Origin of the sequence: Pseudoalteromonas phenolica, from assembly GCF_005876835.1 — a bacterium.
Taxonomy (GTDB): Bacteria; Pseudomonadota; Gammaproteobacteria; order Enterobacterales; family Alteromonadaceae; genus Pseudoalteromonas; species Pseudoalteromonas phenolica_B.
In genome coordinates, this window is record NZ_PPSW01000007.1 from 115,344 (window position 1) to 173,014 (window position 57,671).

The following is a 57,671-nucleotide window of genomic DNA, read 5'->3' on the forward strand; positions in this document are numbered from 1 at the left end:
GGCAACCCAGCTCTGAGCCAACAAAGACAAATTGCACTTGCGCTGCTGGATGACTTTTTAAATAAAAAACGCCCTGCCAGTGATGTATTTGATGCTAAAAAAATGGGCCAATACTTAGCCACTGTTGACCTATGGGGTGCGTGGCATGCGCTCACATGGAATAACTGGCGCTGGTATTACAATCCGCATTTAGCCAAATTTGAACCTATCCAAAGTGATGTAGCGGTTACACCAGCTAAACACAATTGGTTGATGACACCACCAAGCCACGACTTTGTATTATCAAAAGCCATGTTAAATGACCCTATTATTCGCTCTCATTATGATGTGGCTAAGCAAACCTTAATTGAACGTATTAATCAAAACTTAATATCAGAATTAGAAGCCTATGAGCAAACACTACTGAACAAATTACATGGCGACAGCCCGCTATTGGCGTCTTTTGATTTAACGATTATGAAAACCCAAGTCATGTGCTGGCAAAGTGATTACCAAGGTGCTGGTTGCCAAAATATTGGACAGTTTGATGAAAGCTTACATCAACATATGCAAGATTACGCAGGCCACGCCAATTGGGATATCTTAGCGCGTTTTAATTCTAGATCTGGAACTGGCGTATTAAAACTCGTAAACAACGATAAAGAACCACTACACTTGAAAAGTATCACCGGTCTTAATCGCTATGAAGATCGCTCTGAGCTAGAAGAGGTTAACGCGGACTTTCCTCGGGTATTGAACCCTAGTGAGACACTCGACATTAACTTACCTGCTGACATTGTCGCAGTTGATTTACGTGCCGCTTTAGCGAGCAAGAAAATTGCAACATTTCAGTTTAAAAAAGACATCGCGCCACTGCACTTTATTCCTCGTCCACAGCCATTAAATCAAGCTTTAATGAGTCAATACCCGTTTATTGAAGTCAATGAAGGGTATTGGTTTGTAAAACCCGGAACTTGGCAAATTAACGACTTTTTAGTCACCCCTGATAACACTGAATTAGTTTTGCCTGCTGGCGCACACTTAGAGTTTGCAACCAAAGCAGGCTTGATGGTGTTCGGTCACTTAACAGTGAAAGGCACTGCTGACAATCCTGCGTCATTAACCAAGCAAGTCAGTAGCCGAAAATGGTCGGGACTCAGTGTGTTCTCAAACGAGTACAGTCCTAAGTCTGTTGTCAGACATCTCAATATCAGCTACTCAAGCAACCCGAAGCTAGGCTTATGGCAGCCACGCGGCGCAACCTATTTTGTTAAAACACCAGTGCTGCTTGAAGACATGCACATTAGTGAAAATCAGTCAGAAGATGGCTTAAACATCATTAATGGCGATATCGAAATTAATCGCATGTTGATCACCAATGCACTATCTGATGCCTTTGATTGCGATTTCTGTATGGGTACCGTTAACGACAGTGAGTTTAGAAGCATAGGTTTTCGCTCTGGCGGGGACGGTATTGATGTCAGTGGTTCAAAACTCACCCTGAATAATGTGTCGTTTAATGGCGTAAGAGACAAAGCCATTTCTGGTGGCGAGCGCAGTCATTTAATCGTGAATACCGCCCGTTTTAATAACGTTAATTTTGGTTTAGTTGCCAAAGATGATACCAAGATAACAGCAACCAATATCACGGCTAAAAACGTTAAACATCATGCCTTAATGAGCTATTCGAAAAAGCCAATTTTTGGTGGCGCAATTTTAGATGTCAGTGAATTTAACTGCTTAGACGCACAGTGCGAGACTAAAATCACCGTCGAAACGGGTAGCGTGCTCACCATCAATGGCACCGCAATTGATAGCCAAGACCTCGATGTAAAGGGCCTTTACAGAACAATTATGAAATCGGATAAGCCAAGATGAATACAGATAACACCCCAAATTATCGCTTCGAGGTTAAGATCCCTATTCCGCTTAACCGTTTAGAAGAAGTTAGAATATGGCTAATGACCCATGCTTTATGGTTTAAGCCGCATTTTCCTGACCGCGATGTAAACAGCTTATATTTAGACACCCCCCATTTAGAGCGCTATGAAGAAAACCTTAGTGGGATCAGTGTACGCAAGAAAGTGCGCATTCGTTGGTACAATCAACTCGATGATGCCAATAAAGCCAAGCTTGAATTTAAACATCGCCAAGGTGGTAAAGGTTACAAGGTCACTTTCGATACCCAATTTGACTTTAATGATCCAGAGTTTAGCTGGGCCAAAGCGCTAAAACTCAGCTTTGACAATCTGCCTGAGCAAGGGCAATTGCTTTGGGGTGTTGAGCACACCCCCGTGCTTATCTGCCGCTATACGCGCCAGTATTTTATTTCGAACTGCCAGAAAATTAGAGCAACATTTGATAAAAACATTTGCGTCTATGACCAAAGGTATAAAGCCGATGTAAACCTGCACAGAAGTGTGCCGCTTGGAGATTATGTGTTGCTTGAGCTAAAAGCCGATGCGGAATTTGAGAAAGAACTAAGCCGCTTATTAGCTACTTGTCCGCTACGTCAGTCCCGCCATTCAAAGTATGTGAATGGTATTCGGCAATTAATGTGGCAATAAATATGTTGAGCGTGGGGTAAACCCACGCCTACAACCGCAGTTTAAACCGCACAGAGTCTCTATCTGTAGGCGCGATTTTAGATCGCGCAGATTTCACCTTTTTGCGTGGGATAAACCCTCGCCTACAATCATCATTAAAACCGCACTAGCCCATTACCCGTAGGCGCGATTTTATATCGCGCTTTGCAATACATTTAAAATACGTCATAGTATTTAACAACTTAAAACAACAACGATATCAACATGATGAAATACACATTTTTAGCCACGCTGCTCGTCGTTAGCACATCGAGCTTTGCAGCCATCAAAACCAAAAAAGAAATCTTACTCGACAACGCCGACGTTGAAGTAATCAGAGCCACTTATCCTGCAGGTAGCGAGTCAGGCTTACATACGCATATTTATGCAAACCGCGTTGTGTATTTTGTCAAAGGGGGCGTACTTGCCATCACACCTGAAGATACCAGTAAGCCTGACCGTATTATTACTGTAAAAGATGGCCAAACTCTGTATATGCCAGGCGGCACGCACAATGTTAAAAATATCGGCGACAGTGAAATCATCATTGTTGAAACTGAAATAAAAAACAGCAAACTTTGAAGCTAAGTATGTATAAGCAAATGAAATTATAAAACTCGATTTATTTGGGCTTGTGACAACGAAATGGATAACTTGTTTTCAAGCTCAAATACATGAATAACTTAACGTAATCATTATTTTCACTGCGTAAGTTATTTGACTTCACTTAAGAATAGAACTTTTCAACTGTAACTAAATTTAACTTTATAATTAATAGACTTCCTGTTCAAAAATAAATCAATAGCTATACTTAATCATGTTACCTAATCCTATTTTGTTAGGAAAAAATCATGGAAGAAGCTATTCCCTATATCACAACCAACCACTCACTTACTATTACCTCTATTAATAGAGCTGCAGAACGCTATCTAGAAAAATCATTACTTTTAAACCAATCAATAGATTACGTGTTCAATGCTAACTTTGACGTAAGCAACTTAGTTAAAACAGTTTACCAAGGCAAGGCACTCTCTTTTAGTAAGTACAAGATTGATAACGGTTTTTGCTTTGTATTCAACGTATCTGATGATGAGGTAGGTGAGCAACTAGACTTCTTAAATAGTGCGATTGAAAACTCTTGCATCGGTGTCTGGGGATTCAATATCGAAACTAAAAAAGTATACCTCTCAGATATTGCTCGGAGCTTTCTTGGTCTAACTCAATCACAAAATATAAGCTGGAGAAAGTTACTTTCTTTTGTTCACAAAGAAGATAGGCCACAGTTTCCTATACTTTTCGAAAACCATATTAATCTAGGTGCGCCATTACAATTTGACTTTAAGCTTAGCCGAAACAACGACGAGAAGTGGTTCGCATTAAAAGGCAGCCTTTGTAACTGCATAAAGGATAAATGGATAAATGGATAAATGGCACAATCCAAGATTGTACGTTCGAGAAGCTTGCGATCCTATCTTTAAATGATGCCAATGAAAGTAAACAACTAGCCATTGAAGCTGGCAAAATTGGTACATGGAGAAGTACTAAAGATACACATGATTGGCTATGGAGTTGGGATTTACAAGCAAATCAAATTTTTAAAATGAATCCAGAAGATATTGGAAATCTTGATAAATGGGTGCAACGGCTTCACCCAGAAGATAAAGAAAGAGTATTAACATCTTTAGAGCATAGCCTATTAACAGGCGAAGAGTTTAAGGAGCATTACAGAGGGATCTTAAACAATAACGAACTCATATATGTTTTTGCACAAGGACGGGTTGGCACAGACCCTAAAGGGGTACCTTGCCGTATAGACGGTGTTTGTATCGATCAAACTGAAATTTTTTCTACGCAAAAGGCTTTAAAAGAGCTAAATATGCAATTGGAAAGCCGTGTTATTGAACGAACTGAGGAGCTGCATAAAACACTCGAAAAAGCTGAAAACGCTAATAAGATTAAATCTGAGTTCTTATCAATGATTAGCCATGAATTAAGAACTCCCTTGAATGGCATTGTAGGTTCGCTCGATTTATTATCAAATAATACCTTACCAGCAGACTCTCGAGAGCTTGTTAATACAGCATATTCTTCAGCTAATCACCTTATCAGCATTCTGAATGATATTCTGGATTTAAATAAAATAGAGGCTGGTAAAATAGAATTAGAGACTGTCAGTTTTAATATCTCCCAACTGCTGACAGAAGTAATCAATACATTTTCAGCTTCAGCCTTCGAGAAAGGAATTCAGCTAACCATATACGAGAACTTCCAAAATAATTTAACGTTCAAAGGTGATGAGAAGCGCCTTAGGCAAATTTTATTAAATATTCTCGGTAATGCACTTAAGTTTACTAACGCCTCGCATATACAGCATAAACAGATTTCGATATCTGTGCATATAGAACTGTTGAACATTTATCAATCTGAAGTATCAATTAAGATATCTGATACTGGTATTGGTATGAGTAAGGAAACAATTAGTAAGTTATTTACTCCTTTCACACAAGCAGAGAAATCAACAACCAGAAAATTCGGGGGGACAGGTCTGGGCCTATCTATTTGTGGAAAACTGATTGATTTAATGGGAGGTGAAATAAGTGTAGAAAGTATTTTAAATAAAGGCAGCGACTTCACAGTCAAAGTCCCTATGTGGGTAGATACTCATCAAGAATTACTAACTAAGCAACATAAAATTATTTTTTACCATATTGGCTCGCCATCAGATAACAACCAATACCTTCAAAAGCTAATTGAAAGCAATAATAAAACCCAAGAGTGTAGTAATTTAGATAAAATCACCAACCTTCACACATCTTTCGATTACCTCATTTTACTAGTATCAAATATTAATCAGTTAAAGAAATTGCATAAAAAAATAGAGTTATTAGAAAAAGCTATTGTCTTCGTAGAACCAAAAGACTACGAAAATCTAAGTATAGAACTTCCTCATTTAGCCCTAACAGTTAATCAGCCAATTACTCTTACAAGTTTTGAACAGCTACTAAAAGATTCTAATCAAGATGACTTTTTCCTTAAGGATCTCAGCATAACAGAGTTTTCATCTGCATTAATTTCGAATGAAAACGACTCAACTAACTCTAAACATGATGTGCTTTTAGTTGAAGATAATCACTTAAATCAAAAATTACTAAAGAGCCAGTTAGCAAAGCTAGGTATAGAATGCGACGTAGCAAACAATGGGAAAGAAGGTTTAATCCATTGGCGAAATCATGATTACAAATTAATTCTAACCGACTGCCATATGCCAGAATTAGACGGCTATGAAATGACACAAAACATTCGAACTGAAGAGGCCCTTTTAGAAAAACAACCTGTGCCTATTATTGCTGTTTCTGGTGCAGTTATGAAAGGTGAAAAAGAGCTGTGCACCTCAATTGGCATGAATGACTTTTTAAGTAAGCCTGTAAAACTTTCAGAAATTAAACTAATAATGGAAAGATGGTATGAGCAGCCCAAATAACCTTCAAACTCTAAATAATGACACAATCATTGATCTAATTGGAAATGAGCCCATAAAAATCAAAAAATTTCAGCATGAATTTTTAATACAATCAGCCTCTTCGCTCAAAGAAATTGTCAATTACTTCAATTCAAATGACTTTTTTAACATTAAGGAAAGTGCACACTTTCTAAAAACTTCTGCAAAAGCAATTGGTGCTGAACGAAGTGCTTACTTTTTAGAAAGTATTGAAGAACAGTGTTTAGTAAATAATAAACCAGCTATCAAACAGCTACTCATAAAATTAAACACTGAATTAAAAGCGATAAAATCGGAATTGAGAAATGAAGAACCATAACAGAGTAGCAAAGCGTCATCCTTCGATTTTAATATTAGCTCACAAAGAAGAAGACGTTCACGGAGTAAACGAGATTATTTCAGAACAGACTGATGATTATAGCTGCCTAATTATAAAAAAAACTGCATTTGAAGATATTAAGCAACTAGCACCTAAAGTGTTACTTTTCGCACTCTCAGACGTAAAAAAAAGTATTTGTATGTATAACCAATTAATTAAGAGGAACTATTTAATAAAAAACCACTATAGTGTTTTACTTTGCAGCAATAAAGAATCTGGGCTTGCATTTAAGTGTTGCTTAAAAAAGCTTTTCGACAGCTACTTTGTGTTTCAACCGTTATATGAAAAGTTTAGGCTCCAACTTATTATTTTCGAAGGACTTAAAAGGTTTGATTCTGCATCAGACTGTATTAATTCACTAAATGAATTAGTACAAAACCATGACAAGGAAATAAACTCTCAGATTGAATTAGGTTTAAGTTATAAAGAATCTTTGATTGAAGAAATTAACAAAAGTAGAACAGAGGTAAACTCACTAAACAAAGGGTTGCTAGATCAATTACCAGACGATATCAGTAAAAAATTAATAAATGACCTCAATGAAGAGCACCTGCAGCCTTTATTAAATGCACTTGAACACTCTATTTCTTGTAAATTACTTGAGTTAGTTGATAGTTTGAAACACTCTAAAAGTTTAAATAACCAACTAATACAGAAACTTGAACAGCCAATTTTCCCCAATAAAGAATTATCAAATGACTCTAACCTAGCGATAAATTCAATTGAACCTGAGCTGCCCCAATCTATTCTGCTCGTTGAAGATAACCACATTTATAGAGAAATGATAGGTGAAGTTCTTTCAAGTCAAGGGTTTGAAGTAGAGCAGGTTGATGATGGTTTAGCTGCTATAAAGAAAATAAAGCAGCATAAATATAATTTAATATTAATGGATCTGTTCTTACCAAATTTAGATGGTTTAAATACTACTAAACATATCCGCAATGTAGGAAAAAATAAGTTAACACCAGTAGTGGCTTTGTCTGGTAATAAAAATAAGCAATTAGTGAAAAAATGGGCTAACCATGGCTTGGATGGTTACATTTTGAAACCTTCAACAAAAGAAGAGATCCTCACTACGATAAAAAAAGTACTTAAATAAAAAAGTGACCTTTATCTCTAAGAATGTTTTTAAGTGCGAAAGAGTACATTAATTTCACCATATTGAGTTGATGGTACTTCAAAAAACTCTCAAATTAATTCGCAAATTGCAAATTAAGTTTCAAAACGAAATTTAAAAGTTTCGTTAAATTAATAATCAATAACTTACAATTGGCACACCCTCTGCTTTATCTACAGTGAGTAAATTAAAAATGAAGTATGAGGAAGCCGCCATGTATACATTAACTACTTATCAAAACCTTAAAGAGTTATTCCCTGAATTAAACGCTCAACTTTTTAATAGTTCTCACGACTATCGCAAACAAGTATTAGCCATGCTAGAAAAGCAAGAGTGCAAATTGCATGACTTAAACGAACAATTCATGGGTGAAAAGCATGAAGCGTCTCGAGAAGAGGCCTGTGTATTAGGGTACAACTGATGCAAAACTATTTAAAACTCTAATAGCCAGAGTAATGCTATTTATATATGCACACTCTGGCTTTGCCATTTTTCACAACCACAGGACGAGGTTACAACAATGAGATAACACCTATGATCAGCTTTGCCTATATAATTCGATTTCAAATGGCTTTTAGCCCTGTATACTGCCCGCCAAAACCAATTAATGTGATAGAGCAGTTCAGGTATTTTTCTATGCGTAAGTCCGACAAAAAAATAGACAATCAACTCAGAGAATCACTTACTCAAGTGTGTGATGCCGCCCTCAAAGATATCGAAGGGTTTCAGTGGCTAACTCACCAAGCTAACTACTCAGATTTTCCAAATAGCTTAAAGATCACCTGTGTGTTTGATACCAACGAACAATTGAATGACTACTTAAACTCGTCACAGAATGCATATTTACTCGATCTTATTAGTAAAGAGTTAAATATTATGAAATTAAAAATAAAGTCAGTGGCTAAAGTAGTCAGTTACGACTCTGAAGAAAACTGCCTGGCTGAACATAATGGTAATTGGGCTAGAAGATTAGGTAACTAGGAAGCTAGGTAACTAAAAGCTAGTTACCTAGAGCTGAAATCAATTTAAATTCACACTTTTCTTCTCAGATAAAACGCTGGCAATAGCGCTTAATTTCTGCTCTGCCATATTCATTGAATTTTTATGTCGTTCGTCGGCAAATTCTTGATATTCAGAGGCGACTTCAAAAATCTGATCAACTCCCAAATATTTGCTCAAAGTGCGAAGATGCGGCACTAAATGGCTATGCGCTTCGTTGATACCGCCTTTTTCAAAACCAAATTCACCACTTGAAGTAATAATAACCAAAGTCTTACCCGACATTAACGGCGCTAAAGGCTTATCGCCACGGGCTAAGTCAAAATCAAAGGTTTCATTAATACGAATGATTTGATCAAACCACGCCTTGAGTTGTGCAGGCATACCATAGTTGTACATGGGCGATGAAATTACGATCACATCCGCTTTTGCAAGCTCAGCAATATAGGTATCAGACTGAGCCAAGATTTGCTGTTGCTGTGCCGTTCTGCTAGCCTTTGGCGTAAACACCGCACCAATCCAATCTTGCGTAATAAACTGCGGCGGGTTCACTCCGATATCTCGATACATATACTCATCTATGTGAGTTTGCTTTTTCAGCTCTGAGATAAATCTTCTTGCCAGTTTTTTAGAAATAGAATCATGATCAGGATTGTCGTTAGAAATTGCTCTTACGCTTGCATCTATATGTAGTACAACACTCATTTTTTAGTACCTCATTGGTTTAATTTGTGTGTCATTTTTGTCACTTTTTGATACTTAAACAAACGAGTAAAAAACATTTACAGATGAGTTAAACTTATCTATTTTACTTTTTTAAGTTAACGATAACCGCTATGAATGTTTCATTACCCGCACTAAAAGCATTTGAGTCGGCAGCAAGACTGGGGAGTTTTAAAGCGGCAGCCACAGAGCTGGCAATTTCACCCACAGCTGTTTCTCACCACATAAATAACCTTGAGCAACGACTCAATGTGAACTTATTTATTCGTGAAACAAGAAAAGTCACGCTCACAGCTGCTGGAAGGCAATTGGCAGAAGCCACAAACCAAGGCTTTAACATCATACAAGCTGGTATTGATAAAGTGACGGCGAAAGACAAATTGATCAATGTCGCAACCACCTCATCTTTTGCCGCATTAGTGCTTATTCCAGCGCTACACGGCTTTTATCAGCAATTCCCTCAGATAACTGTCAACATCACCAGTGGTGAACAACTTACAACAGATAACTTCACCTTACCCGTTAGATTTGGAATACGTGAGCAACAAAACCAAGCAGATATCATCAAGTGCGAGCAATTTAATCTGTTTAGTGCGCCGCATGTCGCAGATAAATTCATCTACAATGATTGCGTGACTATTTACACCACCAAGTGGAAAAACAACGCTTTTCCAAAAGCCCCACTTGAAGACTGGCTTGCTCTTAATGCATTACAAGACAAACAAGTTGTCGTTAAGTATTTCGATCAAGAGCTGTTTGGCATTCAACAAGCCATGCTCGAAAACGCCTATGTGTTTTGTTCAAAAACACTCACTCAAGGATACCTGCAAGCCGGACTACTTAAAGAATTGAACACCCAAGCTATCGATTCTGCCTTTTGTTACTACATCGAAAACAAACAAAAAAATACCTCTAGACACAACCATATGTTCATCGAATGGTTAGACAATCTCATGCTGTAATGGAACAATAAGCATCGAGTAAAAGCTGAATTAAGGAGAGTTATCAGATGCTTGAACAAGTCATGTCTTTAATGGGTTTAATCGCGTCAATTTGGTTGGTTTTAGGTGTGTTTTATGCTGCAAAGCTTTACCCAAACTACAATCATAGCGAGCAGTTTTGTAGCGAATTAGGTGCCGTTGGTAGCCCAACACAAAGGTTTTCTCCTCTTATCAATAACTACCCACTCGGCGTATTGTTTTGTCTCTTTGGTGCGTATGTATTTAACTTAGAACCTAATATATGGCTACAACTAACTGGAATATGCATTGTCGTGCATGGCCTAGGCACTTGGGTTGCTGGCTTTTTTCCGATGGACTCAGATCCTTACACAAAAGCACCGAGTCGTGACTGTAACATTCATTCGTGGGCGGGTTTATTTATGTTGCTTTCACTGTTGCTAGCGCCCATATTCATGGTAATCGCGCCGCTCTCTGCCATTAACAGCATCGCGTTTAAAGCCTTTTCGATCATGAGCCTTATCGCTACTATTTATACCCTCATGTTGATGAAGAAAGCCTATGTGCAGAAACAAAAAGTCGGTCTATATCAGCGTATTTCTTATGGCACGCAGCTAGCCTGGTTGAGTGTGTTCTCTCTAGTCATCTCTTTTAATTAATAATCAATAATGAAACAATCTTTTGAAATTAGCCGCATACATACGCCGTTAGGTATTTTTAGAGTGTCGGGAGAAGTTTCTGAACAAAACGATTTGGCAATATCGCAGCTAGAGATCATGGGTACTGATGGCTGGCTGTTTTTAGATATTCCATCTAAAAATGTCGTCAACCTAATTAAGCAACTAGAGCCGCACTTGCTGGCTCATTTGCAGGGTTAAGCCCTCGTCTACAAGCACATCTGAAACTGAACTTGCTCACTAACTGTAGGCGCGATTTTATATCGCGCACATTTCAACTTTTTGCGAGGGGTAAACCCTCGCCTAAAAGCACAGCTTAAACTGAGCTTGCTCGCTAACTGTAGGCGCGATTTTATATCGCTCACATTTCATATTTTTGCGAGGGGTAAACCCTCGCCTACAAACACAGTTGAAACTGAACTAGCTCGCTAACTGTAGGCGCGATTTTATATCGTGTACATTTCAATTTTCCCTAGGGTTCAATCCATATCACTAAAAAGTTAAATAACAGATCTTAGATTACACCGACGAACAATATATGAATTGGGTGAAGCAATAGCCAAAACTAAACCATGTTTTTCATTGACTTAAGTCGTCATCAAAAGATATTTTAGGTACAAACAAGAATAAATGGATGTTCCATGCTAAAACCTCTTATTTTAACTGCTGCCCTATTTTCTTCTATAAGTGCACTTGCAGCCTCAACAATTAACAACCAACAAGTAGAACAACAAAAAAGTTGCTTTAGCGGTCGCTTTGAAACTTATGGTATTTGGCGTGGCATGATCGAAAATAAAATCAAAAGAAGGGTGACTGAACCTCAGAAAATCGCTCAACGCATGAAAGTGTTTGATGACCGCTTTGGTGAAGAACAATTTAATGCTTTCAAAGATAAGCTAGATTGCACAAACTTTAAATACAAGGTCGACGGTAATGATGTCTGGGGTTATGTCATCAAGCCGAAAGGTTCTGTGCAACTTTTACCAACCTTAATTTATAACCGAGGGGGTAATGGTAACTTTGGGAGTGTGGTATTTGGCGCCATGATGGCGAACCTATTTCCAATTGCCGAACAAGGGTTTGTGATCATTGGCTCACAATATCGAGGCACTTTCAGCAAAGATGATAACCTCGACCAATTTGGCGGAGAAGACGTTAATGATGTATTAGCTCTGCTTGATTTAATACCTCATCTAAACGGTGCAGATACCAATAGAATTGGTATGTTTGGCGCGAGTCGAGGCGGTATGCAAACACATTTGGCCGCTAAGCAAACTTCAAAAATCAAAGCCATTGCGACCATTGCCGGTAGCGCCGATTTAAAAACGGGTCTTGAGATACGTGCCAATATGGAAAAAGTCTATAAAAACCGAATTCCAAATTATGCACAAAATAAAGACCATGAACTGGCCAAACGCTCAGTGTTAAATTGGGTAGATACCATGCCAAAAGACAGGCCTATTTTGCTGATCCATGGTGAAAAAGATAAACGCGTATCAGCTACTCACTCTGAGAATTTAGCAGCCGCACTCAAAAAGCATAAAGTACCGCACAAGTTAGTGCTATACCCTGAAGACAATCACTTTTTAGAACGCTCTAAATCACAAGCCGATGCTGAGATTGTGAGTTGGTTTAAAGCCCATTTATAAGTAAAAAGAGGCATAGATCAGAACTTGGTTTATGCCTCTCTTACCTTTCTAATCTAAAAACATTATTGATTTTCACTTTCATTTACATTAACTGAATAATAAAAAACTGATGTTTAATCAGGTTTTTGCATATAAAGATCCAAAAAGTAATAACTCATTAATAAAAATAAATCTCATTATTGCACCTTTTTAGGGTAAACTCCCCACCCACTGCCATTTCATTAACAATATACATACAAAATGTGAGGTCATTGTTTTGAACATTAACCGCCTGCTTGGCAAAGTAAAAGTTGCCAATAAGCTGCGAATCTCTATTGCTATCTCTATCGCAATTATAGTGGGGATCCAACTCTCTGCTGCAAACAAATTGAAAGACACAATGACAGCTGAAAGACAAACAAAGGCGATTGGCCTTGTGGAATCTGTCAGCTCTCAACTGAATGCCATTGCCAAGTCAGCCAACCTAACGACTGAGCAAAAGCAGGCACAAGCAAAGTATTTAATCAACAACACCCGCTTTGGTGAATCAGGCTACTTTTTTGTATTCGACAACCGAGGTGACATGGTTGCTCATCCGATTAAACCTGCTCTCAATGACCAATCAATGACAACCCATGTAAAACCATTTATTCGAAATGCTTTTACACAATTTGTTGATACTGCAGAGCAATATGGTCAGGGCTTTGTCACCTACCAATGGCCAAAACCAGGTTCAACTGAGCAAGAAGAGAAGGTGTCGTATGTTCAAAAGCAGGCACATTGGAACTGGGTAATTGGTACGGGAATTTACCTAACTGATATTCAAGAGACCTACTACCAAACCTTACGTAGCATTCTTATTGAAATGTTGGTTTACATCGCAATATTACTGATTGTTTCGCAATATGTAGCACGTAATATTACAAAGCCATTGAATAAATTGACTCGTACCATGACTCAAGTTGCGAATGAAAAAGATCTAACAATTCAGCTAAAACATCAAGGTAATGATGAGTTATCTGAAATGGGACGCGCTTTTAATGAAAGTAATGCCCAGTTTAGACATGTGCTAGACAATATTAACGAGAATACCATGTCGTTAGCGTCTCAAGCCGAAGAGCTATCTGTGGTAACACAGCAGATCAAAACAGGTATTGTTGAACAACATCAAGAAACTGCGTCAGTACAAGACAAAGTCAGCCACCTAAACGAGTCTGCCCAAGAAGTTTTTCAACAAACACAAAGTGCCCTTGATAACGTGGAGCATGCTGGTCAGTTAACATCGCAGAGTTTAAAACACATAAATGACAACGCTGTCTCAATCAATGAAGTGGCTGAACGAGTAGATAGCGCAGAGCATGCGGTGAAGGAGCTACAAAATAGCTCTGATAAAATCACCGAAGTACTCGATGTTATTCAAAAAGTAGCTGAGCAAACCAATCTACTGGCTCTCAACGCCGCAATAGAAGCTGCTCGCGCGGGTGAACAAGGCCGAGGTTTTGCCGTTGTAGCTGATGAAGTTAGAACGCTTGCAATGCGTACCCAGCAATCAACAGAAGATATTCAGGCCATTATTAACCAACTTCACACTGGAGTAAAAGCCACTGTTGATGAAATGGTACTGTGTAAGCAGTCTGCTAATGAAGGCTTATTAATAAGTAAGCAATGTAATGAGACGTTACAGCAAGTAGATGGCGCGATGCAGGCTATCCAGCTTTCAAACGCCGAAATTGCCGCGGCCGCACAATTGCAGTCTGACAACATCGCTGTCATTGCAGATAACATGGCCAGTATCGCAGCAGTTTCAGAGCAAACCGAAACCGGTGCTGAACACACCCATGCTGCCAGCCAGCAGCTCAGTGTTATGTCGCAAGAGTTAAGTGATTTAGTAAGAGAGTTTAAGGTTTAAAAATATGAAAGTCAGAGCGCGGTATGTGTGAAGCACCGCCACTGACTGCAAAACAGTTTTTGACTTGAAAAGTAAGCGCGATTTTATATCGCGCTTTTTTTGTGCCGAATAAACCTGTGCCTACAAAAATTAGTGTATCTTCAAGAATTAAAATAATTTCGATAATGATATAAATATATTTAAAAAAACGCAGGCACATTTCTGCACCTGCGTTTTGTGTCTTTAACTTTAAGCTTGTTGCTTTGAGCTCGTTAACCCATCCTATCGAACTCGCTTACTCCACCTAAAATCAATCACTTTGCAGTGCTTCTATAGGATCAAGTTTTGACGCTTTTATCGCTGGGTAAACACCAAATGTTAGGCCCACTAGCGCACAGATGCTGAAAGATAAAACGATGGCGCTGAGCGACCAAGATACTGCCCATTCTGAATAAAAGGCAATCAACTCAGATAAAGCGATACCGAAAAACACTCCAAGCAAGCCACCTAAAATAGAGATAGTAAAACTCTCAGTAATGAATTGAACTTGAATGTCTTTTTGCGTGGCGCCAATGGCGCGCAGTAAGCCGATTTCTTTGGTGCGCTCTAATACTGTTGCCAACATGATATTCATGATACCGATGCCGCCTACCAGCAGTGAAATGCCTGCCACACACGACATCACAATATTAAAGATTTGCTGGGTTTGTTTTTGCTGCGCTAATAATGCAGCTGGCACAATCAGCTTGTAATCATCAATGTCGTTATGACGACCCTTGACCAAGGCATCAATGGCTTGCGCGGCCATCACTGGGCTAAAGCCCGGCTCCGTTGCCAGCTTAATGCGCGATATTTCAGGGTCGAGCAACTCACTTTTAAAGCGGTGAATGGCTGTTTTTAAAGGAATAAAAATCTGGTTTTGCTCGTCACCTAGCTTCACACCTTGAAACTCTTTCTTTTTCAAAAAAGGCGCTTCTAAAATACCTACGACTTCAAACCACAGATGATTAATTTTGACTGATTTACCTACCGCATCACCAAGTGGAAACAAGGTTTTAGCGGTATTGGCACCAAGCAGCGCCACTTGTGAAAAGTGTTGTCCGTCTTGCTCGTTTAGCAAGCGTCCTGCACTTAAATCGAAATGCGCCAGCTTGAAGTAATTTTCACTGACCCCCACGGCTTGGCCTTCGAACTTAGCGTATTCACTGAATACATGGTAAGTTTCGACCACTTTCTCTGCGGCAAAATCAGTGATAAAAGGCAAGGCTTGAACGGCGACTTTACCATCATTGAGCGACAAACCATCGGAGTGTTTACGTTGCTCTCTGAGCTCTTCTTCTTCAAAGTCTTTGGCTTCAACAATGACATTGTTAAGGCCCATAGAGTCAATCATTTTCAATGCTTCACGCTGAGCGCCTTCGCCAATATTTAGCATGGCGATTACGGCACCTACACCGAAAATCATGCCAAGCAGTGTCAAAAAGGTGCGAAGTTTATGTTGCTGTAGCTGTACTACCGCGTCCTTAAATAAGCCCACTAGATTCATAATTTGCCCTCCTTATCGACCAACGCAATCACATCTCCCTCCGAGAGGCCTTGGGTAATTTCAACATGGCTTAAGTTGCTTTGCCCCAAACTCACAGGGGTTTTGCTATAACCTGAGGCCGTTTTAAGTTGCACATACGCACCGTCTTCATCGGCAAATACACTAAACTTAGGCACAACCAGTTTTTCGGCTGCTTGGTTGGCAATAATATTGGCTGTGACTTTTAGACCAGGTCGTAAATGGGCACCTTGTTCATCTATACTGGCAGTCAGCTCATAGTACTTTTGCGGATCTTGGCGTTTGATTGATTTAGGAAAAGGCGCAAGCTTGGTCACTTTGCCTGTAAAAGTTTTGCTCGGATCTGAGATCAAAGAAAATTCCAGCGCTTGATCTTGTTGCAAGTTAATGGCTTCGCGCTCTTTTACGAATAGTTTAATTTGCATCACCGAGATATCCGGTAAACCCGCAATTTTCTGACCTGGCCAAAGTGTTTGCCCAGCTCTTGGCTTTTCGCCGCGCCAGTTCACACTGTGCGTTAACAAACCATCGTGAGGGGCAACCACTTCTAGTGATGACAAGTTACCATTGAGCATATCGATTTTGCTTTGGTGCTGCTGACTCTGCATATTTAAGAGGTCCAACTCACCTTGGGCACTGCTATTAAATTGCTCTGATTGCCAATTAAAATAGTCTGTTTTGGCATTTAGGTAATCGACCTTTTGCGCCTGCTCTAAGATATCGAGCTTGGAGATGATGCGTACATCATCAATTGAGAAAGTTTCAGCAAATTGCTTTTCTTCTTCTACGATATCAATGTCATACCCTAAATGCTTTCTTCTTGTGTCAATTTCAGTATTTTTGCCAGACAAGTCTTGTGAGACCTTGTCGTTTGAAAATTCACTTTCACGTTTTTGCTTACTCATGACACGACCGTCGAATCTCGCTACCACTTCACCCTTTTTCACTTGCGAATATTCAGGCATTAACCATGCGAGCGTTTGTGGACCACGAGACGAAGCGGGAGTACTGATCACAGTTTCTGTTGCTGCGATTAATTCGCCCTTTGCCTCAACATAGTTCTTAAATGGTGCTGTTTTAACCGCGTAGGTTAATTGCGCATCAACTTCTGCCGGTTCTGAGCAAGCCGTTAGTAATAATGCACTGATCACTATCGCTAAATATTTCATAGACGTACCTCATCTCCTTGTTTTACTCCCTCTGTGATCACAGCAAAGCCATTACTGATATTACCGACTTGAACAGACAGTTTATCGCCGCCTTTTTCTATCACGTAAGCGCTGGCTCGCTCGCCACTTGACTGCTCATTGTGTAAGGCCGAGATAGGCACAACTAAAACATTTTCAATTTTATCTGTGGCGATTTCTACCCGAGCAGTTAAGCCAGGACGCATGATCGCAGCATCAATATCATCTAAGGTGATCAGGGTATCGACTATGCGGCGTTTGTCTTGTGGTGACTTCTCGCGAAAAGCACTGCCAATGGTAGTAATTTTACCTGAAGTAATGAGCGGCTCGGGGCCATCTATGGTGACTTTAACATGTTGATTAAGGGCAATACGGCCAAAGTCTGCTTCATCTATTTGTGCTTTTACTTGCATGTCTTCTATTACTGCCATTTCAATAACTGGCTGGCCAAATTGCACACTTTCACCCACGGTCGGCTTTTCACCACTCGAATTACTGTAATACATTACAATACCATCCATAGGGGCTTTGACTTTAAGCCTTTCGATGTCTTGCTTTAGTGCGTCTACTTCGGCCTTCAAGCGGCCTACTTTTCCTTCAGCCAATCGAATATTGAGCTCTTTGGTTTCTTTTTGAAACGCCAGTTTTTTTTGTGCCAGCGCTAGGTCATTTTTAGCAATGGTGAAATCTATCTGCGCCTTGCGCTTATCGTTGTCTGAAAGCGAATCATCGTTAATGTCGGCTTTACGCTCAGCAATATCAAAGTTCATCTGCGCTTCGGCAAGGGCTAGTTTAAGCTCTTCTTGGTTTTTAATTTCTAGTGCTTTTTGGTTCTCAAGTTCTTTGACTGCACGATCATATTCGCTGTTTTTATCAATTAAGCGATCGCGAACAGGTTTGTCGTCAAATGCCGCGACAACCTCACCCTTTTTAACTTGCTTGTTTTCAGGTGCTAGAAACTTCACCTTGTATTGCCACATGCGAGCAATAGAGGGTGGCGCAATCAACGACTGTTTTGCGGACTCTAGTTCACCATTGGCCTGTACTGCCAACTGAAAACTGGTTTTCTCGACAGTGTGATAATCAAATTCATCACTGCCACAGCCTGCTAATGATAAAGCGACAATACTGGCTATTACGCCTAATTTAAATTTATTCACTTTGGCCTCCTTGTAAACGCACACGCCCAGTCATACCCGGCAGTATTTTTAGCTTTTGTGTTTCATCAAATGAGAAAACAGCACGATAATAGGCATCTTTCCCCCATTCTTTACGTTCTTCAGGTTGTGTCGATAAATTAGTTAACTTGGCTGTAATAGGTGTTTTTTGGTAGGCGTCTAGGGTCAAATTAACGCTTTGGTCAAGCGTAAGGTGCTTATAATCAATTTCATGTACCCAAGCCTCAAGGTAGAGCCCTGTCATCGCTGGAATTTCTGCAATTTTCCAGCCTGGTTGTGCCGTCGCACCCGAAAATAATTTAGAGCCATACCAAGGGTGATTTGCATATAAGATCGGGCCTTGATTGGTTGCCTTATGGGTTAAGTCGTTTAAGCGTTCTCGATTTTCTTTTAAGTTAATTTGTAAACGTGCGATTTCGATTTCTTGTTTACGAATATTCACCTGCGCTGTGGTTTTTGCTTCAGCTAGACTGGCTTTAGCTTTGTGTTTTTGGATCACCGCTTGCTCAAGTTTGAGCTGGTTTTCTTCGTAGTCGAACACGCTAACGTGACTTTTTGGCACTGCGGCATCTATTTTCGCTTTTTCAAGTAATAGGTCTGATCGTGTTAACGCAAATTCGGCCTCTAAAATAGCCTGCTGGCCTTTATTCTGCTGCCTTTTTAATTCATCTTGCGCATTATTAAGACTCACTTCATCTTGCTCTATGGTGCTGGCGATAGAGCCGCCTTCGAATACCACAACCACATCGCCAGGCTTCGCCACTTCGCCTTCTGGCAACATCCATTCAATTTGCACACGCCAAGTATCACTTTGTGGCGAAAAGAAAGTTTGGCTATCTCCAGCTTTGACTTCACCTGTGATGAAAATGCTTTGAGCATCCTGCTCGGCAAAGCTATTGGCACTGAAAATTGGACTAGTTAGTAACATTGCCAAACAAAGAGGGGTTAATTTGTGTTGTTTTAAACATGCTTTCATCGGCGGCTGTCCTCTATTTTCACACCATCTTTCATTCGGATAATACGTTTTGCATACTCGGCAATATCGTCTTCGTGGGTCACCATCACAATGGTGTGCCCTTGATGGTGTAAGTCACATAGCAGTGACATAATTTCGTGAGAGGTTTTGCTGTCTAAGTTACCTGTAGGCTCATCGGCAAAAATAACTTTCGGCTCATTCACTAGGGCTCTGGCAATCGCCACCCTTTGTCTTTGACCACCCGACATTTCATTCGGTTTGTGCCCTGCTCTATGATCAAGCCCAACCTTGGCAAGCATGGCTAAGCCTTTTTGTTTGGCTTCTTCTGGTGAGGTTTCGCTGTAACGCAGCGGTAAAGTGACATTTTCAAGAGCGCTCAAGCGAGTTAAGAGGTGAAAAGTTTGGAAAATAAAGCCAATACGCTCGTTTCTTATTTTTGATAAGTCTTCATCGCGCATATCTTGAATAGACTGTTTCGAGAGAAAATATTCGCCTTTTGTCGGTGTATCTAGGCAGCCCAATATATTCATGAGCGTTGATTTGCCTGAACCCGACGAGCCCATGATGGCGACGAACTCGCCCTCTTCAATGGAGATAGAAACATCATTTAACGCGGTGACACGCGTTTCTCCACTGCCGTATTCGCGATATAAGTTCTTAACTTCAATCACTTGCTACAATCCTTGATTATTATTTTTATCAGATATTCACCGTATACAATGTGAACAACTGAGTCAACTGTCATAAGCGACTGATTTTAGTAACAATAAATAAAACCGCACCGATTTACGAAAGGTTAACTTTATAGTAAAAAAAGCGTTACCAATGAAACATAAAATGCAAAGTAATAATGGTTACATTTCAAATCCGTTTCCACTATAGTGACTTTCGGGTTACGGAAAACAGTGATTGTTATGAGAAAAAGTCTAATATTTTTAAGTGCTTGCCTACTTACCGCCTGTAGTAAAGAAAGCAAACTTGAAGAGAGTTACTACCAAGCTGAAGTGCAACGAGATCACCAAAGCCAATATCAATTCGCGCAGCAACTTGTTGAACTCGGTGAGACATCGTGGCAACAACGAGCAAAGCAACATAAAGCAGCCATTGAAAAAGTCTCACAGTCACAAGTGCACCTTACTCAACAAGACCTGATAACTGCATTTAATTTAGCTGCGGAGGCAAAGCAATTAGACAATTCAATGGCGGCCGATTCTGTTCTTAAACAGATCCTCAGCGATGACGCTTTACAAAAGTTAGTGAAAAGCACCCATACCTTATTAGACAAACACTCTACTTTAATTTCACAAGGTCAGCGATTGCTAAGTGAAGCACCAATAGACTGGAATATCATTGAGTTAAACGAACTCTTATTTCAACTAAATTCACTGATTCAAAACTCAGAAAAAACAATTGCATTAACGCCCTGGCAGCAAAGCAATCAAGCTTACCGTTTAATCACGTTAAACACGCAGCACATTGAGCAGCTAAAGTTACTGCAACAACAGCTTTTAAACGCCGTTAAAACAGCAACTTGTGATGCGCTTTGCGCGGGTTTAAAAGAAAATCTAAAAGACGCACAGAAAAATATTAAGCTCTTCGATGAAGCCGCAGTAGAAAGCATGATGGCCTTTCCATTTGAGCAACAGCTTAAAAAATCAAGAGAATGGTTAGAACTAAACAATAATATTCGCATCACACTCGAAGAAGTCGATGAAGTTCTTGGCGAGCATTATAGGGCTTACTATCAATCCTTACTAAGAGCGGTCAGAGGTCCAAAGCATGATCAACAATATTGGCAATTTGCTGATGAAGATGTCGTCAGGGTAAGCAATACCGAACAAGTCGAAGACGTGAGTTTTATTGCCATCGAGCTCTCGGCGAATTTAAAAACATTCTTAGAAAACTATGAACAGCTTGCGTTTTTGAGATAGCTAACTCAGGCAATGAAAAAAAAGCCCCATCAGCATAAGCAAATGGGGCTTTTTTCGGTGTGATGAATTGGCCTTTATTTGGTTAATCTAGCTGATAAACGCTAAATCCAAGACCAGCTACTTGGCCTTTCTCACCTTCTGCTGACTGGTAAATTAGTGTCGCATTGTCACTAATCCCTGTCGGCTTAATGCTCTGAGATTTCGTACTGGTATTAAAGATAACCGCTAGGCTTTGCTTACCTTGCTCACCTTTATAAGCACGTTTAATGGCAAATAAACCCGGCTCATCTTGTGAGAATAAAATGCTTTGCTCACCTTGACGCAATGCAATATGCGCTTGATATAGCTCAGCATATTCAGTAAAACGCTGATAGAACAAGTGCGATGTATCAAAGTTGTCATCAGCTGTGGTTTTATCTGTGGCTAACAGGTCATCATCGTTATAAGTTTTAACAAATGATGGCATCATGTTTTGTCTTGAATCTTGGTCGCCACCGTCACCCACAAAGCCTTGCTCATCACCATAGTAAATCACCGGTACACCACGGCTGAAGTACATCAATGCATGAGCAAGCAGAGTACGTTCAACCATTTCGCTTTCGCTATAGTTAAACTCGCTGCTCTTTAAGCGATACGCAATACGACCCATATCATGGTTACCCGTAAAGCTCACAAGGTGATTGGCATTAAAGCCATCTTCGTGCTTGTATAAATGATCTTTGGCGAACAGCTTAGTCAGTTCATTTGTGCCTTTTTGGTTTACCACGACCGCTTCAATACTGCCTTGCAGTGCAAAGTCGAGTACCGACGGCATTTTCCCTTCAGTTAAGAATGTACTGAGTAGTTCTGGCTCAAAGCTATACGCTTCGCCATACATCATAAAGTTATTAATACCTAATGAAGCAGCGTGCTCCATCAGTGCTGGTGAGAACTGCTCCCAAAATGACATATCTACATGTTTTACCGTATCGATTCTAAAACCATCTGGCTTAAATTCGGTGATCAGGTTTTTGTAGATGTCTATCATGCCATCAACCACTTTTTGTTGTGTGGTGTCGACATCATCTAATCCTGCAAAATCACCTTTGATTGAGCTTTCGCCCGACCAGTGCGAGTCACCTTGGTTGTTATACAAATCAATGTCGTTTAGCCAAGCAGGTACTTTAATGGCTTCTTCACCTTTAGGAATAAGCGGCTTATAGCGCTCATTTTCTGGTGTATTGCTGTCTTTAAACTGACAACGGTCACCTTCGACTAACCATTGTAGGCCATCTTTACCATGACACTGTTCGTATTTGATCACGTCTGCGGTGTGGTTAGTGATAATGTCAAAATACACTTTGATATTGCGTTCGTGCGCTTGGTCAATGAAGCTTTTAAGCTCAGCGTTTGAGCCCCAGTGCGGGTCAATCTCGGTAAAATCTAAGATCCAATAACCGTGATAACCCGATGTATCGGCTTGCATTGCACGGTTACGTAGCACGGGCGTTAACCAAATCGCGGTAATACCCATGTTATCTAGGTAAGGCAGCTTTTTAGTTAAACCTGCTAAGTCACCACCGTGATACATACCTTTGTGAGTAACGTCTAAACCACCACGTGATAACGCACGTTTCGTGTCGTGTTCAGCTGCGCCCATATCGTTACTCGGATCGCCATTGTAAAAACGATCAGGTAACACAAAGTAGAATACTTCATCACGAAAGTCTCGTTGCTGATACGGTGTCAGCTTAGCCGCTTTGCGCTCGAACTGTTCAACGTTCGTCGCTGCAACTGCGGTATTCGCCTGCGCTGCTGACTCTTTTGCCGTATTCGCTGATTGGCTACACGCTGTCAGACCTGTCGCTAACATCAGCGATAAGGCAATTTTATTCAGTGGTGATTTAAACATAGGATCTCCTTTTTTATACCAATCCTCTATATTAAATAGTCTATTTTAAGGATTGGTATCATGCTTACTTTCTATTAAGAAAGCTTTGCATAAACGCTCGCAAACGCTGGCATTTCTAAGTTGTTGTCATTCATGGTCGCAGTCACAAGCTTGTGATCTGTAATAAGTGATAGCTCACTTACACCTAACTGCTCAAGGCTAGTTGTTTGTGCTTCATTACTTAGGTTAAAGCAGACTAAAAGTGTCTGGCCATTGTAGCTACGTTTAAACGCAAGAATAGGCTCTGGCGTCTCAATAAACTCAATGTCACCGTAAAGAATGGCTTCAAAGCCCTTACGCCATGCACTGAAATGACGGTAGCTATTTAGTACTGAGTTTTCATCATGTTCTTGGGTATCTACTGCGGTAGTATAATGCGTTTCAGGCACAGGTAACCAAGGTTTAGCTGTACTAAAACCCGCATTGTCTTTTTGGCTTTCCCAAGGATGTGGAGTACGACAACCATCACGGCCTTTGAATTGTGGCCAGAACGTAATGCCATACGGGTCTTGTAAGTCTTCGTAAGCAATTTCAGCTTCAACCAGACCAAGCTCTTCACCTTGATAGCTACAAACACTTCCGCGCAGTGATGAGATCATCGCATACAGCATTTTCGCAAGTGTTGCATTGCCCTCTGCGTTTTGCGTTCTGCCCCAGCGGCTCGCAACACGGATCACATCATGGTTCGACACAGACCAACATGGCCAACCATCCGATACACGTGCTTCTAATGACTCTACAACTTGCTTAATGTAGCTTGCTTTGAAGTCATCTGTTAGCAGGTCAAAGCTATACCCCATGTGTAGGCGCTTATCACCTTGGGTGTACTCAGCCATGGTCTTTAATGAATCTTCAGACGAGATTTCACCAAGTGCGACTGTGCCCGGGTACTTGTCTAATAGTGCGCGAATGTCTTCCATAAAGCCCAAGTTTTCATCTTGGGTATTGTTGTAGTAGTGATACTGATACGCATACGGGTTCTTTGAGTCAAAACCGATATTGGTACGCAACTCTTGTGCTTTAGGCGGGTTGTCACGTAATTGCGCGTCATGGAAGCAGAAGTTAATCGCATCTAAACGGAAGCCATCTACACCCCGTTTTAGCCAAAACTCAATATTATCAAGCGTTGCTTGACGAACTTCTGGGTTATGGAAGTTAAGGTCTGGTTGACTGGTTAAGAAGTTATGTAGGTAGTATTGTTGACGGCGCGGTTCCCACGTCCACGCAACACCACCAAAAATCGACATCCAGTTATTTGGCGGTGTGCCATCTGGCTTAGCATCGGCCCATACGTACCAATCAGCTTTGTCATTGGTTTTATCTTCACGACTTTCTAAGAACCAAGCATGTTGATCAGATGTATGACTCAATACTTGGTCAATCATGATCTTAATGCCACGGTCATGGGCTTTGGCGATCAGCTCATCAAAATCTGATAACTGACCAAATAGCGGATCGATATCGCGATAATCGCTGATGTCGTAACCAAAGTCTTTCATAGGAGATTTAAAGAATGGCGATACCCAAATCGCATCTACACCTAAGCTTTTGATGTAGTCTAATTTTGCGATGATACCCGGAATATCACCGATACCATCTTGGTTGGCATCATAGAAGCTGCGTGGATATACCTGATAAATAACGGCGCCGCGCCACCACATTTGTTCTTTCATTTAAAACCCCAAAGACTCTTCTTCATCGCCCTACACCTCATTTTGTTCTCAGTGTCACGGTTAGTGGCACTCAGTTTTAAAAGACCCGAGGCATAATCGGATAGTCGTTATAATATTGTCATAAAGAATACGCGTTATGATTTTTTCGTAACAGCCTTTGCATACGTATTCAGGATTTGCAGTTTTATGAATGACGCTATGATGCAATCATCAAGAAAAATGACAAAGAGGTTGGCTGTGAGTAAAGTTTTTTTGGGTATTAGCCTAGTTACAGGGCTGGTTTTAAACCCTCTCATTACAGTACAAGCTGTTGAAAATAAGAACAATGACAAACCTTATACGATTGCATCAAAAGCGCATAAATATGTGTCTCACAGCTATCAAAATGGTGAGCTGACGGTTACCACAACACTGGGGGATGTTACCTTCTCTGCACTCAATGACAGTGCCATTGAAGCGGTATTCAATGCCAAACAAGCTACGGTGTCGGCAACTAACCTGCCTTCTTATACCATCAGTGAAACACACCAAGACCACACCTTACTCTTTAGTAAAAAATCTACGCAGCAAGGCAATGTACTGGTTGGCTCAGCAGGCAATATGCGTGTCGAAATTACCACGCAGCCTTATTCTGTTAGTTACTTTAAAGGCAAACAATTACTAGTAAGAGAAGAGCAAGGCTTTTACTCAGGCACAGTGATTGAACAGCATGACAGCCAAACTCAAACACATAACGTACATGGTGTTCGTTTTAATTTAAGTGACAGTGAGCAATTACTTGGTACTGGTGAGCGCGTATTAGGTATGGACCGTCGCGGCCATCGCTTACCTTTGTACAACCGTGCACATTACGGTTATGAAACTGAATCAGTACAAATGAACTACAGCTTGCCTGCGGTGATGTCGAATAAACAATATATGCTGCTATTCGATAATAGCGCCAAAGGCTGGGTTGATTTAGCAAAGTCTGAACAAAATGTTTTGCAGTTCGAAGCCGTAGCTGGTCGTAACGCTTATATTGTCATCGCGGGTGACTCTTACCCTAAACTTATCGCCAACTACACCGATATCAGTGGCAATCAGCCCATGTTACCTCGCTGGGCATTTGGTAATTTTGCCTCACGCTTTGGCTATCGCACACAACAAGAAGTGATGGACACAGTTGCTAAATTCAAAGCGCTGAATATCCCTCTCGACTCCATCATCATTGACTTATATTGGTTTGGCAAAGACATTCAGGGCCATATGGGTAACCTTGCTTGGGATAAAGACGCGTTTCCTGAACCTGAAAAAATGCTACGCGAGCTACGTGCGCAAGGCATCCAACCTATTTTGATCACTGAACCATTTATTCTCTCGAGTTCAAAACGTTGGGATCATGCTGTTGCGCAAAAAGTGCTGGCAAAAAATGCCGAAGGTAACCCAAAAACGTTTGATTTTTACTTTGGTAATACTGGTATTGTCGATGTCTTCAACGATACAGGTCGAAACTGGTTTAATAATATTTATCAAAAACTTGCTGAACAAGGTGTACAAGGTTGGTGGGGCGATTTAGGTGAACCAGAAGTACACCCGAGTGATGCATTGCACACCCTAGATAATGGCCAGCAAGTGTCTGCCGATGCCATTCATAACGCCTACGGTCATCAATGGGCAAAAATGTTATTTCAACATTTACAAACGACGCAACCTGAACAACGTCCATTTATTTTAATGCGTGCAGGTGCTGCTGGCTCTCAGCGCTACGGCATGGTGCCTTGGACTGGGGATGTGAATAGAACTTGGGGCGGATTAAAACCGCAAGTTGAGTTATCACTGCAAATGGGTATGTTTGGTTTGGGTTATACGCACTCTGACCTAGGTGGTTTTGCCGGTGGTGAGCAGTTTAATAAAGAGTTGTATATCCGTTGGTTACAATACGGTGTGTTCCAACCAATTTATCGCCCGCATGGTCAAGAACATATTCCTTCAGAAGTGGTATTCCACGATAAAGAAACGCAAGATATTTTGCGTAAGTTCATCGAACTTAGATACCAAATGATGCCTTATAACTACACGTTAGCGTATCAAAACAGTCAATCTGGTCTGCCGCTGATGCGACCAACCTTTATAGATGATGCTGCTAACACAGACCTTTCGAACAAAGACAACTACCTATGGGGCGACGCGTTTTTCGTACACCCTATTACCTCAGCGAATTTAAGTTCTGTAGACGTCACGTTGCCAGAAGGTGTGTGGTTTAATTATTTCACAGACAAAAAATTCGAAGGTGGCAAAACACATAAAGTCGAGGTAAACCTTGAGCAAATCCCTGTGTTCGTTAAAGCGGGGGCATTTGTGCCTATGGTTGAGAAGTTCCAAACCACGCAAAACTACAGCTCTGAGCACCTAACCTTACATTATTGGGCAGATAACCAAGTGCAAACAGCAACGGGTAGTATGTATGAAGACGATGGTCACACCATGAATGCCGATAAACGTGGTGAGTTTGAACTACTTAACTTCGCTGCGAAGCAGAATAATAGCCAATTGGGCATGCTGCTTATGCGCCAGGGCAAAGGCTACAAGGGCATGCCTAAAGCACGTGAAGTCACCTTAAAAATCCATAACTGGCAACAGCAACCAAAGCAGGTTAAGGTAGGCGACCAAATCATTCAATCTTATGATTGGAATAATAAAAACAGCACCTTAACGGTGAAATTTAACTGGCAACATCAGCCATTGACACTACAGGTTCAATAACATGACAACACAACAGTCTGAGTCTTTAACCCGTATAATCGCCGATATCGGCGGCACCAATATTCGTCTTGCCATTGTCGACGAACAAGCCGACGGCTATTACCGCAATATCAGCACCTATAAATGTGCTGATTACGCCGGTCTTGCTGAAGTATTAAAGCTGTATATCAGCGAACAGCTATTAGAAAACAGCCGATTAAGTGCTTGTTTAGCCATTGCGTGTCCGGTGGATGATGATTTGATTTCTATGACAAACCTGCCTTGGCAGTTTTCTCAATCGGCATTAAAAGAGACGTTAAAGCTTGAGTCTTTAACGCTGATTAATGATTACACTGCTATTGCTATGGCTATTCCACTTTTGAGTGATAAACAAAAAGTGAAAATCGGTGATGGTGAAGCCGTTGCAGGTAAACCTATTTCAGTGTGTGGCCCAGGTACAGGGTTAGGTGTTGCGAATCTAATTCCTGTTGGTGACAAATGGCATTGTGTCAGTGGCGAAGGCGGTCATGTTGATTATGCCCCAGTTGGCGAGCTCGAAATCGAGATTCTGCGCTTCTTAAACAAGATTAAACAGCGCGTTTCTTACGAGCAATTACTATCGGGTTATGGTTTAGAGCAGGTTTATCAGGCTGTTTCTGCCATTAAACAAAACCCAAACACTGAAAAGCTCTCAGCACAGCAAGTGTCGGAGCGCGGTTTAAGCAATGACTGCGAATACTGCAACCTAGCACTCAATGTGTTTTGTCGTGTACTCGGCGCCTTTGCTGGTAATTTGGCGCTAACATGCAATAGCGTCGGCGGTGTCTATATCGCAGGTGGCATAGTGCCGCGCTTTGTTGATTTCTTAAAATCAACGGCGTTTAGAGAGCGCTTTGAAAATAAAGGCCGTTTATCACATATTCCGCGTCAAGCGCCGACTTATGTGATCACAGAAAGCCAGCCGGGTCTACTGGGTGCAGCGGCTTATGCGATGCAAAGCTAAAAGCTAAAAGCTAAAAGCTAAGTAGGGCTCTTACTTAGCTTTTAGCTTGAGTATTTATCAAATGCTGTGCCTTTTTATCCTCTCCCCCTTCAGCTAAATAACTAAAAAACCAGCTAAATTTAATTAGAAATAGTCACTTTTTTAAACTAGTCTTAAATTAATCAAGCGGCCTCTAAGAATTTCAAAAGCCTTTTATGGATAAACTGTTTAAATGCGCGCATGCTGTTTTCGTGTTGCTACTTATTATTTCAAGCAACAGCGTCGCTCAGATCCCATTACTAACCAATGAATATTCAGTAAAAAAGCTCACTGCCGAAGAAGGGTTTGTATCCTCTGAAATCTACTCCATCATTCAAGATAAACAGGGACTGATTTGGTTTGGCACAGCAGAAAATGGCGTAATGCGTTATGACGGTCGCAAGGTCACACTATTCGAGTTTGACAGCATGAGTGAAAACGGTCTTTCACATAATGATGCAGGCAATCTAATGCTAGATAGAAACGGTAATATTTGGATTGGCACTTGGGGCGGCGGAGCTAATAAATATAACCCTGCGACGGGTAGGTTCGACAACCATTTACATGACCCAAAACGCAGTGACTCTATCTCAGCAAACCGCATTCAATCACTACACCACGACGAAGACGGTTCGATATGGCTTGGCTCTTACGATCAAGGATTAAATCACTATTTGGGTGAAAACCAATTTTCTCATGTGAAAAAAGCCACTGAGAAAGCCCCCGGTTTAAGTCATAACCGTGTTTGGGATATTGAGAATAAAGACAAGAACACACTCTGGGTTGCCACCAGCTTCGGATTAAATTTGTTCGACAAAAAGAATTTAACTTTTGAGTATTATTTTCCAGATCCAACTAATAATACCCCAACAGGTGCTAACGAAATTCGTCATATTCTTAAAACTCGCAGCGACCAAATTTATATTGGCACGCAACAAGGTCCTTTTAAATTCAACCAAGACACGAAACAATTTACGCAATTAGGTCTTTTTAATAATGAGAACTTAGGCCAAGTTAACTCTATGATTGAAGATCAAGATGGCTTTATTTGGTTTGTCACCAGCAAAGGCGTGTTTAGGCTCGACCCTGCCGATGATAAAATCAAGCAACTCGAATTAGAGCACAATAATGGCTTGCGCATTATTTTCGAAGACAGTGCAAAAACCCTTTGGATCACCAATGAAGTACAAGGTATTTACAAGTTGGTGCCTCACCGAAAATTTAAGTCAATTCAAAACCCTGAGCTTGTGGCACCAAATGGTATTTTAAATAATTCAATCGGTGACTTACTAATCGCGACATCCAACTCCGAATTGTTTAAATGGCATGTTGACTCTCAAAAGCTTGAAAAGCTCTCAGGCGCTATTTTTAATGAGGCAAATGGCTTTAACAACAATCGTTTGCTTGAACGCCCTGTACTTTATTTATCAGACGATAATTTACTCTGGATTGCTCAGGATGAGGGGCTAGCAGCCTTTGATCTTGTTACGCGAAATATCGAGTTAATCACCTACCCCAAAGACGATCCCGGCCACAAAGAGTTTAGAGAGATCCGCGCCTTAAATGCCGATACTTTGGGCAAAATTTGGATAGGCACATACAAAAACGGGGTTTATACCTATGACCCTCAACAACGAAAGTTCACACACCTAGATTCAACTTATGGTCTGACCCATCCAGAGGTGCTCGAAATCTTTAGAGATAATAAAGGTAATATGTGGGTAGGAACAGGTGATGGTGCGAACTTATGGCAAGAAGATATGCAGTTCTTCATGCCCTTTAAGAATAACCGTTATAACCCTGACAGCTTACTCGGTAGTATAGTTCAAGACATCCACCAAACAAGAAGTGGCGAAATTTGGATTGCTACGCAAAAGGGGCTAAACCTTTATCGACCCGATGCACAAAACTTCAAACATGTAAAAAAAGAAGATGGGCTACCCACTAATTTAATTAGAGCCATCGCCGATGACGCGGAAGGCTATCTATGGCTGACCACAAACAAAGGGGTTTCTAAGTATTCACCTAAAAATGACACCATTAAAAACTTCGACAGCCAAGATGGTTTGTTAGGCTTGAATTATTACCCTAATAGCCTTGTGAAGGGCAGTAATAACACCTTCTTTACCAGTAGTCAGCGTGGTATTGAGTATTTTAGCTCTACTTCTTTGACCAGCAACCAAGCTGACCCAAACTTAATATTAACTGGGTTTAACGTGATGGGGCAGCCTGTACAGTTAGATATGCCTTACTCTTATGTCACTGACATCAACCTGTCTTATCTAGATTATGTATTTTCTTTCGAGTTTGCAGTTTTAGACTTTATTTCACCCAACAAAAACCAATACGCATACAAGTTAGAGGGCTATGACGATAAATGGATTGAGATCGGCAATCGTAACATTGCCTCGTTTACCAATTTAGATGGCGGTGACTATACGTTTATGGTCAAAGCGACTAACAGCAACGGGGAATGGAGCAATAACATGCTCACCGTAAACCTGCATGTATCGCCACCACTTTGGCAAACATGGTGGGCGTATTGTATTTACGTGTTGATATTACTGACCCTTATTTTCAGCGCTATTTATTTAAGAACACGACTGCAAAAAGTTGAAATAATAAGACAAAAACAATTTGTGACTAAACTTGAGCAACAAGTCTCTGAGAAAACTGCATCACTGGAATCTCAAGCCAAAGAGCTGGCTGCTGCACTCGAGAAAGCAGAAGAGGCTACGCAATTGAAATCTGATTTTTTAGCCAATATGAGTCACGAGATCAGAACACCTATGAATGGTGTTATTGGTATGTTGAATCTACTTAAAGCCGGAGAACTGAACAATGAACAAGCGCACACGGTTGATATCGCTCGAACCAGTGCCAATTCGTTGCTGACTTTAATCAATGACATTTTAGACTTTTCAAAAATCGAAGCTGATAAACTCGAATTAGAAAATATTGAATTTGATATCAGGGATCTGATTGAGTTACTTGCCGAGTCCATGTCACTCAGCGCACAAAGTAAAGGTGTTGAAATTTTGTTCGAATTAACGGAACTTAAAACGACGGCCATTAAATCTGATCCGGGTAGGATCAGGCAAATACTGACAAACATTCTTAGCAATGCAATAAAATTTACCGAGCATGGCGAAATTGTTATTGCAGCAAAACTACTAGCAACAAACTCGCCAGATACCTTCCAGTTAAACTGCCAAATCCGCGATACAGGCATTGGTATACCTAATGATAAACTCTTCTCGCTATTCGATGCATTTAGCCAAGTTGATGCGTCCACAACCAGAAAGTATGGAGGTACTGGCCTCGGTCTTAGTATTACAAAGCGCCTATGTCAGTTGTTAGGCGGTGATATTAGTGTCACCAGTGAAGTTGGTGTTGGAAGCTGCTTTACTATCTCTTGCCTTGTAACGAGTCAAAATCAATCAACCACAGAGCATTATGAACTCGGGCACCTAGGGTTGAAACTGCTGCTCGTCGACGCCAATAGTTCAAGTCGCTTTGCATTGAAGAAACAACTCAACGCCTGGGGGGTAGAAGTAGCAGATTGCGTAAGTGGTGAAGCGGCGCTAAACATCTTAAAAACACAGGATATGCAAAGCACAGCATCATTCGATATTGTGCTATTTGATAAGTATTTGCCCTGTATGCAAGGCGAGTCATTTGCGAAACAGCTCAGAACCACGACTAGTTTCAGAGAAACGAAACTCGTCATGATGGGCAGGCTTAATGAGCAATATAGTCAAATACAAATTATCGAATTAGGCGTTGATGCCTATTTTTACAAACCAATTACCCAAGCCGCCTTACTAAAATCTCTCGCGGTAGCAAGCGCTGAACTTCGTCATCAGCTTGAAGCAAATAATTCACAAGCTTTAAGTGTTGAACAGGCAACAGCAACAGCTACACCTAATTCAGAGTCTGATTGGACTGCCAATGTTCACCTACTGCTAGTAGAAGATAATAAAGTTAATCAACTGGTTGCATTAAAAGTTTTAAGTAATATTGGCATAAAAACAGAAGTCGCTGAGAACGGCTTACAAGCCATTGAAAAGCTCTCAGCATCGAATGAATCTGAACCATTCACCTTAATTTTAATGGACTGTCAAATGCCTGAAATGGACGGCTATCAAGCAACTCAAGCTATTCGTTTAGGTGAAGCTGGCGATAACAATATTGCCATTCCAATTATTGCTATGACTGCGAATGCGATGCAGGGCGACAAACAAAAGTGCCTTGATGCGGGCATGAGTGACTATATTACAAAGCCGATTGTAGAAGCCCAAGTCATTGAAAAGATAAAAGAGTGGTCATTAAAATAAGCAGCCTATTTCTCTTAACGATCACTTAATCTAGTGTTTTACACAATGCTGAATACGTATGCATAACATGGTGGTTGTTTCATATACTCGGTAGTATTGATTGAATGCCATATTAAATGCCATTTTTTTACGGTTTAAACTGACTAATAAGTGAATACTAATTGGTCAAAATTACCAGTCAAAATGTTGGTATAAATTCAAAATAAGAGTCGTTTTATGACCAGACAACAAACACAAAACACCAAGCCAAAATTGAGCTTCTGGCAGATCTGGAATGTCAGTTTTGGTTTCTTAGGCGTACAGTTTGGCTTTGCCTTGCAAAACGCCAATGCCAGTCGAATTCTTTCAGACCTCGGCGCTGATCTTCATTCTCTTTCTCTTTTTTGGCTAGTAGCCCCTGTAATGGGCTTAATCATTCAGCCGATCGTAGGTTCAGCGTCTGATAAAACGTGGAATCGTTTAGGACGACGTAATCCGTATATTTTAGCCGGTGGTATTGCTGCAGCATTTGGTATGTTACTGATGCCAAACTCATCAAATATTGCCACCTTTATGACACCGCTCTTATTTGGTGCCATGATGCTAGCATTGATGGATGCAGCATTTAACCTAGCTTTCCAGCCATTCCGCGCACTTGTGTCTGATATGGTCTCTGAAGACCAACGCAACCTGGGTTATTCAATTCAGTCTTTCCTAATAAATATCGGTGCTGTATTTGGGTCGATTCTGCCTTTCCTACTGACCAATGTAATTGGTTTAGAAAACGTTGCAGATAAAGGTGAAGTTGCCCCTTCTGTGATTTGGGCATTCTATATCGGTGCAACCGTCATGCTAGGCTCAGTACTTTGGACTGTTCTTCGCACAAAAGAATACGCGCCTGGCGAAAATGGTTTGCCAGAACTAAGCCAAGAAGCCGAAAAACTGCCGCTAGTTGAGCGCTTATCTGGTTTCTTTGGGTTAATGAAGACCATGCCTGAAACAATGAAACGTCTTGCTGTTGTGCAGTTTTTCTCATGGTTTGCTCTATTCATTATGTGGGTTTACACCATGCCTGCCATCACTCAACATATTTGGGGAGTAGATGCTAAATGGTTTGATCCTGACTACTTATCTCAAGTTGGCCAAGTTCCAGCGCATATTGCACAAGCTAAGGGTACTGCCGGTGACTGGGTCGGTATTATGTTCGCTGCATACTCGGTTTTTGCTGCTATCGCATCATTATTTATGGCAAAAGTTGCCAACCAAATAGGTCGTAAGCTGACTTATTCTGTCTCACTATTAGCTGGCGCCATTGGCTATATCAGTATCATATTCTGGCAAGACAGTACGCTGACTATGGTTAACTTAGGGATCACTGAAATCGAAGTGCCACAAGGTGCTGTGATGCTACTTATTTCGATGATTGGTGTAGGTATGGCGTGGGCGGCCATTTTAGCCATGCCATATGCCATTCTTGCTGGTAGCTTACCGCCGAAACAAACTGGCGTGTATATGGGTATTTTCAACTTCACCATTGCCGCACCACAAATTGTATCGGGCTTGTTTGCGGGTTGGATCTTAACCTCAGTATTTGAGAACCAAGCAATTTACATCATGATGATGGCCGGTGGTGCAATGCTGCTCGCAGCCTTAGCTGTTTACTTTGTAAAAGAAAATGGGTCGGAAACAACTGAAACCACTTCAGAGCAGGCGACAGCTTCATAAAGCTTTATCTATCCCAAGCAAAAAGCCGCCAAGAAGACCTCTTTGGCGGCTTTTTTATTTCAGGAATCTTCTAAACAGATTAACAAGACTGTCTAACAATAAGTTCTGGCTCTATTAGACAGCTTTCTACCGCTTTGCCCGCAATCATATCAAGCAGCGCTTCGACCAATAACTCGCCTGCACGTTTTGTGTCTTGTTTCACCGTAGAAAGCGGTGGCGAGGTAAAGTTAGCAACGGCAATGTCATCAAAGCCAGCAACAGCAACATCTTCAGGAATGCTTAAACCATGCTCTTTTAAAGCTCGCATAGCACCTACCGCAATCAAGTCACACGCTGCACAAATTGCATCAAACTCAACGCCTGATTCGAGTAATTTTTTCGCCGCATCATAACCTGCTTCTTCAGTATACAAAGCGTTTATTTGCAGCTTCTCATCAACCTTAATACCAAGCTCTTCAAGCGCTGCACAATGGCCTTTATATCGGTCGAAAAACTCCGGCGCATGGCTTGAAGCTGTACCTAAGAAAGCCAATTTTTTACGGCCTTGCTTCAATACATGTTGCGTGATTTCTTTACCACCCGCAAAGTTGTCACAGCCAATTGCCGAGCCTTTGAGTTGATCTTCACCCACACCCCAGCGTACATAATGGGTGCCTTGTGCTGATAGTTTCGTGAGCTTTTCAGCAAAGTCGACATAGTCACCATAGCCCAGCAAAATGAGACCATCAGCTTTGTTACTGTCTTCAAAATCGGCATGCCAATCGTTACTGGCTTGCTGAAACGAGACTAATAAGTCATAACCTCTATCTGCACAGGCACGAGTAATGCTGCCCAGCATTGATAAAAAGAAAGGGTTAATGGCTGAACCATCATCTGTTGGGTCTTCAAAAAGCAATAAGGCTAACGTATCACTGTGTTGAGAACGCAGATTACTGGCGTTTTTATCAACTTTGTAATTTAATTCTTTGGCAATTTTTTGCACCTTTTCTCGGGTTTCTTGGTTCACCAAAGGGCTATTACGCAAAGCGCGCGAGACCGTTGATTGCGACACCCCAGCAAGGTAAGCGATATCGAAAGACGTTGCTTTTTTCACAGACAAAACTCGTAGTTAAACTCATCTAAGAATATACCTGAGTAGACCTTTTATGTGTAGTTAAAAGCACAGGATTGATTAGTAAAGTAAAAACCGACTTTTTGTTGTAGGCGAGACTTTATGCCGTGCAAAAAAGCGGGGGGTAAACCCACGCCTTAAAGATACGCTGACAATAGTCAGAAGAATTGGCATTATCAACATAATAAATAAAATAGAACTCTTTAAAAGAATAAGAAAATATAATAAGCACATCAATGATTAAAGGTATTGAAAAAAGAACAAAACTCGCAATGTCGATATCCATATTCGCAATATTGATAATGGCATTCCAATGGTCAATCATAGATTGGATTACACCTTTATTAATGCCGTTTTTAATATTTTTGGTCTTTATTATCTTTTTAATTGGACTAGGGTTTAGCCTTTCATGCCTTTTCAAATTCAAACAAATAAGATGGTTAGCAATAGTTCCTCTAGCAACCCAGTTGCTTGCTTTTGTCATAATTGAATTTGTGCCATTTACTAAACTTTGGGTAAATGTAGACTTCCACCTATACAAATCTCAACGCCAAGAAGTAGTTGAGAGAGTGTACTCAGGCGAACTAGTCCCGAATGTAGAATATAATTCATCTATGATTGCACTTGGCTCTGAGTATTCCAAAGTTTCAATGGGTGGAAATGAGATTCAGATCCAGGATATAAATGGCTTGAAATACGTTTTCTTCTTCACTTTTAGAGGGATATTAGACAACTACTCGGGGTTTTTGTATGTGCCTGACGGTGGCGATCCTATAAACTTTGCAGATTTAAATGAAGAAGACGTAACTCAAATAATCAAATACGCTGATAACTGGTACTACACCTCGCATCATTAATGTTAGTAAGGCTGCTTATCATTTCTTTAAATAAACAACCCCGCCAGCTAGGAATTTGTGCAGCAATAAAAAAGGAGCAAACTAATTTGCTCCCAATAAAATCTCACCCTGACAATAAGAATTTAATGATTTATGACTGAACCTCTATATCAGTATCAGCACTCACTTCATCATCACCCAAGGCCATCACGTCTCGTACGTTCTTTTGAACCGTAATTGCAGCAAAACCACTCAATAAAAATGCCATGGCGTAAAAGCCTTTTTCGCTCAGTAACAGTTCTGCGTTTACTAACCCAACTGTTAACAAGGCAATTGCAGACCCTGCTGCGGCCCAGCACATCATAAAATAAGGTTTTGAAATGGTTTGACCCTCCATTTTATCGCGGATGGTCTTTTGTAAAGACACGAATGAAAACAGGCCAAATAATAATACTGCAAGGTAATAACCTTTTTCATTCAATTGCATGGTGGCATTTGCTAAACCAATTAAGAATGCCGCGACACCTGCTACTAACATGGCAACGGATGCCATTCTAAATGCCTTACTTGGTTTATTGATAAGTACTTGTTTATTCATCACCTGTGTCTCCATTATTCTTGAATTCGTTACGTCTTGTAAGTGGATTCAGTATTAGAGACACAGCAAATTTAGTAAACCCAAACTATCAAAGGCTAGTATTTGGGGACTAAAAGTATTGTTTTAATAAACTTTATTGAGATTTTATTAAATATGGCTCCTCACGAAGGTCAAGAGCCAGTGAGTTAATAAGCCTTAAAATCACCGAGATGATTACTTTAAAGTGCTCTCAACAAACAACTGCATCTGTTCAAGCATTTGCTCGTAGTAAGGGTTAAAGGTTAAGCGCTGCAAATTAAGGGTCGTTTCTAAGTTTGCCTCAGTCAGCTCACCTAAAGTAACCGCATTAGCTGTTTTACAACTGCCAAATAGATCAGTGCCTGTTAAATGCTCGCAATTACGATAACTGCCCTGCCAACCATAATGCGGGTTACTCGGCGCATTTGTTGGGGATGTGTGCGCTATATCAAGCACACTTTCACAATAAACTTGCCCCTCGCACGAAAAGGTAGTGATGGTTTTTAATGAGTTAGGTAATTCATTAAGTTGATCTTCAACGTTATTTGCATAGTAATACACAAGCTTATCTTGTGCCTGCGCCGCGCCGTTTTGTGCATGCCAACGGGCAAGTATGTTTACCGTTGCATCAGTTTCTATGGTTTGGTCCACTTCACTCGCCACCACAAAAAACGGTGTATTGCGCAGCCCTTTTAACTTTTGCGGTTCAATTCGCTTCATGAGCGCATGAACTTGTGCACCTGCATTGGCAGGGAACGACTCATACTTAGCAAAGTCAATATCAGCCGCTTCATCTAAATAATCGGTAAACCAACTGACATATTTCGCTGCCCACGCCATACCCGCTTTTGCTTCACTGGCTGGCGACCACAGCATTACCCCTTTAAGTTTTTGCAGCTCACTTTCGTTCAAGTTATTGCGATTCAAGTAATCAACAACCAATGCACCGCCTGTTGAAAAACCACCTAAATACACGTTATCGAAATCATTAAGCATGCTTTTAATAGCATACGATGCCGCCTGTCGCCAATCAGCTTGCTCGATATCAACCAAGGCTTCTGCGGCTGTACCATGCCCAGGTAATAACAGAGTACGCACCGATATACCCTGCTCAACAAATGAATTGGCTAAATCATGAAATAAATATGGTGAATCCGTTAAACCATGAATAAGCAATACCGCTGCCTTTTCGTTATCGGCTTTGAGCTCAAACGGCGTGATTAAGTCTACAACTTGAAGTGGCTTATTTGCATACAAGCGTTTGCTGGTTTCTGTTCTAATTGGACAAGGCATGTTTGCTTTGGGGTTTTGTGCATTAATATGCGCACGCGCAGCAGCCAAGTAATCTTGAAAAGGTTTGTTTGATGCAAAATCGAAGTTGATGCGCTGCACACCGCCCTTGGCAAATCGATAAGTGCCTGCTTGTTTAAACTTTTCGATTTGCGCAAGGTCGTTATTAATCGTCACACAGTTAAGCGAACTTGATGCTTCGACCGCGAACACATTGACTGAGAAAGCACTTGTAAAGAAAACAGCAGCACTCAACATCGCTTTTTTGAAAATAGTATTAACTGACATGAAAGTGTCCTTCTAAACTTTTGATTTATTTCGTCTAAACTGCTCGAATAAAGTTGGTTCCCATGCTCGCATCGCGAATAAGAGCCCCATATGTTTACGTTTCGAAATTGGTAGTGCTGAATCTTCTTGGTTTAAGATCGCCGCTTCTTTAGTGAGCTGATTTAATTTACGCTGGATGATCTCAATGGAAGAATTTGAATAACGGCCGCGTAAATAAAAACGAAAGCTATCTTCTTCATCAAACTTACTCGCCATAAAACGATGTAACACTTCTTGTTCCATAAATCGCTCTAACGGGCCGTTTTTAATCCACCTGAAATCTTGGGCAATGAGAAGTTTATAATGGTTGTTTGGCAGAAGTTGTATAAGCTTTATTTTATCAAGCCGTGCAAATAAGCGAATAAGCTCAAACTGGTCGATATCATATTGCTCAATAATGTCATCAAACTGCCATGCATCTCGTACACACACCGCCACCAGCAGCAACTTAGGGTTATCAATTAGCTCCTGTTCTTGATCTAATGTGAGCTCTGTTAGTTGGTTTTGTTGCTTCTCGGTGATGGAAAATAAGTCAGACAAGCTAATCTGCAATAAATGACAGATCTCTTCTAAGCGCTGCAAAGTAAAGCTTTGCTGAGCAAAAATGCGTTTGATATTTGCCTCACTCATTTCGAGCTTTTCAGCAATGTCTTTGTATGTCAGCTTTTGCTGTTTAAGCAGCATTTTCAGCGTGTCGCTCACCTGCGAAATTTGGCTCATAGTGTTCCTTATAGTTGTCACCAATGGCTTTAAAAAGGCACTCAAACAGCATAAAAGTCACTGTTACCAACAACTAAGAAAATTGAAATAGCCAAAGTAAAACGCCAGATAGTTTAGGATTACTATACTTAGAGTTTCTTAAATTGCTACATCTAATAACTGAGTTTACGTAATTAATCCTCTGGTCTAACTTGTAGTCAACGCAAACAAACACAGTATGTTGAATTTAAAAGGACACCACTATGAAACGCATTTTTCAACTTTTCACATTAGGTTTAATTGCATTGACATCATTTGCATCTTACGCAGAGTCTGCGTCTGAACATGCCAGCAAAGGCAGCCGCCACTCAGCGCTAGCTAGCGCACACAGTACAACAGCCAGCGCCCAAGTGGCCAGCGGCGTAGTCGCAGTACCATTATTAGTTGTTGGCAGCACAGCATCGGCAAGCCAAGCCGTTGGCGAGTCACTAATTGATGCGGCATCAGGCAAACATAAAATCGATAAGCATAAACCACTCGAAATTACCGAGATCACCATTACAGTGGACCGCTCACCCGCAGATCAAATGAAAAAGTCAGACAAGAAAGACTAATAAAGCTATTTAACTTAAATGCCTAAAAAAAGCTGTAAAGCCCCTTTACAGCTTTTAATTAAGGAGCACATTATGCGCTACTTTAAATCTCTCATTCTCACATTTGCTTTGCTGTTTTCTCTAAATACCTTTGCAGGCAGCCAGCAAAACAGTGAATCTAAATTTTCAGCAGAAGAAGTCGCAAGCTTTGCCAAATCAGTCGAAAAGTACGCAGCGAAACAAGGCGCCCGTGCGTTTATTATTGCGCGTTTAGGTCAACCAGAAAAAGACTTACCTCGCGGCTTTCAATTCACTCACACTGCTATTGCTGTTTATTCTCAGATCACGTTAGACAATGGTAACAAAGCCAAAGGCTATGCCATTTATAACCTGTATCAAAATGCCGATAACCCAGAAAAGAGTGCGTTAATGACCGATTACCCTGTCGACTTCTTCTGGGGTGTAGAGAGCCTAAAAGCCGGAATTATTATTCCTTCACCCGACTTGCAACTTCGCTTAATTGAAGCCATCACATCAGGTAAAAATCAAGCGCTACATAACCCAAATTACTCGTTAATCTCCAACCCATTTAACAATCAATTTCAAAACTGCACAGAACACACACTGAACGTGATCAATGCTGCGATATACGAAACCGACGACATGACGCGTATTAAAGCCAATACAGAAGCCTATTTCACGCCACAGCCTGTGAAAGTGAGCCGCTTTAAATTGGCATTAGGGAATTGGTTTGCCAAAGGTGTAAGTACAGAAGACCATGAAAGTAAGATTCAAACGACTAGCTTTACGAGTATTGGCCGATACTTAAAAGAGTTTGGCTTGATGAAAGAAGCGGTGGTTTATGAAGATGGAGAGGTGAGTAAGTTGTTTTAGTACGTGCAAAATACACCTTGCGAAGCAAGGTTACTTTTGCAAAAGGTGAAATGAGCTGCTTTGACTGGAGTTGAGATAATTGGAATTTGCCTACAATTTGACTCTTTGTCGCATTGGCGACGACAACCAAGGGGAGGCTGCCGCCGGTCTCCCCTTGGAACCCCACGGCGCCCTTCATCACACTAGATCCTTCAAACAATAAATTGATATGAACATAAACGCCATGAAGGTACATCCATGTACAAGCATGGCTTGGCTCGCATCCATGCGAGCACATTACTCATCAATTCATTATTTTCAGGGCGTGATAAAAGGGAATTGGCGTTGTTTGCGGGTTATGGAATTCAGGCAGGTTCGAGTTGTCTTTGAGCTCATAAGGCCAAACTCTTTGCTCCAAAATACTACAGGTGCAAAACTTGAACCTGTAGTTTCTTGTAAATGGGATCAAAATCCAAAATCAACGACTCTGACCCCACTGATGATTACTTAAAAGAGTTTGGCTTGATTAAAAAAGCGGTGGTTTATGAGGGTGGAGAGGCTTACAAGCTATTTTAAAAATAACTTTATGCCGCGAAGTATATGACAATACACGTTGCGAAGCAGAGTATATTTTGCACCTAAATCAAATTGACCTACTGAACGCCTTTAGATTAACTTCGACAGCGCGACAGAAAGCAAAATCAGAAACACAAAAAAGCCACCAATTTTCATTGGTGGCTCTATTGCTTATTTAAATAAATATTGGCAATTGCTTATGGCTCTGCAGTACAACCAAAGTCACCACATTCAGGTTCCCATCGTGTTCTTGTGGTAATTGTGTCATTTACCTTTAAGAACAGGTGGTTTGAGATATTAATGTCAACATGACCAATGTTCACTGAACCATTGTTTCTCAAACTCTTTGAACGTGTATATGCTTTAACTGTAATTGATTCGCCGCTCACCAAGTCTTTAAATGCATTTTCAAGCTCTACTGCATAGTCTTTACCACGATAAACATATTTACCATGTGGTAAATATCTGTCTAAACCAAACAGCACGTCTTCATATCCATTTGTTCTGCTGTTAAGTGCTGAATAGATAGAGCTTTTTACGCTGCTTTCAATTTTGTCTTCTAGCTTATTAGTAACTAACCAGTTAAAGCCTGGGATTAACCAGTCTAGCGCTGAGTCAACATCAACATCAACATTCACTTTGAAGTTTGAGTTTGCAGTTAAGTTATTTAATTTACCCGTAATTGGGTTATAAGTACCCGTTAGGTAAAGCTTGTTAGAGTTAATATTGATTCTACCGCTTGCGTACCAGCTCTTCTTAATTTTTGCACTAGAAGCGACAGAAATGTTACCAACTCGAGCTTCAATATTGCCATTTGATAGACCACGAAGTCTAATTTCTAGATCGCCATTTACGTTGAAGCTGTATGACTTAAGGGAAGCTTTACCATTGATTTGCTTTTGAATTTCACTTCTAATTTGGCTTCTTAGTTGAGTTTCATATGACTCAATCTGATGTGCCTTACTCGTGATTTTCCTTAGTGTTGAGCTTTTATGAGTTTTACTAAATTGAGTGCTGCCATTTTTATAAGTCACTTTACCTTCAGCGCTCCAACCGTTTGCAGGAATATACTCAATGTATTTCGCAAATGATGAAAAGCTAAATAGAGTCGCACTTAGTGCTAACGCAGACAATGAGAGTGTTTTTTTCATATTTATTAATCCATTTCCTTATTAATAATACAAATCAGAACAATTTGCGGTGCCCATTATCAATACAAATGTTAATAAATCAAGAGGTTTTAACATTAAAATTTCATTACATTTAAGGAAACTCATCTCGAAGAAATAAATATTTCACAATTTCAGAAACTTAAAAACAACCTTTGCATAAAAGAAGATTGAATAACAACTCTACACAACAATTACTTACTCACGACAATGGAGTTAAACTTGATAAATGCATCCACCTTATACTTATTCAAAAAGATTTAATTGATTGGAATGTCAGCGTATAACGAAGCTTTTGCTCCTGACCAATTCAAAGTACCTGAATTCATTTAGCCAATGCGCTTCAAGCTAATTTAGTTCATGGATGGGTGACGAGTGAACGATGCGAAGCATCGCAGCGCGAGGAAGTGGAGATATGGATGCCTACAGCCTGATGCTTCAGAGAAGAATTTCGGAGCTATTTCAAATTGAATGACCCAGCCGCCCTTTGGTTGCCGTCGCCAACGTGACAAAGAGCAAGATTGAAGGCAAATTTCAATTGCCTCAACTTAAGTCAAAACAGCTCATTTCACCTTGCGCAAAAGTAACCTTGCTTCGCAACGTATATTTTGCACCTTATCCCTCACACGCAGCCAATAACTTCTCCACCAACTTTTTATCAGTCAACGACTCTGACAGAGCTACTGCGCCAATCATTGTTGCAGCTTCTTTTAGTGCTTCTGCTTCTGTCAGTCCTTGCGACTCAATATATTTCACAAACCCTGTGAATACCTTTTCGTAAGTTTCCCTGACTAAGGGTTCTCGCTGTCTGATGTCTGAAATCAACAAAGCTATCGGGCATTGCTGATTGTCTTTTAGAGTTGGGTCTTGCCCTTGCTGTAAGTAATTATGTTGCAAGCTTGCAAAACCTTGGTCGCAACCTTGAGTAATGTTCTCTCTAGCTTCAAATGCAGCAACCACCAGCGCTTGGTTATATAAGTCGGCTTTTGATTTAAAGTGCGCGTAAAATGCACCACGCGTCATGTTTGCTGATTTCATCACGTCATTGATCCCCACAGCATCAAAGCCCTTTGCAACAAAAAGCTTGGCGGCGCAGATCAGAATTTTCTCTTTGCTTTTAGTTTTGTGCGTAACATCCCAAGGCATGGCTATTCCTTAAAAATATGATCTTGAACATATTGTCGTTGCAAATAATATCGAGTGCAACCATTCAGAAAAGGAAAGTAAAAATGAACACACTCAAGATTGTAGGCCCTGATTTTTCAACATTTGTTCGCTCAATTGAGATGATCTGTAAATTAAAGTCATTACCCTATTCGTTGCAAAACCAGTGGCAAGGTGAAGATGTTACATTAGGCTCCGAGGGGCTATTAAAGCTTCACCCTTATGGCAAGGTGCCGGTATTAATTGATGATGATTTTATCTTGCCTGAATCTAATGCCATTGCTCGTTATCTAGATACACTTGCAGACCCAAGCGTGTTTGCAAGTGACCCAAAACAAGCTGCCTCAATAGATGCTTGGAGTAGCATGCTGTCGATTTATGGTTATCGTGATTTGATCTCTTTGTATGTTTTAACCCTTAAGTTTCCAGCAAATCAAGATGGAACACCTTGTTTAGAAGCCTTGGAAAAAGGAAAACAAGCAGCACATTCAACATTGAAAATATTGGCAGAAAAATATAACTCGCAAAGTAAAAAAACTAATTGGTTTTTAGGTGAGCACTTCACTTTAGTTGATGCGATCTTACTGCCTATGCTGGATTACATTCATGGCTTAGAGGGCGATTTAAATTTGCTAAACCAATACCCTGAACTTAAGCAGTATTATCAAGCTGCCTTTGAATATCCTCATTGCGCTGAAGTGTTGAGTTTTAATCGTTAGCAAATAGACGGGGGGAAGGTCTGCACAGTGCAATCTATTCTTAGAACCAACTGAGGCCCCTTTCCCCTTCCATCTCATCTGAAAATAATTCATGGATAAGTGACGAGTGAACGATGCGAAGCATCGCAGCGCGAGGAAGTGGAGGCATGGATGACGACAAGCTGATGCTTCAGGGAAGAATTTCGGAGCGATTTCAAATTGAATGACTCAACCGCCCTTTGGTTGCCGCCGCCATAAATGACGACCTACAAAACTATCAGACTCAAAATTTGCTAAACGAAGTACACAAACCAACAGACAACTCCCCTACCCCTTCTATATCGCCTGAAAGTAAGCAATTGATGAGTAATGTCAGCGCATGGCGGGATTTTTGTTCCAGACAAATCCCAAGTACCTAAATCCATTTAGGCAATGCGCTGCAAGGCTGATTTAGTACATGGGTGACGAGTGAACGATGCGAAGCATCGCAGCGCGAGGAAGTGGAGGCATGGATGACGACAAGCTGATGCTTCAGGGAAGAATTTTGAAGCTATTTCAAATTGAATGGCTCAGCCGCCCTTTGGTTGCCGTCGCCAACGCGACAAAAAGTTAAATTGAAGGCTAATTTAAAATGTTGCCATAAATGACGAGATGCAAATAAGTTTTGAGAGCAATGTTGTTGTACATCCATGTAGATTAAAAAACCCTCAGCATTTTTTAAGCTAACTTAACTCATCTTGCGCAAAAGTAACCTTGCTTCGCAACGTGTATTTTGCACGATTAGGCCTCACGCTCAACGCTAGTCTTGCTGCGCGCACTATAAAAGTAAGTTTTAGAGTCCCAGTTGATTTACATCCATGTAGCTACGCCCATCGGGTATCCATACCCTCACCTCCTCGCGCTGCGAAACTTCGTTTCGATACTTAATACGTATTGAGTTGTAATACTTCCATGTAGCTTGGGTCCGGTTCGGCCATCCTAGGCCTCACGCTCAACGCTAGTCTTGCTGCGCGCACTCGCAAGCCTCAAGACGCGTTTCGCCCTTGCGCGAAAATAACTTTGCTTCGTACACAACGACTATCACCTCAGCTTCAATTAAACTTGCTCATTTCACCTTGCGCAAAATAACCTTACTCCGTAAGGTATCTTTTGCACTTCTTAACAAAATATATACAAATGAATATTCTCATGATAGCCTGTCCCGGTTTTTATCTATTAATTTGTTAAAACACGGATAGGGGTTGAATGAAGGAAATCGAAAGAAAGCGCAGTGCAGAAAGCTTTAAGCTTCATGTGCAACGTTCACTACGACAAATGCGGCAAAGTAAAGGTATGTCACAAGCGCAATTGGCTAAAAAAATGATATCCAATGTTGATCAATCTACGATAAGCAATTGGGAGTCTGGCAAAAGTGAAATGACGATGACACAATTATTAGATGTGTTATTCATTTTCGGTGTCGATCTTGATTCTTATTTTTCGTTTTTAAGGAGAGATTAAATGGACGCATTATCAAACTATTTAGTTTATCTAGACTACCTACCAACATTTATTGCTTTTTTCGCCTTATTGGTATGTTGGCAAAATGTTGGAGCTAGGTGGTTTCTAATTTTATTTTTAACCGTTGGTATTATAGATAATTATACTGCTCAATATTCAATTAATTGGACTACTCATTTTTATGGGTGGACAATTTTAATGAATTTATTATTTTTTGTTCCATCTTTCTATCGGAAGACTTTTGCACTTCACATACATAGAGTCACTAATTTAAGTTTCTTTGAGAAAGCAGCAAGCTTAAAGTTTAGTCAACAGGAAGCTGCTATTTTACTTCTATGTTTCTTATCCATAGTTGCACATTTAATTTGCTACATAGAAATATTACTGTATAAGTATTACGTAATCGATACACCATACATCAAATTATATTTGCTGAAAAAGATACAGCTTGTATTACATATATTTTCTAGTCTCGCAGTGTTATCTTTTACATTTGATAAAAAAGGATCTAATTATGAAACAACTCGAGCTTAGTGATTTAGTATTAGTTTCAGGTGGAGCCCCCGGTGGTCCAATTTCTAATCCAGATCTGCCGCCACGCGCAGGTGAAACAGAAAAAAAATCTACCAACGCCGATGGTAGCTACCAACCAGCGACTTTACCTGTCGAACCTGACGAAGGTTAATTTAGTCTTCACTAATTAACTCAATCACCTAAATAAACCCTGATTTTCAGGGTTTATTTGTTTTATTCCTATCAAAAAGACCCTACACTAAATAACCCGTTCAGCTGACGTGCACCCTGCGCGATTAGAATGCCTGAGCAGACAAAAAATCTAACTATAAAAATAAAATGAAAATACATTGTTCAACAGCGATGTTTCAAGGAAGTAATATGGCTTTAAAAAGACTGTTATTGTTAAGCGCTTTTTTAGTTGGCTGCAATGGCAATAATGAGCAGGCAACACAACCTAATGAGCCTCTTGCAGCGCAAAAAAGCGCTGATACAGCTGTAACTGACAGCCACAAAGATTCTGCCAATACTGAATTACCAGCAGATATTATTACTCAGCCAGAGCCGCTTGAAGTTCCACCTCAAGTCACAACGTATACTCTAAAACGCGGCCAAACCATTACCCATGTTTTAAAAGAAGCCGGATTCAGCTTGTCGCAAATTTATGCGCTGGCTCGTGACATAAAGCCTCATTTTGATTTTAAGAAAATTAAATCTGGGACTCAGTTCGATGTTGTCACGCACATAGTCAATGCGTCTGTTGTGACCGCTGAAACAATGACTAATGCCGACATAAACAGCCACGACACCGAAGACACTGACACAGTAAAAGAACAAAAGCACCTTCGCTTTGCCACCAGCTATGGCGAATTAATTGAAGCCACATTAATTGATAACACTTGGCAGTTGTCGCCTATTTCAATAGAGGTGAGACAGCGTCGCTTCAGTAAATCATTTGAGATCAGTCAAAGTCTTTATAAAGCGGCAAGTCAGGCAGAGATCCCCGCCAATGTGATCAACAGTGCGATTTTAGCCATGTCTCATTTTGTCGACTTTCAACGTGAGATCAGAACTGGCGATAAGATCACATTAAACTTTAGCCAATCAACGGTGCAACAAGACGCGCATTTATTCGAAAAGTTTAGTGCCCCACAAAAACTCGTTGCCATAGAATTTGTGAACAACAAAGACGTTTATCAGCTCTACCAGTTTGAAGACGCCTATTACTTTGCAGATGGGAAACTGGCGCAAAACTTTTTAATGAAAACACCGCTCAATGGCGCACGACTCTCATCGTCTTTTGGTAAACGAAAACACCCTGTTTTAGGCTACACTCGCCAACACAAAGGTATTGATTTCAGTGCACCAACTGGTACGCCTATTATGGCGGCAGGTAAAGGCAAAGTACTCAAAGCCAATTACAGCAAAAGCTTCGGTTATCGTGTTTTATTAGAGCATCATGGCGGCTATCGCACCTTGTATGCGCATTTAAAAGGGTTCGCAAAAGGCATTAAAAAAGGCGCGAGTGTAAAACAAGGGCAAATCATTGGTTACTTAGGTAATACCGGTATGTCTACAGCCCGTCACTTGCACTATGAGGTGCATAAAAATGGCAGAGCAATCAACCCATTAACTATGAAGCAACCAAGTAATATTCAGTTGAAAGGCGATGATTTAGTGGCATTTAAAACGCATATTAAAGGGGTAAATCAAAGGTATGCCGCCATTAGTAAAAGCGATACGCACATTGCCGAGTAATCACACCATCTAACTCAATCATAAACGACGAGACTTTAGAAAATCGAGGGCAGAATAACCTGAGCCCTCGATATATAAATCACGCTCACACCATCTCCCTCCTCTGTGTTTTCACATACCCAGCTACTACAACACAACGAAAAGCAAATTGCTAAAAGCACATAAAAAAAACAAAAACCACAACCTTTTAACTACAAATTGTAAATCTAATGTTTACTTTTTATTCTTTTTATGGATTACTAATAGCTCAAAAATAAAACACTCTTTCAAGGACTGGCCAAAACTCATCTAATTTCTAGAGAGGTAAGCTATGTTAAAACCCCACCATTTTGGCACCTTGCTGATCGGCTTATGTTGCTTCATATCTGCGCAAGTTTACTCGGCTGCTTGTACTGGCAAGCTCTATGGTATTAATGCCGGTCGAGGAGAAGTCGGCTTAGTTTTTGATGTAAATGAGTACAGTGGTGACACATTTATTCATTCAAAAGCACTCTTTAGTTCTGCGGCATTGGCTTATGCCAGCGATTTAAATCGCTTGTACTATATCAGTGCGCCTCGAGCGCATGAGTATCAGCTTGATTTGTTTGGAGTTGATTTAAATAGCACAGAGTTGAAGTCACTGCCTATTTCGGCCAGTCGGCACAAATACACTCGGATTGCCTATGTAAATATGACAACCAAAACACATACTTCTCTTGCGAAAAGTAAACCTATGTACCGTTTAGCTTATAATGAGAATACTGGCTTGCTAGTCGGCTCTTACTTCAATAAGTTGTACAGCATAGATCCTCATACTGGCGCGACGACTTTACTTGGCACATTCTCAGGCTACACAGAAGACAGTGAAATGTGGCGAGGCGATCTGGCTTTTAATCAAGGGCAATTATATTTGGTTACCAACTCGGCCATTTTTACCGTTAACCTTGAGTCATTAACATTAAACAAGCTTTCATCTCACTCTATCCCAACTTTAACGGGAGCGGTGTTTAATGGCGCAGGTGCTTTGATTGTTAGCCGAGATAAAAGCAATGATTATGGCAGTCTAAATAAAACCGACCTCTACCAAGTTCAACCTTATACGGGAGAGGCATGTAAAATGGCGACGCTGCCTGCACAGCTAAATGATTTAGCCGTTGATAACACTGACAGTATAGGCTGCCCTGAAACACCATTATGCCAACCGCTCACACAACCTGAAATTTCTCTTTCTGCAATTACAGCTTCGGTGAATGAAGGTGGCACGTTAGAGTTTAAAATTACGCTTGATAGAGCAACAGGGCAAGACGTCAAAATTGATGTTTCAACGACCCCAATCACGACACCGAATAATGATTACACCTACCCAGATCAAACCATCACAATTGCAGCCGGTGAAACCAGTTATCGTATCCAGATCCCAACCATTGATAACTCGGTATACGAAGGAAATAAACAATTCACAGTACATGTTTCTGCTGCAGAGCATGCGACAGGGAGTGCACAGCAAATAGCAACCATTGTAGAAAATGACCCGAATACCGCTGAACAATTACAAAATGCCGCTAAAAATGGTCAAGTCAACTGGGAAGGCTCAGATGGTTGTTGTCACGGCCAGCGTATTAGAGGCATTAAAGGGTATTTTCCAAATGCGCCGGCAGGCACTGTTGTTAATTTTTATATCAGTAGCCAAAAGATAGCGACGAAAACACTGTCTGGCAGCTTTGCTTACGCTGGAGACAGTCAAAGTACTTGGTGGATGAACAATGGCACGGTGGCTTGGGCAACACTGACGTATAACGGCGTGACAGTAAACGTTCATACTGGTCATAAATCTCAAATTCACAATCATCACAATGTAAACTGCGCAAACGGTTGCTGGTAAAGCGACTCCCCCACAAGTAGTGCAAAAGCAAAATGGCTTCTGGAGAGAAGCCATTTTTTTGAGCCCCAAACCTCTCAATGCCAGTAAAGCGTGAGGTTACGACTCAGTATTTATATTTGGTCGTTTAAAAAACATGCTGAGTTTGGGCTGTTATCAACTACCTCAGGTCAGACTTCATGCTCTAAGCTAAAAAAATCTTTTAAAAATTGCAAAATGTGACCCTAACCGCGTGACTTCATCGCCAAAATATAACCGGAAGTTGACCTGCTAAGAGCAATAAAACACACAGTTGTAATGCCATAAAAATGAATACGCGGTCAATTCGCTGCCAGACGTTTTTAGCTGTACATTTATAGTTTAGCCACAATGTACCAAGTAAGCTAAATGGCAGTAAACCCGATAAAATTGCCAGTGATATCGACGCTGCTGTCACTTCTGAAAACATTAAAAAACTTTGTGTCGCGTATAATACCGCTGGCACAACAAAAAGAACTAAGTTTGCCACTATCGGGCTTAATGTTAACGCGCTTTGACGCCAAAATATCCACCTTACAAATCCTGCCAATAAAACATAAACCAGTCCAATTAAGCCTAACAGTAAACTTAACCAATAAAATGCAAGTTCAAGTATGCTGCCTTGCTGATACGTTTTATAACCATTGCTCAGCATCAAGTCACCTTGAGCATTTTGATAAAATACATGTGAAGGAGTGACTCGTTCATTGGCTTTGTATAAATTCTGACTCACAGCTTGCAGTGTTACATCGGCACTTTGTAAAGAACGTAAAGTCAGTTGAGACTGTGCTTGCGATACCCAAACAAAATGGAACACACGATCTACGAGCGAAAATTCTGCCATGCTGTTTGGGGCGAGAAAATACACACCACTTTTAGCAAGTGACGGGCTTGATAATGCAGCTGCCTTTATTTCTGGTTGAGCCTGAGGAGCAGAAGTTACCGATAAACTTTTTATAAATAGCTTATTTAAACGCTCAACATAAGGTGATTCATTATCGGTATTAACGGCAAAGAAAAAACCTTTCTTTTGCTTGGGGAACACACAAAAATTTGCGTTAAAACCAAAGGTAGAGCCTGGATGACATTCTGCAATAACGCCATGTCTATCTCGATTCGCTAACGCTAAACCATGACCTATTTTTAACCCTGCCTTGGCCGCTTCTGTATTTTCAGGGTATGACAGCGCTGAGAATAAATCTGCTCGAATAAATACTTGGTCATTTAATTTTCCCTCTCCCATGGTGAACATCATGAATTTCACCATATCAGCGGCGGTGGTTGTGAATTGCCCAGGCGCTCTCAAGAATATGGCTACCGCTGGTTGAGGCACGGCACTTTCGTGATAGCCCATGGCTAAACGTGGGTCGGCGTTTTCACCTTCTTGGCTCAAAAAATGAAAAGTACTGTCTAACATTCCCAATGGTTTTAGTAACGCTTGGTCAAGATAAGTTTCATACCTTTTTTTCGTCACCGTCTCAATAACCATTGCCAGCAGTTGGTAACCTATATTTGAATATAGATATTGACTGCCAGGCTGGGTGCGAATATTCAGTAATGTATTACGACTTTTGAACGCCTCAATTAATAGCGTATTGGGTGTGGGTGTAACGCTAAGCATCTGCCACATGCGAATATTTTCCAAACCCGCTGTGTGTGCTAATAAATGCTCCACTGTGATAGGTGTATTTTCTCGCCAAGGATTGTTGAACGCGAGCTCTGGTAATAAGTTAGCGATGGGCGTATGCAAAGACAACTCACCGGTTGTGATCAGGCGCAATACACCCATTGCCAAAACAGATTTTGACACCGATCCGACATGTACTTTTGTGGCATTGTGCATCGGTAATTGTTGCTTTAAATTAGCAAAACCAGCACTGCTATTTTTGATCTGTTGACCACCAACGGTTGCCCAACTAATGCCTGCTAACGACATGTCATCTAACACGGTTTGTATTTGCTGTTCTAGTGTTGTTTGCGTATTAGCAGCCGTTGAAAAACTCATTAATAACACCAAACAATTTATTACTAATAGCTTGAACATCTATCTCTCTAAAATATAGGTACTTTAATGAAGTAAATCGTATCGCAAACTATGTGAGGGAAATGTGAAAGTAAAACACGCGGCCATGGCCGCGTTGATTGATGTGGTAGACGAATGAGTTAACTTGGTTTACTCGTATCGCAATGCAGTTATAGGTCGCTCTTTTGCTGCAATAGCAGATAAAGAGCCAACAGTTACCCACGCAATCACAAAGGCCAAAGTCGTTGCTAGAGCAAATGGCAATATAGATAAATCAATACGATACACAAAACTGTTTAACCACTCTTGCATAATGAAGTAGGCAGCAGGCCATGCAATGATGTTGGCAATCAACACCTGCTTTGAGAACTCTTTATTAATTAAGATAACAATATCTAGCACAGAGGCACCTAGCACCTTACGAATACCAATCTCTTTGGTACGGCGTTGTGTGGTGAATGATGCCAGTCCAAATAACCCTAAACATGCAATGAAAATAGCCAGTAATGAGAACAAGTTAAATACAATGAACTCTCTGTCTTCTTGCTGATACATCTGGTTGAATCTATCGTCTAGATAATCCAGTGCAATCGGTTGTTCTGGTACAAATTTGCTCCAGGTTTGCTCAATGTAGTCGCGTACTTGTGCGGTGTCGCCTGTGTACTTAATCGACATGCTGTAACCATTGTTATGGTTAAGCAAATGATAGGTCGGCGCCACTTCTGTTTTTAAAGACGAGAAATAATAGTCTTCTGTTACACCTACAATGGTCGCGGTGCCTTCAGAGGTACGAGTGAATAATACTTTAAACTGCTTACCTACCGCTTCTTCAGGGGTATAACCCAATGTTTTAGCGGCTACGCTATTAATAACAACACTAAACTCTGGGTTTGGATTTTCTTCTGAAGGTCGAGAAATCGCATCTGCAGTAAAATCACGGCTGAAACCTCGGCCACTCAGCAGCTTAATATTGTAAGACGAGAAATAGTCTTCATCGACTGACAGCACAGGCATAAGCTGCATTTCGTTTGTTGCTGGGTGAATTAAGCCCATAGCATCTGTTAAAGCTCCCGTCGGAAAACGTGATGTTTTGGTTACGCTACTAATATTTGGGTTCGCCAATAGTTGCGTTTTAATGGCATCGCGCTGTGGGCTGGCTTCAGTGGTATATAAACCACGTAGTACAAAGGTATTCGACTTGTCATAACCTAGGTCGATGTTGCGCGCATAGCTTAACTGCAAGCTCGCCACTACGGTTGCCACTATTAAGATAATTGCCACACTGAACTGAAAAACTACAAGACCTTTACGCAGTAACGCCCCCGCTTTACCTTGCGTCACTTCACCTTTCAGCACTTTAGCAGGTTTAAAAGCGCTTAAGTAAAACGCCGGATACGCACCTGAGATCAACCCGACAAATAAACCCAGAGATAACAAGATAGCCAATGTGCCTAAATCGAAGTAGTTAAATGCCAGCTCTTTGCCAATAAAATCAGCGAAGATAGGCAAGGTCGCCTCAACCAGTGCAATTGCGATGAATAAAGCAATGTAGCAAAGCATAATAGCTTCAACCATAAACTGAGTAACTAAGCTGTGCTTCTTCGCACCAAGGGTTTTACGTACCCCGACTTCTTTTGCGCGTTTAGTCGCCGTTGCGGTAGACAGGTTCATAAAGTTCACACACGCAATCAGTAAGATAAGCGCGGCAATAATACTGAATGAATAGACGATATTGATGTCGCCATTTTCTTTCATTTCACCATAGAAGTTAGAGTTGAGATAAATATCAGTGATGTTAATCAGCGTATAATTCAGTGCATCACTCACCCCTTCGCCAACATGGTTTTCCAAGAAGTCAGGAAAGCCTGCTTCAAGGGCTTTGATATCTGTATTCGACGCAAGCTGAAAATAAGTCAGATAGTTAAAGCTTGGGTTTTGATCCCAATTTGGGTTTTGTAAAAACTCAGGGGCAGTACCCATACTAATTAGCGCTGAAATATCTAAGTGAGTACGTGTTGGTAAGTCTTTAATTACTCCTGTGACTTTTAAACTAATGCGATTCGCCAGCACTAGCGTTTCGCCCATCACATTAGTGCTTGAGAAGTAACGCTGTGCCGCAGATTCTGTCAGCACCACAGAGTTGGGTGCAACAAGGGCTGTTTGTGCATTGCCTTGTAACATTTCTAAAGAGAAAAACTCAATCGCATTGGCATCGGCTAGATTAATGCCATCATCACTGAAATGTGTATTGCCAAACCCTAAAGTTGCACCGATTTCACGTAGTCGCGTTGCTTCTTGGATCTCATCAAAGTTTGTCGAAAAACGCTCTGCGTTATACACCGAGCCTTGTGCAAAGTGCTGCGCAGGCGAGCCTGGCACTGTCATCTTTAATGACGTACGGTAAATGTTTTCGTGGCCTTTAATGTGTTTATCGTAACCTAACTCAGATTCAACAAATATTGCCATGCTGATACAAATCGCCAAGCCAATGGCTAAGCCAAGAATATTAATGCCTGAGTAAAGTTTTTGTTTTAACAGATTGCGATAGGCAATGTTCAAATAGTTATTAAGCACAACGCACCTCCTGCATATTTTGTGACACGATATGACCGTCTAATACATTGATCACGCGGTGTGCGTAATTGGCATGGTGATCTGAGTGGGTAACCATTACTATAGTTACGCCTTCACGATTTAATTGCGCAAGTAACTTCATGACCTCTTCACCGTTTTTAGAGTCCAAGTTACCTGTTGGCTCATCGGCCAATAGCATTTTTGGTTCGGCAACAATAGCGCGGCCAACTGCGACCCTTTGCTGCTGACCACCCGAAAGTTGCTGCGGATAGTGATCTTTACGGTGCGAAATGTCGACCTTTTCTAAAATCGCCAATACGCGCTGCTCACGCTCTTTTTTCGCTATGCCTTGGTAAACCAATGGCAGCTCAACGTTTTCAAAAACAGTTAATTCATCAATTAAGTTAAAGCTTTGGAAGATAAAGCCAATGTTATCTTTTCGAATGTCGGCCAGCTTATTTTCGGTGAAGCCACTGATGTCTTTACCATCGAAAATGTATTCACCTTGATCGATGTGATCTAGCATGCCGACGATATTCAGTAGCGTTGATTTACCCGAGCCAGACTGACCCATAATGGCTACAAACTCACCACGCTCTACATGAAGCGAGACGCTATCAAGTGCATGTGTTTCGACTGATTCTGTGCGGAATATTTTGCTAATGTTAGTTAAGTTGATCATCTGTTTAGTCCTAATTCTTTTTAATTTTTAAATCTTTCTAATTGTTCATTGATGACGCACGTTTACTGCGTCAGCTTTAAAGTCTGCATGTCGATAAAAGTGCTATAGCTTGAGGTGATAACTCTGTCGCCCTCGTTTAATCCCTCTAACACTTCAATGAATTTGTTATTGCGCTGGCCAAGGCGAACTTGTTTGCGAACTGCAACATCGCTGCCTTGCTCGACTACAAACACCCACTTACCTGCGGTATCGAGAAAGAAGCCGCCATTTGGGATCATCTTGGCTGGTTTTGCATCGGCAAGTAGCAATTCCATTTGTAACGTTTGGCCGCGACGAATACGTTCAGGTAAGGCATCGTTAAAGGTTAAATCGACTTCAAAACGGCCATTGCTTACCTCGGCATACACTTTTGCCAGTGTCAGTGTGTAATCTTGACCTTGGTGGGTGATTTTTGCGGTTTGACCAGCAAATACACGGCCCAGATAAAACTCATCAATTAACGCGCTGACCTTGTACTCACCGACAATATCAACCTGACCTAAGCGTGAACCACGCGACTTTGACTCACCCAGCTCTGCATTGAATGCGGTTAGCTGACCATCAATCGGTGCTTTGATCACTAGGTTTTCAAGGTTCTTACGGGCGAAGCTTAAGTTCTTATTAAGCTGTGCAACACTGTCTTCAAGCTGAGCAATTTGGGCGGTACGAATAAGCTCATCTTGCTCTTGTTGTTCAATAACCAAAGTGCGGCGGTCTTTTAAATATTGTGTGCGCTCGATCACTGCTTTTAATTCGTCTTGCGATACTAGGTTGTTCGCCACCAGCTTTTTATGCTGAGCTAGTTTGCGTTCACTCTGTTTAATCTCGAAATCCAGCTCTAATAAGTTGCGCTTTAGGTTTAAGCGGTTTTGGTCGATGGCTAAACGGGTATTGTGTAGGTTATTTAACTGCTCAGAAATTTGCGCCTCACGAGAGATAACATCAAGCTGCAAGCCTGTGTTACTCAAAGCTAAAATCTTATCGCCCTTTTTAACCATCGCGCCTTCTTCTACAAAGCGCTGCTCTACACGGCCACCCTCAATGGCATCTAAATACACTGATTTACTCGGGGTAATGTTGCCGCGTAGTGGGATCATATCGGTGAATTCACCACGAGTGACTGTGCTTACCTTTATTTTGTCCATTTCTAGGTTATAACGACTGCCACTGCTATTCGCGGTATTGCTTATTAAAAAATACGCGATGGCAATTGCTGGGGCTGCCAACCACCATGCTTTAAATGTGCGTTTTTTGCTGATCACTTTATCCATTTCTAACATCCTAATCGTTTAGATTTGTTATATATAAGACAATTACTGTGCCAAAAACAAAAACACATATATAACAATAACTTATAATTTCAAGTACGATTTAGCACAGATAAAAGTGTAAAACTTTAAAACACTTGGTGTACGATATCGTACACTTTGAAAGTAAGGAAATGCGCCATGGCTGTAATTGATAAGTCGATTCTGGTGGTTGATGACAACGCCGAGATCTTAATTGCCACTAAGATGTTATTAAAACAACACTACAAGCGTGTTGTCACGCTAGATAACCCGCACAACATCAGTGACGCCATGGAGAAAGCGTCTTTTTCTCTTATCTTACTCGATATGAATTTCACCCGAGAATCGACCTCAGGAGCCGAGGGCTTTTACTGGTTAAAGCAAATCAAAGCCATCGACGAAGACGCCGTTGTGGTGCTATTTACCGCTTTTGGCGATATGTCGATGGCAGTGGATGCCATCAAACAAGGGGCCAGTGATTTTGTGCTAAAGCCTTGGCAAAACGAAAAGCTACTGGCAACCGTGGCGAACTGTATTGACTTAAGCGCACAGCGCCAAAAAAGCAAAAAGCTGAACCAAATCGCGGCACTGTCTTTGGCAGATCAAAATCGTCCATTTGAGAACCTCATTGCTAACAGCCCAGCCATGGAGCAAGTGTTCACAACCCTCGAAAAAGCCGCAAAAACCGATGCCAATGTACTGATTTTAGGTGAGAGTGGCACAGGTAAAGAAGTTATCGCCCGCGAGTTTCATAAACAATCATTGCGTGCTAACGATACTTTTTTATCGGTTGATATGGGCACCATTGCC

Annotated in this window: 48 protein-coding genes (2 of these 48 cut by a window edge); 29 read left to right on the forward strand and 19 right to left on the reverse strand. The window is 40.9% G+C overall.

Features of this window, described 5'->3' with window-relative positions; translation table 11 throughout:
• From C1E24_RS04325 to C1E24_RS04365, 9 genes are all read left to right on the forward strand, one after another.
• Nucleotides 1-1,857, forward strand: the 3' portion of a protein-coding gene (locus tag C1E24_RS04325; protein ID WP_138479083.1) for a hypothetical protein. 780 nt of this gene lie to the left of the window's left edge; the window shows 1,857 of its 2,637 coding nt (coding positions 781-2,637); the start codon falls outside the window, past its left edge; the stop codon is at nucleotides 1,855-1,857.
• Nucleotides 1,854-2,546, forward strand: coding sequence for a polyphosphate polymerase domain-containing protein (locus C1E24_RS04330; RefSeq protein ID WP_138479085.1), 693 nt, complete (start codon nucleotides 1,854-1,856; stop codon nucleotides 2,544-2,546). The genes C1E24_RS04325 and C1E24_RS04330 overlap by 4 nt, the downstream gene beginning before the upstream one ends.
• A gap of 243 nt (nucleotides 2,547-2,789) precedes the next feature.
• Nucleotides 2,790-3,146 (forward strand): cupin domain-containing protein, encoded by a 357-nt coding sequence (locus tag C1E24_RS04335; protein WP_138479087.1) that lies wholly within the window; start codon nucleotides 2,790-2,792, stop codon nucleotides 3,144-3,146.
• A 269-nt stretch (nucleotides 3,147-3,415) separates the two neighbouring features.
• A complete protein-coding gene (locus C1E24_RS04340) occupies nucleotides 3,416-3,991 on the forward strand; it encodes a PAS domain-containing protein (RefSeq protein ID WP_138479089.1) in 576 nt (191 codons plus the stop codon).
• Entirely contained in the window at nucleotides 3,976-6,045 is a 2,070-nt protein-coding gene (locus C1E24_RS04345; protein WP_138479090.1) for a PAS domain-containing hybrid sensor histidine kinase/response regulator, read from the forward strand. The genes C1E24_RS04340 and C1E24_RS04345 overlap by 16 nt, the downstream gene beginning before the upstream one ends.
• On the forward strand, nucleotides 6,029-6,382 hold the full coding sequence (locus C1E24_RS04350; RefSeq protein WP_138479092.1) for an Hpt domain-containing protein: 354 nt from the start codon (nucleotides 6,029-6,031) through the stop codon (nucleotides 6,380-6,382). Before C1E24_RS04345 ends, C1E24_RS04350 begins: the two co-directional genes overlap by 17 nt.
• Nucleotides 6,369-7,541, forward strand: a complete 1,173-nt coding sequence (locus C1E24_RS04355; RefSeq protein ID WP_138479094.1) for a response regulator — start codon at nucleotides 6,369-6,371, stop codon at nucleotides 7,539-7,541. The genes C1E24_RS04350 and C1E24_RS04355 overlap by 14 nt, the downstream gene beginning before the upstream one ends.
• 232 nt (nucleotides 7,542-7,773) lie before the next feature.
• A complete protein-coding gene (locus C1E24_RS04360) occupies nucleotides 7,774-7,980 on the forward strand; it encodes a hypothetical protein (protein WP_138479096.1) in 207 nt (68 codons plus the stop codon).
• Between the two features lie 215 nt (nucleotides 7,981-8,195).
• The gene (locus tag C1E24_RS04365; RefSeq protein ID WP_138479098.1) at nucleotides 8,196-8,540 is read left to right on the forward strand and encodes a Fis family transcriptional regulator; all 345 of its coding nucleotides are present in this window, start codon (nucleotides 8,196-8,198) and stop codon (nucleotides 8,538-8,540) included.
• A gap of 39 nt (nucleotides 8,541-8,579) precedes the next feature.
• Here the strand turns inward: C1E24_RS04365 and C1E24_RS04370 are convergent, their stop codons facing one another.
• Nucleotides 8,580-9,263, reverse strand: a complete 684-nt coding sequence (locus tag C1E24_RS04370; RefSeq protein WP_138479100.1) for an FMN-dependent NADH-azoreductase — start codon at nucleotides 9,261-9,263, stop codon at nucleotides 8,580-8,582.
• A gap of 131 nt (nucleotides 9,264-9,394) precedes the next feature.
• On the opposite strand from C1E24_RS04370, the gene C1E24_RS04375 reads away from it, so the two are divergent.
• From C1E24_RS04375 to C1E24_RS04395, 5 genes are all read left to right on the forward strand, one after another.
• Nucleotides 9,395-10,243 (forward strand): LysR family transcriptional regulator, encoded by an 849-nt coding sequence (locus C1E24_RS04375; RefSeq protein WP_138479101.1) that lies wholly within the window; start codon nucleotides 9,395-9,397, stop codon nucleotides 10,241-10,243.
• Between the two features lie 47 nt (nucleotides 10,244-10,290).
• Nucleotides 10,291-10,899, forward strand: a complete 609-nt coding sequence (locus C1E24_RS04380; RefSeq protein ID WP_138479103.1) for a DUF998 domain-containing protein — start codon at nucleotides 10,291-10,293, stop codon at nucleotides 10,897-10,899.
• 9 nt (nucleotides 10,900-10,908) lie between these two features.
• On the forward strand, nucleotides 10,909-11,118 hold the full coding sequence (locus C1E24_RS04385; protein ID WP_138479105.1) for a hypothetical protein: 210 nt from the start codon (nucleotides 10,909-10,911) through the stop codon (nucleotides 11,116-11,118).
• A gap of 440 nt (nucleotides 11,119-11,558) precedes the next feature.
• Nucleotides 11,559-12,566: an alpha/beta hydrolase family protein gene (locus tag C1E24_RS04390; RefSeq protein ID WP_138479107.1), complete on the forward strand. Its 1,008-nt coding sequence runs from the start codon at nucleotides 11,559-11,561 to the stop codon at nucleotides 12,564-12,566.
• Between the two features lie 256 nt (nucleotides 12,567-12,822).
• Nucleotides 12,823-14,454, forward strand: a complete 1,632-nt coding sequence (locus tag C1E24_RS04395; protein WP_138479109.1) for a methyl-accepting chemotaxis protein — start codon at nucleotides 12,823-12,825, stop codon at nucleotides 14,452-14,454.
• A gap of 289 nt (nucleotides 14,455-14,743) precedes the next feature.
• Here C1E24_RS04395 and C1E24_RS04400 read toward each other — a convergent pair whose 3' ends face one another.
• From C1E24_RS04400 to C1E24_RS04420, 5 genes are read right to left on the reverse strand one after another with little or no spacing between them, the layout of a single operon-like run.
• On the reverse strand, nucleotides 14,744-15,979 hold the full coding sequence (locus C1E24_RS04400) for an ABC transporter permease (protein ID WP_138479111.1): 1,236 nt from the start codon (nucleotides 15,977-15,979) through the stop codon (nucleotides 14,744-14,746).
• Nucleotides 15,976-17,166, reverse strand: a complete 1,191-nt coding sequence (locus C1E24_RS04405) for an efflux RND transporter periplasmic adaptor subunit (protein ID WP_138479113.1) — start codon at nucleotides 17,164-17,166, stop codon at nucleotides 15,976-15,978. The genes C1E24_RS04400 and C1E24_RS04405 overlap by 4 nt, the downstream gene beginning before the upstream one ends.
• Nucleotides 17,163-18,344, reverse strand: a complete 1,182-nt coding sequence (locus tag C1E24_RS04410) for an efflux RND transporter periplasmic adaptor subunit (protein ID WP_138479115.1) — start codon at nucleotides 18,342-18,344, stop codon at nucleotides 17,163-17,165. Before C1E24_RS04410 ends, C1E24_RS04405 begins: the two co-directional genes overlap by 4 nt.
• Nucleotides 18,337-19,338 (reverse strand): HlyD family secretion protein, encoded by a 1,002-nt coding sequence (locus tag C1E24_RS04415; protein WP_171040775.1) that lies wholly within the window; start codon nucleotides 19,336-19,338, stop codon nucleotides 18,337-18,339. The genes C1E24_RS04410 and C1E24_RS04415 overlap by 8 nt, the downstream gene beginning before the upstream one ends.
• Nucleotides 19,335-20,009 (reverse strand): ABC transporter ATP-binding protein, encoded by a 675-nt coding sequence (locus C1E24_RS04420; RefSeq protein WP_138479117.1) that lies wholly within the window; start codon nucleotides 20,007-20,009, stop codon nucleotides 19,335-19,337. Before C1E24_RS04420 ends, C1E24_RS04415 begins: the two co-directional genes overlap by 4 nt.
• A gap of 243 nt (nucleotides 20,010-20,252) precedes the next feature.
• Here C1E24_RS04420 and C1E24_RS04425 point away from each other — a divergent pair, with 243 nt between their 5' ends.
• Nucleotides 20,253-21,269 (forward strand): M3 family metallopeptidase, encoded by a 1,017-nt coding sequence (locus tag C1E24_RS04425; protein WP_138479119.1) that lies wholly within the window; start codon nucleotides 20,253-20,255, stop codon nucleotides 21,267-21,269.
• An 82-nt stretch (nucleotides 21,270-21,351) separates the two neighbouring features.
• Here the strand turns inward: C1E24_RS04425 and C1E24_RS04430 are convergent, their stop codons facing one another.
• Both C1E24_RS04430 and C1E24_RS04435 read right to left on the reverse strand, forming a co-directional pair.
• Nucleotides 21,352-23,160 carry an alpha-amylase family glycosyl hydrolase gene (locus C1E24_RS04430; protein ID WP_240721937.1) on the reverse strand — a complete coding sequence of 603 codons (1,809 nt, stop codon included), beginning with the start codon at nucleotides 23,158-23,160 and terminating at the stop codon, nucleotides 21,352-21,354.
• Nucleotides 23,161-23,234: 74 nt separating this feature from the next.
• Nucleotides 23,235-24,872: an alpha-glucosidase family protein gene (locus C1E24_RS04435; RefSeq protein ID WP_138479121.1), complete on the reverse strand. Its 1,638-nt coding sequence runs from the start codon at nucleotides 24,870-24,872 to the stop codon at nucleotides 23,235-23,237.
• A gap of 237 nt (nucleotides 24,873-25,109) precedes the next feature.
• On the opposite strand from C1E24_RS04435, the gene C1E24_RS04440 reads away from it, so the two are divergent.
• The 4 genes from C1E24_RS04440 (at nucleotide 25,110) to C1E24_RS04455 (ending at nucleotide 34,655) form a co-directional block, all read left to right on the forward strand.
• Nucleotides 25,110-27,614, forward strand: coding sequence for a TIM-barrel domain-containing protein (locus C1E24_RS04440; RefSeq protein ID WP_240721938.1), 2,505 nt, complete (start codon nucleotides 25,110-25,112; stop codon nucleotides 27,612-27,614).
• A 1-nt stretch (nucleotide 27,615) separates the two neighbouring features.
• On the forward strand, nucleotides 27,616-28,596 hold the full coding sequence (locus C1E24_RS04445) for a glucokinase (RefSeq protein ID WP_138479122.1): 981 nt from the start codon (nucleotides 27,616-27,618) through the stop codon (nucleotides 28,594-28,596).
• Between the two features lie 194 nt (nucleotides 28,597-28,790).
• On the forward strand, nucleotides 28,791-32,951 hold the full coding sequence (locus tag C1E24_RS04450; protein ID WP_138479124.1) for a hybrid sensor histidine kinase/response regulator: 4,161 nt from the start codon (nucleotides 28,791-28,793) through the stop codon (nucleotides 32,949-32,951).
• A gap of 216 nt (nucleotides 32,952-33,167) precedes the next feature.
• On the forward strand, nucleotides 33,168-34,655 hold the full coding sequence (locus tag C1E24_RS04455; protein WP_138479126.1) for an MFS transporter: 1,488 nt from the start codon (nucleotides 33,168-33,170) through the stop codon (nucleotides 34,653-34,655).
• Nucleotides 34,656-34,734: 79 nt separating this feature from the next.
• Here C1E24_RS04455 and C1E24_RS04460 read toward each other — a convergent pair whose 3' ends face one another.
• Nucleotides 34,735-35,748 (reverse strand): LacI family DNA-binding transcriptional regulator, encoded by a 1,014-nt coding sequence (locus C1E24_RS04460; RefSeq protein WP_138479128.1) that lies wholly within the window; start codon nucleotides 35,746-35,748, stop codon nucleotides 34,735-34,737.
• Between the two features lie 118 nt (nucleotides 35,749-35,866).
• Nucleotides 35,867-36,250, reverse strand: coding sequence for a hypothetical protein (locus C1E24_RS04465; protein ID WP_138479131.1), 384 nt, complete (start codon nucleotides 36,248-36,250; stop codon nucleotides 35,867-35,869).
• Between C1E24_RS04465 and C1E24_RS04470 the strand changes: the two genes are divergently transcribed.
• Nucleotides 36,234-36,623, forward strand: coding sequence for a hypothetical protein (locus C1E24_RS04470; protein WP_206078122.1), 390 nt, complete (start codon nucleotides 36,234-36,236; stop codon nucleotides 36,621-36,623). The two genes, C1E24_RS04465 and C1E24_RS04470, sit on opposite strands and share 17 nt — an antisense overlap.
• Nucleotides 36,624-36,753: 130 nt before the next feature.
• Here C1E24_RS04470 and yiaA read toward each other — a convergent pair whose 3' ends face one another.
• The 3 genes from yiaA to C1E24_RS04485 all read right to left on the reverse strand — a co-directional run bounded on the left by yiaA (nucleotide 36,754) and on the right by C1E24_RS04485 (nucleotide 39,555).
• Entirely contained in the window at nucleotides 36,754-37,200 is a 447-nt protein-coding gene (gene yiaA, locus C1E24_RS04475) for an inner membrane protein YiaA (RefSeq protein ID WP_240721939.1), read from the reverse strand.
• A gap of 213 nt (nucleotides 37,201-37,413) precedes the next feature.
• Nucleotides 37,414-38,796, reverse strand: a complete 1,383-nt coding sequence (locus C1E24_RS04480; protein WP_138479136.1) for an alpha/beta hydrolase — start codon at nucleotides 38,794-38,796, stop codon at nucleotides 37,414-37,416.
• A gap of 12 nt (nucleotides 38,797-38,808) precedes the next feature.
• Nucleotides 38,809-39,555, reverse strand: coding sequence for a helix-turn-helix domain-containing protein (locus C1E24_RS04485; protein ID WP_138479138.1), 747 nt, complete (start codon nucleotides 39,553-39,555; stop codon nucleotides 38,809-38,811).
• 242 nt (nucleotides 39,556-39,797) lie between these two features.
• Between C1E24_RS04485 and C1E24_RS04490 the strand changes: the two genes are divergently transcribed.
• Together C1E24_RS04490 and C1E24_RS04495 are read left to right on the forward strand one after the other, a co-directional pair.
• Nucleotides 39,798-40,148, forward strand: coding sequence for a hypothetical protein (locus C1E24_RS04490; protein WP_138479140.1), 351 nt, complete (start codon nucleotides 39,798-39,800; stop codon nucleotides 40,146-40,148).
• A gap of 72 nt (nucleotides 40,149-40,220) precedes the next feature.
• Nucleotides 40,221-41,021: a DUF2145 domain-containing protein gene (locus C1E24_RS04495; protein WP_138479142.1), complete on the forward strand. Its 801-nt coding sequence runs from the start codon at nucleotides 40,221-40,223 to the stop codon at nucleotides 41,019-41,021.
• 752 nt (nucleotides 41,022-41,773) lie between these two features.
• Here C1E24_RS04495 and C1E24_RS04505 read toward each other — a convergent pair.
• Complete coding sequence (locus C1E24_RS04505; protein WP_138479146.1) at nucleotides 41,774-42,727, reverse strand: hypothetical protein; 954 nt, start codon at nucleotides 42,725-42,727, stop codon at nucleotides 41,774-41,776.
• A 633-nt stretch (nucleotides 42,728-43,360) separates the two neighbouring features.
• A complete protein-coding gene (locus tag C1E24_RS04510; protein WP_138479148.1) occupies nucleotides 43,361-43,891 on the reverse strand; it encodes a TetR/AcrR family transcriptional regulator in 531 nt (176 codons plus the stop codon).
• Nucleotides 43,892-43,974: 83 nt separating this feature from the next.
• Here C1E24_RS04510 and C1E24_RS04515 point away from each other — a divergent pair, with 83 nt between their 5' ends.
• The 6 genes from C1E24_RS04515 (at nucleotide 43,975) to C1E24_RS04535 (ending at nucleotide 50,239) form a co-directional block, all read left to right on the forward strand.
• Complete coding sequence (locus C1E24_RS04515) at nucleotides 43,975-44,628, forward strand: glutathione S-transferase family protein (protein WP_171040777.1); 654 nt, start codon at nucleotides 43,975-43,977, stop codon at nucleotides 44,626-44,628.
• A 1,224-nt stretch (nucleotides 44,629-45,852) separates the two neighbouring features.
• On the forward strand, nucleotides 45,853-46,107 hold the full coding sequence (locus C1E24_RS04520; protein ID WP_138479151.1) for a helix-turn-helix transcriptional regulator: 255 nt from the start codon (nucleotides 45,853-45,855) through the stop codon (nucleotides 46,105-46,107).
• The gene (locus tag C1E24_RS04525; protein ID WP_138479153.1) at nucleotides 46,108-46,641 is read left to right on the forward strand and encodes a hypothetical protein; all 534 of its coding nucleotides are present in this window, start codon (nucleotides 46,108-46,110) and stop codon (nucleotides 46,639-46,641) included. It abuts the gene before it with no gap.
• Nucleotides 46,622-46,792, forward strand: coding sequence for a hypothetical protein (locus tag C1E24_RS20900; RefSeq protein ID WP_171040779.1), 171 nt, complete (start codon nucleotides 46,622-46,624; stop codon nucleotides 46,790-46,792). The genes C1E24_RS04525 and C1E24_RS20900 overlap by 20 nt, the downstream gene beginning before the upstream one ends.
• Before the next feature lie 209 nt (nucleotides 46,793-47,001).
• On the forward strand, nucleotides 47,002-48,378 hold the full coding sequence (locus C1E24_RS04530; RefSeq protein WP_240721940.1) for a M23 family metallopeptidase: 1,377 nt from the start codon (nucleotides 47,002-47,004) through the stop codon (nucleotides 48,376-48,378).
• A 310-nt stretch (nucleotides 48,379-48,688) separates the two neighbouring features.
• Nucleotides 48,689-50,239 carry a Calx-beta domain-containing protein gene (locus C1E24_RS04535; protein WP_138479154.1) on the forward strand — a complete coding sequence of 517 codons (1,551 nt, stop codon included), beginning with the start codon at nucleotides 48,689-48,691 and terminating at the stop codon, nucleotides 50,237-50,239.
• 235 nt (nucleotides 50,240-50,474) lie between these two features.
• Here the strand turns inward: C1E24_RS04535 and C1E24_RS04540 are convergent, their stop codons facing one another.
• The 4 genes from C1E24_RS04540 to C1E24_RS04555 all read right to left on the reverse strand — a co-directional run bounded on the left by C1E24_RS04540 (nucleotide 50,475) and on the right by C1E24_RS04555 (nucleotide 56,843).
• Entirely contained in the window at nucleotides 50,475-52,259 is a 1,785-nt protein-coding gene (locus tag C1E24_RS04540) for a serine hydrolase domain-containing protein (protein ID WP_240721941.1), read from the reverse strand.
• Nucleotides 52,260-52,427: 168 nt separating this feature from the next.
• Complete coding sequence (locus C1E24_RS04545) at nucleotides 52,428-54,851, reverse strand: ABC transporter permease (RefSeq protein ID WP_138479158.1); 2,424 nt, start codon at nucleotides 54,849-54,851, stop codon at nucleotides 52,428-52,430.
• Complete coding sequence (locus C1E24_RS04550) at nucleotides 54,844-55,533, reverse strand: ABC transporter ATP-binding protein (RefSeq protein ID WP_138479160.1); 690 nt, start codon at nucleotides 55,531-55,533, stop codon at nucleotides 54,844-54,846. The genes C1E24_RS04545 and C1E24_RS04550 overlap by 8 nt, the downstream gene beginning before the upstream one ends.
• 62 nt (nucleotides 55,534-55,595) lie before the next feature.
• On the reverse strand, nucleotides 55,596-56,843 hold the full coding sequence (locus C1E24_RS04555; RefSeq protein WP_138479162.1) for an efflux RND transporter periplasmic adaptor subunit: 1,248 nt from the start codon (nucleotides 56,841-56,843) through the stop codon (nucleotides 55,596-55,598).
• Nucleotides 56,844-57,020: 177 nt separating this feature from the next.
• Between C1E24_RS04555 and C1E24_RS04560 the strand changes: the two genes are divergently transcribed.
• Nucleotides 57,021-57,671, forward strand: partial view of a sigma-54-dependent transcriptional regulator gene (locus tag C1E24_RS04560; protein WP_138479164.1) — the 5' end (the start) only. Its footprint extends 720 nt past the window's final position; 651 of the gene's 1,371 nt are visible here — the first part of the coding sequence; it begins with the start codon at nucleotides 57,021-57,023; the stop codon falls past the right edge of the window.

What these genes read in the sequence shown, in the direction of transcription:
- C1E24_RS04330 (WP_138479085.1), top strand. Translation starts at nt 1,854, where the DNA reads ATGAATACAGATAACACCCCAAATTATCGCTTCGAGGTTAAGATCCCT.
- C1E24_RS04335 (WP_138479087.1), top strand. Translation starts at nt 2,790, where the DNA reads ATGATGAAATACACATTTTTAGCCACGCTGCTCGTCGTTAGCACATCG.
- C1E24_RS04340 (WP_138479089.1), top strand. Translation starts at nt 3,416, where the DNA reads ATGGAAGAAGCTATTCCCTATATCACAACCAACCACTCACTTACTATT.
- C1E24_RS04345 (WP_138479090.1), top strand. Translation starts at nt 3,976, where the DNA reads ATGGATAAATGGATAAATGGCACAATCCAAGATTGTACGTTCGAGAAG.
- C1E24_RS04350 (WP_138479092.1), top strand. Translation starts at nt 6,029, where the DNA reads ATGAGCAGCCCAAATAACCTTCAAACTCTAAATAATGACACAATCATT.
- C1E24_RS04355 (WP_138479094.1), top strand. Translation starts at nt 6,369, where the DNA reads ATGAAGAACCATAACAGAGTAGCAAAGCGTCATCCTTCGATTTTAATA.
- C1E24_RS04360 (WP_138479096.1), top strand. Translation starts at nt 7,774, where the DNA reads ATGTATACATTAACTACTTATCAAAACCTTAAAGAGTTATTCCCTGAA.
- C1E24_RS04365 (WP_138479098.1), top strand. Translation starts at nt 8,196, where the DNA reads ATGCGTAAGTCCGACAAAAAAATAGACAATCAACTCAGAGAATCACTT.
- C1E24_RS04370 (WP_138479100.1), bottom strand. Translation starts at nt 9,263, where the DNA reads ATGAGTGTTGTACTACATATAGATGCAAGCGTAAGAGCAATTTCTAAC.
- C1E24_RS04375 (WP_138479101.1), top strand. Translation starts at nt 9,395, where the DNA reads ATGAATGTTTCATTACCCGCACTAAAAGCATTTGAGTCGGCAGCAAGA.
- C1E24_RS04380 (WP_138479103.1), top strand. Translation starts at nt 10,291, where the DNA reads ATGCTTGAACAAGTCATGTCTTTAATGGGTTTAATCGCGTCAATTTGG.
- C1E24_RS04385 (WP_138479105.1), top strand. Translation starts at nt 10,909, where the DNA reads ATGAAACAATCTTTTGAAATTAGCCGCATACATACGCCGTTAGGTATT.
- C1E24_RS04390 (WP_138479107.1), top strand. Translation starts at nt 11,559, where the DNA reads ATGCTAAAACCTCTTATTTTAACTGCTGCCCTATTTTCTTCTATAAGT.
- C1E24_RS04400 (WP_138479111.1), bottom strand. Translation starts at nt 15,979, where the DNA reads ATGAATCTAGTGGGCTTATTTAAGGACGCGGTAGTACAGCTACAGCAA.
- C1E24_RS04405 (WP_138479113.1), bottom strand. Translation starts at nt 17,166, where the DNA reads ATGAAATATTTAGCGATAGTGATCAGTGCATTATTACTAACGGCTTGC.
- C1E24_RS04415 (WP_171040775.1), bottom strand. Translation starts at nt 19,338, where the DNA reads ATGAAAGCATGTTTAAAACAACACAAATTAACCCCTCTTTGTTTGGCA.
- C1E24_RS04425 (WP_138479119.1), top strand. Translation starts at nt 20,253, where the DNA reads ATGAGAAAAAGTCTAATATTTTTAAGTGCTTGCCTACTTACCGCCTGT.
- C1E24_RS04430 (WP_240721937.1), bottom strand. Translation starts at nt 23,160, where the DNA reads ATGTTTAAATCACCACTGAATAAAATTGCCTTATCGCTGATGTTAGCG.
- C1E24_RS04435 (WP_138479121.1), bottom strand. Translation starts at nt 24,872, where the DNA reads ATGAAAGAACAAATGTGGTGGCGCGGCGCCGTTATTTATCAGGTATAT.
- C1E24_RS04445 (WP_138479122.1), top strand. Translation starts at nt 27,616, where the DNA reads ATGACAACACAACAGTCTGAGTCTTTAACCCGTATAATCGCCGATATC.
- C1E24_RS04450 (WP_138479124.1), top strand. Translation starts at nt 28,791, where the DNA reads ATGGATAAACTGTTTAAATGCGCGCATGCTGTTTTCGTGTTGCTACTT.
- C1E24_RS04455 (WP_138479126.1), top strand. Translation starts at nt 33,168, where the DNA reads ATGACCAGACAACAAACACAAAACACCAAGCCAAAATTGAGCTTCTGG.
- C1E24_RS04465 (WP_138479131.1), bottom strand. Translation starts at nt 36,250, where the DNA reads ATGACAAAAGCAAGCAACTGGGTTGCTAGAGGAACTATTGCTAACCAT.
- yiaA (WP_240721939.1), bottom strand. Translation starts at nt 37,200, where the DNA reads ATGAATAAACAAGTACTTATCAATAAACCAAGTAAGGCATTTAGAATG.
- C1E24_RS04480 (WP_138479136.1), bottom strand. Translation starts at nt 38,796, where the DNA reads ATGTCAGTTAATACTATTTTCAAAAAAGCGATGTTGAGTGCTGCTGTT.
- C1E24_RS04485 (WP_138479138.1), bottom strand. Translation starts at nt 39,555, where the DNA reads ATGAGCCAAATTTCGCAGGTGAGCGACACGCTGAAAATGCTGCTTAAA.
- C1E24_RS04490 (WP_138479140.1), top strand. Translation starts at nt 39,798, where the DNA reads ATGAAACGCATTTTTCAACTTTTCACATTAGGTTTAATTGCATTGACA.
- C1E24_RS04495 (WP_138479142.1), top strand. Translation starts at nt 40,221, where the DNA reads ATGCGCTACTTTAAATCTCTCATTCTCACATTTGCTTTGCTGTTTTCT.
- C1E24_RS04505 (WP_138479146.1), bottom strand. Translation starts at nt 42,727, where the DNA reads ATGAAAAAAACACTCTCATTGTCTGCGTTAGCACTAAGTGCGACTCTA.
- C1E24_RS04510 (WP_138479148.1), bottom strand. Translation starts at nt 43,891, where the DNA reads ATGCCTTGGGATGTTACGCACAAAACTAAAAGCAAAGAGAAAATTCTG.
- C1E24_RS04515 (WP_171040777.1), top strand. Translation starts at nt 43,975, where the DNA reads ATGAACACACTCAAGATTGTAGGCCCTGATTTTTCAACATTTGTTCGC.
- C1E24_RS04520 (WP_138479151.1), top strand. Translation starts at nt 45,853, where the DNA reads ATGAAGGAAATCGAAAGAAAGCGCAGTGCAGAAAGCTTTAAGCTTCAT.
- C1E24_RS04525 (WP_138479153.1), top strand. Translation starts at nt 46,108, where the DNA reads ATGGACGCATTATCAAACTATTTAGTTTATCTAGACTACCTACCAACA.
- C1E24_RS20900 (WP_171040779.1), top strand. Translation starts at nt 46,622, where the DNA reads ATGAAACAACTCGAGCTTAGTGATTTAGTATTAGTTTCAGGTGGAGCC.
- C1E24_RS04530 (WP_240721940.1), top strand. Translation starts at nt 47,002, where the DNA reads ATGGCTTTAAAAAGACTGTTATTGTTAAGCGCTTTTTTAGTTGGCTGC.
- C1E24_RS04535 (WP_138479154.1), top strand. Translation starts at nt 48,689, where the DNA reads ATGTTAAAACCCCACCATTTTGGCACCTTGCTGATCGGCTTATGTTGC.
- C1E24_RS04540 (WP_240721941.1), bottom strand. Translation starts at nt 52,259, where the DNA reads ATGAGTTTTTCAACGGCTGCTAATACGCAAACAACACTAGAACAGCAA.
- C1E24_RS04550 (WP_138479160.1), bottom strand. Translation starts at nt 55,533, where the DNA reads ATGATCAACTTAACTAACATTAGCAAAATATTCCGCACAGAATCAGTC.
- C1E24_RS04555 (WP_138479162.1), bottom strand. Translation starts at nt 56,843, where the DNA reads ATGGATAAAGTGATCAGCAAAAAACGCACATTTAAAGCATGGTGGTTG.